The organism is Camelimonas fluminis (assembly GCF_014656355.1).
GTDB classification, from domain to species: Bacteria; Pseudomonadota; Alphaproteobacteria; order Rhizobiales; family Beijerinckiaceae; genus Camelimonas; species Camelimonas fluminis.
In genome coordinates this window covers 69,114-126,784 of the sequence record NZ_BNCG01000005.1, presented here as the reverse complement: position 1 = coordinate 126,784, position 57,671 = coordinate 69,114, and the positions used below count along the sequence as shown (strand labels likewise).

The 57,671-nt window shown below is 64.7% G+C and carries 42 protein-coding genes, 4 tRNA genes and 3 pseudogenes (2 of these 49 cut by a window edge); 34 read left to right on the top strand and 15 right to left on the bottom strand.

Annotated features, from left to right (window positions below; all coding sequences use genetic code 11):
• The 5 genes from ntrX to hflX form a co-directional block, all read left to right on the top strand.
• A protein-coding gene (gene ntrX / locus IE243_RS08895; RefSeq protein ID WP_191319001.1) for a nitrogen assimilation response regulator NtrX crosses the window boundary here: on the top strand, positions 1 to 554 show its 3' portion. 817 nt of this gene lie to the left of the window's left edge; 554 of the gene's 1,371 nt are visible here — the last part of the coding sequence; the start codon falls outside the window, past its left edge; its stop codon occupies positions 552 to 554.
• Positions 551 to 1,411 carry a D-amino-acid transaminase gene (locus IE243_RS08890; RefSeq protein ID WP_191319000.1) on the top strand — a complete coding sequence of 287 codons (861 nt, stop codon included), beginning with the start codon at positions 551 to 553 and terminating at the stop codon, positions 1,409 to 1,411. Before ntrX ends, IE243_RS08890 begins: the two co-directional genes overlap by 4 nt.
• Before the next feature lie 184 nt (positions 1,412 to 1,595).
• Positions 1,596 to 1,847 (top strand): RNA chaperone Hfq, encoded by a 252-nt coding sequence (hfq, locus tag IE243_RS08885; protein ID WP_132005706.1) that lies wholly within the window; start codon positions 1,596 to 1,598, stop codon positions 1,845 to 1,847.
• Between the two features lie 324 nt (positions 1,848 to 2,171).
• On the top strand, positions 2,172 to 2,513 hold the full coding sequence (locus IE243_RS08880) for a hypothetical protein (protein ID WP_191318999.1): 342 nt from the start codon (positions 2,172 to 2,174) through the stop codon (positions 2,511 to 2,513).
• Entirely contained in the window at positions 2,476 to 4,047 is a 1,572-nt protein-coding gene (gene hflX, locus IE243_RS08875; RefSeq protein ID WP_191318998.1) for a GTPase HflX, read from the top strand. Before IE243_RS08880 ends, hflX begins: the two co-directional genes overlap by 38 nt.
• A 124-nt stretch (positions 4,048 to 4,171) precedes the next feature.
• Here the strand turns inward: hflX and IE243_RS08870 are convergent, their stop codons facing one another.
• The gene (locus IE243_RS08870; protein ID WP_191318997.1) at positions 4,172 to 6,274 is read right to left on the bottom strand and encodes a M3 family metallopeptidase; all 2,103 of its coding nucleotides are present in this window, start codon (positions 6,272 to 6,274) and stop codon (positions 4,172 to 4,174) included.
• A 252-nt stretch (positions 6,275 to 6,526) separates the two neighbouring features.
• A complete protein-coding gene (locus tag IE243_RS08865) occupies positions 6,527 to 6,862 on the bottom strand; it encodes a hypothetical protein (protein WP_191318996.1) in 336 nt (111 codons plus the stop codon).
• 266 nt (positions 6,863 to 7,128) lie between these two features.
• On the opposite strand from IE243_RS08865, the gene IE243_RS08860 reads away from it, so the two are divergent.
• The gene (locus IE243_RS08860; RefSeq protein ID WP_191318995.1) at positions 7,129 to 7,470 is read left to right on the top strand and encodes a hypothetical protein; all 342 of its coding nucleotides are present in this window, start codon (positions 7,129 to 7,131) and stop codon (positions 7,468 to 7,470) included.
• A gap of 392 nt (positions 7,471 to 7,862) precedes the next feature.
• Here IE243_RS08860 and IE243_RS08855 read toward each other — a convergent pair whose 3' ends face one another.
• Positions 7,863 to 8,306 carry a MarR family winged helix-turn-helix transcriptional regulator gene (locus IE243_RS08855; RefSeq protein WP_191318994.1) on the bottom strand — a complete coding sequence of 148 codons (444 nt, stop codon included), beginning with the start codon at positions 8,304 to 8,306 and terminating at the stop codon, positions 7,863 to 7,865.
• A gap of 278 nt (positions 8,307 to 8,584) precedes the next feature.
• Between IE243_RS08855 and IE243_RS08850 the strand changes: the two genes are divergently transcribed.
• Positions 8,585 to 8,989 carry an NADH:ubiquinone oxidoreductase subunit NDUFA12 gene (locus IE243_RS08850; protein WP_191319056.1) on the top strand — a complete coding sequence of 135 codons (405 nt, stop codon included), beginning with the start codon at positions 8,585 to 8,587 and terminating at the stop codon, positions 8,987 to 8,989.
• A gap of 166 nt (positions 8,990 to 9,155) precedes the next feature.
• On the opposite strand, the gene IE243_RS08845 is transcribed toward IE243_RS08850, so the two are convergent.
• Positions 9,156 to 9,566: a PaaI family thioesterase gene (locus IE243_RS08845; RefSeq protein WP_244642993.1), complete on the bottom strand. Its 411-nt coding sequence runs from the start codon at positions 9,564 to 9,566 to the stop codon at positions 9,156 to 9,158.
• Positions 9,567 to 9,997: 431 nt separating this feature from the next.
• On the opposite strand from IE243_RS08845, the pseudogene IE243_RS08840 reads away from it, so the two are divergent.
• Positions 9,998 to 10,396 (top strand): annotated as a pseudogene (locus tag IE243_RS08840) (DUF2155 domain-containing protein); the annotation flags it as partial.
• Between the two features lie 454 nt (positions 10,397 to 10,850).
• Here the strand turns inward: IE243_RS08840 and mazG are convergent.
• Both mazG and uvrA read right to left on the bottom strand, forming a co-directional pair.
• The gene (mazG, locus tag IE243_RS08835; protein WP_280514582.1) at positions 10,851 to 11,759 is read right to left on the bottom strand and encodes a nucleoside triphosphate pyrophosphohydrolase; all 909 of its coding nucleotides are present in this window, start codon (positions 11,757 to 11,759) and stop codon (positions 10,851 to 10,853) included.
• 99 nt (positions 11,760 to 11,858) lie between these two features.
• A complete protein-coding gene (uvrA, locus tag IE243_RS08830) occupies positions 11,859 to 14,888 on the bottom strand; it encodes an excinuclease ABC subunit UvrA (protein WP_191318993.1) in 3,030 nt (1,009 codons plus the stop codon).
• 987 nt (positions 14,889 to 15,875) lie between these two features.
• Here uvrA and ssb point away from each other — a divergent pair.
• Positions 15,876 to 16,397, top strand: coding sequence for a single-stranded DNA-binding protein (ssb, locus tag IE243_RS08825; protein ID WP_191318992.1), 522 nt, complete (start codon positions 15,876 to 15,878; stop codon positions 16,395 to 16,397).
• Between the two features lie 51 nt (positions 16,398 to 16,448).
• On the opposite strand, the gene IE243_RS08820 is transcribed toward ssb, so the two are convergent.
• The gene (locus IE243_RS08820) at positions 16,449 to 16,883 is read right to left on the bottom strand and encodes a group III truncated hemoglobin (RefSeq protein WP_191318991.1); all 435 of its coding nucleotides are present in this window, start codon (positions 16,881 to 16,883) and stop codon (positions 16,449 to 16,451) included.
• A 559-nt stretch (positions 16,884 to 17,442) separates the two neighbouring features.
• Here IE243_RS08820 and gyrA point away from each other — a divergent pair.
• From gyrA to IE243_RS08790, 6 genes are all read left to right on the top strand, one after another.
• Positions 17,443 to 20,238 (top strand): DNA gyrase subunit A, encoded by a 2,796-nt coding sequence (gyrA, locus tag IE243_RS08815; protein ID WP_191318990.1) that lies wholly within the window; start codon positions 17,443 to 17,445, stop codon positions 20,236 to 20,238.
• A 289-nt stretch (positions 20,239 to 20,527) separates the two neighbouring features.
• Positions 20,528 to 20,860: a preprotein translocase subunit YajC gene (yajC, locus tag IE243_RS08810; RefSeq protein ID WP_191318989.1), complete on the top strand. Its 333-nt coding sequence runs from the start codon at positions 20,528 to 20,530 to the stop codon at positions 20,858 to 20,860.
• Positions 20,861 to 21,040: 180 nt separating this feature from the next.
• Positions 21,041 to 22,654: a protein translocase subunit SecD gene (gene secD, locus IE243_RS08805; protein WP_191318988.1), complete on the top strand. Its 1,614-nt coding sequence runs from the start codon at positions 21,041 to 21,043 to the stop codon at positions 22,652 to 22,654.
• Positions 22,655 to 22,826: 172 nt separating this feature from the next.
• Entirely contained in the window at positions 22,827 to 23,783 is a 957-nt protein-coding gene (gene secF, locus IE243_RS08800; RefSeq protein ID WP_191318987.1) for a protein translocase subunit SecF, read from the top strand.
• A 35-nt stretch (positions 23,784 to 23,818) separates the two neighbouring features.
• Complete coding sequence (locus IE243_RS08795) at positions 23,819 to 24,196, top strand: Mth938-like domain-containing protein (protein ID WP_191318986.1); 378 nt, start codon at positions 23,819 to 23,821, stop codon at positions 24,194 to 24,196.
• A 67-nt stretch (positions 24,197 to 24,263) separates the two neighbouring features.
• Positions 24,264 to 25,139 (top strand): phytoene/squalene synthase family protein, encoded by an 876-nt coding sequence (locus tag IE243_RS08790; protein WP_191318985.1) that lies wholly within the window; start codon positions 24,264 to 24,266, stop codon positions 25,137 to 25,139.
• A gap of 245 nt (positions 25,140 to 25,384) precedes the next feature.
• On the opposite strand, the gene trmFO is transcribed toward IE243_RS08790, so the two are convergent.
• Complete coding sequence (trmFO, locus tag IE243_RS08785; protein WP_191318984.1) at positions 25,385 to 26,839, bottom strand: methylenetetrahydrofolate--tRNA-(uracil(54)-C(5))-methyltransferase (FADH(2)-oxidizing) TrmFO; 1,455 nt, start codon at positions 26,837 to 26,839, stop codon at positions 25,385 to 25,387.
• 246 nt (positions 26,840 to 27,085) lie between these two features.
• Between trmFO and IE243_RS08780 the strand changes: the two genes are divergently transcribed.
• The gene (locus tag IE243_RS08780; RefSeq protein ID WP_191318983.1) at positions 27,086 to 27,475 is read left to right on the top strand and encodes a HesB/IscA family protein; all 390 of its coding nucleotides are present in this window, start codon (positions 27,086 to 27,088) and stop codon (positions 27,473 to 27,475) included.
• Positions 27,476 to 27,586: 111 nt separating this feature from the next.
• A complete protein-coding gene (locus IE243_RS08775; RefSeq protein ID WP_191318982.1) occupies positions 27,587 to 28,435 on the top strand; it encodes an NUDIX hydrolase in 849 nt (282 codons plus the stop codon).
• Between the two features lie 1,185 nt (positions 28,436 to 29,620).
• Here the strand turns inward: IE243_RS08775 and IE243_RS23915 are convergent.
• The 4 genes and pseudogenes from IE243_RS23915 to IE243_RS08755 form a co-directional block, all read right to left on the bottom strand.
• Positions 29,621 to 31,129, bottom strand: a pseudogene (locus IE243_RS23915) (DEAD/DEAH box helicase); the annotation flags it as partial.
• Positions 31,130 to 31,475: 346 nt separating this feature from the next.
• The gene (gene parE, locus IE243_RS08765) at positions 31,476 to 33,557 is read right to left on the bottom strand and encodes a DNA topoisomerase IV subunit B (RefSeq protein ID WP_191318981.1); all 2,082 of its coding nucleotides are present in this window, start codon (positions 33,555 to 33,557) and stop codon (positions 31,476 to 31,478) included.
• A gap of 318 nt (positions 33,558 to 33,875) precedes the next feature.
• Entirely contained in the window at positions 33,876 to 35,288 is a 1,413-nt protein-coding gene (gene glnA / locus IE243_RS08760) for a type I glutamate--ammonia ligase (RefSeq protein WP_191319052.1), read from the bottom strand.
• Between the two features lie 102 nt (positions 35,289 to 35,390).
• Entirely contained in the window at positions 35,391 to 35,729 is a 339-nt protein-coding gene (locus IE243_RS08755; protein ID WP_132005645.1) for a P-II family nitrogen regulator, read from the bottom strand.
• A 369-nt stretch (positions 35,730 to 36,098) separates the two neighbouring features.
• Between IE243_RS08755 and IE243_RS08750 the strand changes: the two genes are divergently transcribed.
• Positions 36,099 to 37,631, top strand: coding sequence for an NAD(P)H-hydrate dehydratase (locus IE243_RS08750; protein ID WP_191318980.1), 1,533 nt, complete (start codon positions 36,099 to 36,101; stop codon positions 37,629 to 37,631).
• Between the two features lie 324 nt (positions 37,632 to 37,955).
• The gene (locus IE243_RS08745; protein ID WP_191318979.1) at positions 37,956 to 38,288 is read left to right on the top strand and encodes a hypothetical protein; all 333 of its coding nucleotides are present in this window, start codon (positions 37,956 to 37,958) and stop codon (positions 38,286 to 38,288) included.
• Positions 38,289 to 38,448: 160 nt separating this feature from the next.
• Here IE243_RS08745 and IE243_RS08740 read toward each other — a convergent pair whose 3' ends face one another.
• A complete protein-coding gene (locus IE243_RS08740) occupies positions 38,449 to 39,891 on the bottom strand; it encodes a multicopper oxidase family protein (RefSeq protein ID WP_191318978.1) in 1,443 nt (480 codons plus the stop codon).
• Positions 39,892 to 40,129: 238 nt separating this feature from the next.
• On the opposite strand from IE243_RS08740, the gene IE243_RS08735 reads away from it, so the two are divergent.
• From IE243_RS08735 to IE243_RS08705, 7 genes are all read left to right on the top strand, one after another.
• Positions 40,130 to 40,214 (top strand) — tRNA-Leu (locus IE243_RS08735).
• A gap of 63 nt (positions 40,215 to 40,277) precedes the next feature.
• The gene (tig, locus tag IE243_RS08730) at positions 40,278 to 41,639 is read left to right on the top strand and encodes a trigger factor (RefSeq protein WP_191318977.1); all 1,362 of its coding nucleotides are present in this window, start codon (positions 40,278 to 40,280) and stop codon (positions 41,637 to 41,639) included.
• 507 nt (positions 41,640 to 42,146) lie between these two features.
• On the top strand, positions 42,147 to 42,770 hold the full coding sequence (locus IE243_RS08725) for an ATP-dependent Clp protease proteolytic subunit (protein ID WP_191318976.1): 624 nt from the start codon (positions 42,147 to 42,149) through the stop codon (positions 42,768 to 42,770).
• A 340-nt stretch (positions 42,771 to 43,110) separates the two neighbouring features.
• The gene (gene clpX, locus IE243_RS08720; RefSeq protein ID WP_191318975.1) at positions 43,111 to 44,379 is read left to right on the top strand and encodes an ATP-dependent Clp protease ATP-binding subunit ClpX; all 1,269 of its coding nucleotides are present in this window, start codon (positions 43,111 to 43,113) and stop codon (positions 44,377 to 44,379) included.
• A 333-nt stretch (positions 44,380 to 44,712) separates the two neighbouring features.
• Positions 44,713 to 47,139, top strand: a complete 2,427-nt coding sequence (lon, locus tag IE243_RS08715; protein WP_191318974.1) for an endopeptidase La — start codon at positions 44,713 to 44,715, stop codon at positions 47,137 to 47,139.
• A gap of 277 nt (positions 47,140 to 47,416) precedes the next feature.
• Positions 47,417 to 47,695 carry an HU family DNA-binding protein gene (locus tag IE243_RS08710; protein ID WP_191318973.1) on the top strand — a complete coding sequence of 93 codons (279 nt, stop codon included), beginning with the start codon at positions 47,417 to 47,419 and terminating at the stop codon, positions 47,693 to 47,695.
• Between the two features lie 673 nt (positions 47,696 to 48,368).
• Positions 48,369 to 48,444: transfer RNA gene (locus IE243_RS08705), tRNA-Val, on the top strand.
• A 356-nt stretch (positions 48,445 to 48,800) separates the two neighbouring features.
• Here IE243_RS08705 and IE243_RS08700 read toward each other — a convergent pair.
• Positions 48,801 to 48,877 (bottom strand) — tRNA-Asp (locus IE243_RS08700).
• Between the two features lie 85 nt (positions 48,878 to 48,962).
• Positions 48,963 to 49,039 (bottom strand) — tRNA-Asp (locus IE243_RS08695).
• A gap of 994 nt (positions 49,040 to 50,033) precedes the next feature.
• Between IE243_RS08695 and IE243_RS08690 the strand changes: the two genes are divergently transcribed.
• From IE243_RS08690 to nuoH, 8 genes and pseudogenes are all read left to right on the top strand, one after another.
• Positions 50,034 to 50,399, top strand: a complete 366-nt coding sequence (locus tag IE243_RS08690) for an NADH-quinone oxidoreductase subunit A (RefSeq protein WP_191318972.1) — start codon at positions 50,034 to 50,036, stop codon at positions 50,397 to 50,399.
• Positions 50,390 to 50,971 (top strand): NuoB/complex I 20 kDa subunit family protein, encoded by a 582-nt coding sequence (locus IE243_RS08685; RefSeq protein WP_191318971.1) that lies wholly within the window; start codon positions 50,390 to 50,392, stop codon positions 50,969 to 50,971. Before IE243_RS08690 ends, IE243_RS08685 begins: the two co-directional genes overlap by 10 nt.
• Positions 50,972 to 51,072: 101 nt before the next feature.
• The gene (locus tag IE243_RS08680; RefSeq protein WP_244643005.1) at positions 51,073 to 51,738 is read left to right on the top strand and encodes an NADH-quinone oxidoreductase subunit C; all 666 of its coding nucleotides are present in this window, start codon (positions 51,073 to 51,075) and stop codon (positions 51,736 to 51,738) included.
• A complete protein-coding gene (locus IE243_RS08675; RefSeq protein WP_191318969.1) occupies positions 51,735 to 52,925 on the top strand; it encodes an NADH-quinone oxidoreductase subunit D in 1,191 nt (396 codons plus the stop codon). Before IE243_RS08680 ends, IE243_RS08675 begins: the two co-directional genes overlap by 4 nt.
• Before the next feature lie 56 nt (positions 52,926 to 52,981).
• Positions 52,982 to 53,641: pseudogene (nuoE, locus tag IE243_RS08670) on the top strand (NADH-quinone oxidoreductase subunit NuoE); the annotation flags it as partial.
• Positions 53,642 to 53,648: 7 nt separating this feature from the next.
• Positions 53,649 to 54,950 carry an NADH-quinone oxidoreductase subunit NuoF gene (nuoF, locus tag IE243_RS08665; RefSeq protein ID WP_191318968.1) on the top strand — a complete coding sequence of 434 codons (1,302 nt, stop codon included), beginning with the start codon at positions 53,649 to 53,651 and terminating at the stop codon, positions 54,948 to 54,950.
• A gap of 166 nt (positions 54,951 to 55,116) precedes the next feature.
• Complete coding sequence (gene nuoG, locus IE243_RS08660) at positions 55,117 to 57,195, top strand: NADH-quinone oxidoreductase subunit NuoG (RefSeq protein WP_191318967.1); 2,079 nt, start codon at positions 55,117 to 55,119, stop codon at positions 57,193 to 57,195.
• Between the two features lie 11 nt (positions 57,196 to 57,206).
• Positions 57,207 to 57,671: the beginning of an NADH-quinone oxidoreductase subunit NuoH gene (gene nuoH, locus IE243_RS08655; protein WP_191318966.1), read on the top strand. It continues 588 nt past the right edge of the window; 465 of the gene's 1,053 nt are visible here — the first part of the coding sequence; it begins with the start codon at positions 57,207 to 57,209; its stop codon lies beyond the right edge, outside the window.

The following is a 57,671-nucleotide window of genomic DNA, read 5'->3' as shown; positions in this document are numbered from 1 at the left end:
TGCGGATCATCTCCTCGTCCAGCCGCGATCTCAATGCGGAAATCGCTGCTGGCCGTCTGCGCGAGGATCTCTACCACCGGTTGGGTGTGGTGCCGATCCGCGTGCCGTCGTTGTCCGAGCGGCGCGAGGACGTGCCGGAACTGATTGGCTTCTTCATGGAGCAGATCTCGGTCACCACTGGCCTGCCGCAGCGTGTGATCGCTGAGGACGCCATGGCGGTGCTGCAGTCGCACGACTGGCCTGGCAACGTGCGCCAGCTCCGCAACAATGTGGAGCGTCTGATGATCCTGGCCGGCGGCGACGCCGGAACGGAAGTGGACGCCTCCATGTTGCCGGCGGAAATCGGCTCGCTGGTGCCGAGCACGCCCAATGGCGCGGGTGGTGAAAAGCTGATGGGGCTGGCGTTGCGAGAGGCGCGCGAGATCTTTGAGCGGGAGTATCTCACCGCCCAGATCAACCGGTTTTCCGGCAATATCTCCCGAACCGCCGAGTTTATCGGCATGGAGCGTTCGGCGCTGCACCGGAAGCTCAAGTCGCTGGGCATCGGATCGTGAGCCGGGTCGCGTGGGTTAACGGACGGTTCCGCCCACGCCAGCGGGCGGCCATCCCGATCGATGACCGGGCCGTGCTGTTCGCTGACAGCGTCTACGAGGTGTGCGAGGTGTTCGGCGGGGCGCTGGTCGATCTCACCGCGCACCTTGACCGGCTTGACCGCTCGTTGCGCGAACTGGCGATGGCCGCTCCGATGGGGCGCCGGGCGCTGACCGTGGTGATGCGCGAGACGGCGCGCCGCAATCGCGTGCGCGACGGCATGGTCTACGTACAGGTGTCGCGTGGGGCCGCGCCGCGTGATTTTCTGTTCCCGGATCCGCCGGCGAAGCCGACGCTGATTGTCACGGCCCGCAGCATCGACCGCGCCGCGGCTGAGGCGCGCGCCGTGCAGGGCATGGCCGTGATCACGACGCCGGACATCCGCTGGGGCCGCGTCGACATCAAGACGACCGGGCTGCTGCCCAATGTGCTGGCCAAGGAGGCGGCCCGCCTCAGGGGAGCCCGCGAAGCGTGGCTGACCGATCGTGACGGCTTCATCACCGAGGGCGGCTCCAGCAACGCCTGGATCATAACGCAGGCTGGCGTGCTGGTGACCCGCCCGGCCGATGGCGGCATCTTGCGCGGGGTTACCCGGGGAACGCTGCTGCGTCTGGTCCAGGAGATGGGGCTGCCTGTGGAAGAGCGGGCGTTTACCCGCGCAGAAGCGCTGGCGGCGCGCGAGGCCTTTGTCACGGCCGCAACGACGCTGGTGGCGCCGGTGATCCGTATCGACGACGAGGCGATTGGCGACGGGCGGCCTGGCGCGTTGACGCTTGAATTGCGGCGACGGCTGCACGACGTCGCCGAGATGGCCGCATGATCATGAAATGACGCTGGACGAGCCGCGTTATTCTCTCATAATTCTTGCATAACCCTTGCAATTCAATGCGTTCCGCTGTGTAATGGGAAAACCGGTCGAGCCTCCTCCGCAAGCTGATCTGCGGGGCAACAATAAGCTGTAGTCCGTTGCATGGCCGGTTGCGACGCACTCAAGAGGTAAAACAATGGCGGGCGATCGCGCGCAGAACCTCCAGGACACTTTTCTTAATCACGTACGCAAGAGCAAAATTCCGCTGACCATCTTTCTGGTCAATGGCGTGAAATTGCAGGGTGTTGTGACGTGGTTCGATAACTTCTGCGTCCTGCTGCGCCGGGACGGGCATTCCCAGTTAGTCTACAAGCACGCCATTTCGACGATCATGCCTGGCCATCCCGTTCAGTTGTTTGAACCGGCTGATGAAGCCGACAAGGGCTGACGCTGCCGTCTGACGACGGTGTTGGCCGGTGATTGTCGCCGCGCCCTGGTTGGCTAGCGCTTTTCGCTCGGGCGTTAGCGGCCCGGTCCAGACGCGAATATTCGCCGTTGCAGCGGCGGGGCGACTTGTGTGTCGCCCCGGCGGATACGTCCGGAACCCCTGACGTTGCGGCGGCTGGGGCTCTGCGACGATATCCGGGAATTGCCCTTTGGCCGGCCGACGTCGGCAGTCAGCTTGCTCCCGGACACTGCGTTGCCCTGATCCGGTGGCGGAAGCGCTGGCGCGAATGTGACGCGCAGCGCCCAAACCCAATAAGCATGCCTCATGGGGTTTGGGCGAAGAGTTTCTGGTAAAGTACTGGTCAGCCCAAAGCATTTCCTGAAGGAAGTGCATGACGCTGAATTATGCTTTGAAGATTGCGGACGCATCGGCGCTTTCGTGACCTTGTATGAAATCTGGTATGAAATCTGGCGCCTGATTTCCCGGAAATACGCTGTCTTGTGGGGCGTCCCGGCGATGGCTGGCGAAAAGGCGTTGGCGGCGATGGGGCGGCTGTCACATTTCCTGTCGCACTGTCATTTCGGGGTGACGTCAGGGCGTTTACATTCGCCTTTGCAGCCCCCATCTGATGGTGAGGCGCCGGGTTTGGCGCCGAAGCCCGCTTAAATCAGGGAGTTCAGCCACGACCGAGCTGACGAAAGGCCCCGACGCCAAGGCGTTTGAGGCAGAAAAAATCATCGCCGCCCAGGCGCGGACCCTCGTAATCGGCCCTTATCAGAGCGACCGGGCGCGGCTGGCGCGCGCGTCGGCGGCGCAAGGTCAGCCCGGCGCGTTATCCACCGGCGTCGTGCTGCGCGAGAACGCCGCCCGTCTGGAGGAAGCCGTAGGACTTGCGGCGGCGATCGATCTGACGATCGTGAAGTCGATGATCGCCACGGTGTCCGAGGTGCGGCCCGCCACCTGGTTCGGCAAGGGCAAGATCGCCGAACTGGCGCAGATCATCGCCGATGAGCACGTCAGCCTCGTGGTGATGGATTGCGCCCTGTCGCCTGTGCAGCAGCGCAACCTGGAGCGTGAGCTGCGCTGCAAGGTCATCGACCGCACCGGGCTGATTCTGGAAATCTTTGGACGGCGGGCGCACACGCGCGAAGGCGCGCTGCAGGTCGAGCTGGCGCATCTGGAATACCAGCGCAGCCGTCTGGTGCGGTCATGGACCCACCTTGAGCGGCAGCGCGGCGGCTTTGGCTTCCTCGGCGGCCCGGGCGAAACCCAGATCGAGGCCGACCGGCGGCAAATCCGCGACCGTATGGCGCGCATCCAGCGAGATCTCGACCAGGTGCGCCGCACCCGTGGCCTGCACCGGCAGAACCGCAAGCGGGCGCCGTGGCCGACCGTCGCCCTGGTTGGCTACACCAACGCCGGAAAATCGACCCTGTTCAACCGGCTGACCCGCGCCCAGGTAATGGCCGAGGACATGTTGTTCGCCACGCTGGACCCGACGGCGCGTCTGGTTGAACTGCCGCGCGGCGCCCGGGCGATTCTCTCCGATACGGTCGGCTTCATATCCGAACTGCCAACCATGCTGGTGGCGGCGTTCCGCGCCACGCTGGAGGATGTGATCGAGGCCGACATCATCCTGCACGTGCGCGACATTTCCCATGAAGATAGCGCCGCCCAGGCCGCCGACGTCATCGCCATCATGGCCGAGCTTGGCGTCGGGGCGCAGGAGACCGCGCGAATCATCGAGGTGTGGAACAAGGCGGACCTGCTGTCGCCGGATGAGCGCCTGCGCCTCGAAACCTTGGTTGCGAACCAGCCGGATGGCGAGCGCCCCGTTCTGGTCTCCGGCGAAACCGGCGAGGGCGTGGACCGTCTGCTGGCGGCGATCGAAGATCGCATGGCCGGACGCCGCGCGGTTTACCGCATCACCCTTGACCCGACGCGCGGCGCCGACATCAGCTGGCTGCATGAAGAGGCTGAAGTGCTCGACCGGCGGATGGATGAAGACGGCCAGATGGTGATGGCTGTGCGCATCGCCGCCGAGAAGGAGCCACGTCTGTTGCGCCGCATCAATAACGCCCGCCTCATTCGCGGCGCCGCCGCCCACGCTTCGCGCGATGATGGCGACGCCGGTGCCAGCGAGGATGAGGTCCGGCGCAAGGGCGATCTGAAGCCCTGGCGCGGCGCGCAATCCGCCTGAGCGCCCGGGCCAGGCTCGCGTTCTGGTTGGCCGGCCGTTCGAGCCGGTTGAGCGAAGGCATTGTTTGCCCATAACAAACGCGGCGCTTCCATGCGCCGCGTTTTCTGTTTGCCCGCTTGTCTTGTCAGGCTGCCTGATCCAGCCCGCGCTTGGCCAGCAGGGCCTGCGGATCGGCTTCACGCCCACGGAAGCCCAGCCACGCTTCGCGCGGATCACGTAAATTGCCGGCCGCGTAAACGAAATCACGCAGGCGCCCCGCCAGCTCCGGATTGAAGACGTCGCCGCTGTCACGGAAGGCGGCGAAGCCGTCCGCGTCCAGCACTTCGGACCACAGATAGCTGTAGTACGCGGAGGAATAGCCATCGCCAGCGAACACATGCAGGAAATGCCCCGGCCGGTGGCGCATGATGATGGCGCGCGGCATGCCAATGTCGTCCAGGGTCGCGCGCTCGAAGGCGTCGATATCGAAGTCGCCGAAGTCCGTCTGCTGATGTAGACGCAGGTCGACGAGCGCCGAGGCGGCGTATTCCACCGTGGCGAACCCCTGGCCTTCATTGCGGCTATCGAGCAGGCGGCGCAGCATCGGCCCGGGCATCGGCTCGCCCGTGCGCCAGTGGGTGGCGAAAGCCTGCAGCACCTGGGGCTGTTCCAGCCAGTGCTCATAAAGCTGCGACGGGAACTCGACGAAATCGCGCGCCACGCTGGTTCCCGCCAGCGATGGATAGGTGACGTTCGAGAGCATGCCATGCAGGGCGTGGCCGAATTCGTGAAACAGGGTGCGGGCGTCGTCGAAGGACAACAGGGCGGATTGTCCGTCGGCTGGCCTGGCGAAATTCATCACATTGACCACAACTGGCCGCACCTCGCCGTCGAGGTTCTGCTGGCTGCGGAACGAGCTCATCCATGCGCCGCTGCGTTTGGACGGGCGATTGAAATAGTCGCCGTAGAAAACGGCGACCAGCCGGCCGTCGCGATCCGTCACCTCAAAGGCGCGCACGTCGTCGCGCCAGCGGGGCAGGTCGGCCCGCTCACGGAAGGTCAGACCAAACAGGCGTTGCGCCACATCAAAGGCCGCCGCGATCATCCGGTCGAGCTGGAGATAAGGCTTGAGCTGGGTTTCGTCGAAATCCGCCTCGGTCCGGCGCCGACGGGCGGCATAGTGGCGCCAGTCCCACGGCTCCAGTTCGCCATTGTGGCCATCGGCGATGAACAACTCCTGCAACGCCTGCTGATCGGCCAGGGCGCGGGCGCGCGCCGGTTTCCAGACGGACTGCAGCAGCTTCGCCACCGCGTCCGGCGTTTTGGCCATCGAGTCATCAAGGCGAAAGGCGGCGAAACTGTCGTAGCCGAGCAGCCGGGCCTTCTCGGCCCGCAAAGCCATGGTTTCGGCGATGATCGCCCGGTTGTCGTGAGCGTCGCCATTGGCGCCTCGCGCGGCAAAGGCGCGAAACGCGCGCTCGCGCAGGTCGCGGCGGGTCGAGAACTGCAGAAACGGCTCCAGCAGCGACCGTGACAGGGTGATGAGATAACGGCCGGGCTGGCCCCGTTCATTGGCGGCCTGGGCCGCCGCGTTGCGCAGATCGTCAGGCAAGCCATCGAGATCGGCCTCATCCAGAGCCATCTCCCAGGCGCTTTCATCGGCCAGCACATTCTGGGCGAAGCTGGCGCCGAGAGTGGCGAGGCGGGCGGCGATATCAGAAAGGCGCGCCATGGTTGCTGGCGGCAGGCCGGCGCCGGCGCGGCGGAAGGCGGTCTTTTCCCGCTCCAGCAGGCGCGTCTGTTCCGGCGTCAGGCCGGCCTCCGGCACGGCCTGAATGCGGGCAAACAGCAACGGGTCAAGGGCGATGGCGTTATAGTGGCGCGCCAGAACCGGCGCCATGTCACGCTCGATCGCCTGGATTTCAGGCGTTGTATCGGCGCTGGACAGGTTGAAAAACAGGTTCGACACGCGGGTCAGCGCGGCGCCGGCGCGCTCCATGGCGGCGATGACGTTATCGAAAGTGGCGGGCTCCTGGCTGCCGGCGATGGCGCTGATCTCGGCCTTGTGCTCGGCCAGCGCCACATCAAACGCCGCACGGAAATCCGCGGGCGCAAAGGCGCCAAATGGCGGGACCCCATGCGGCGTCGTCCACGGGAGCAACAACGCGCCAGAACTGTCTGGCGAGACGGCGCCGGGGCTCACAGCATGACGGTCAACGTCGGCGACGGCGGATAGGGATGTGGTCATGTGTGAATCCTGAGCGGGTTCGGCGCGATGGGCGCAAGGCTACGGCGCCAGGAGGTGGGAGGCATATGCCGCCGCGCCAGTTGCGCACGCCATATAGCTGGCCTGGTTCAGATGCGTGGCGCCAACCCATTTCCGAAGGGGGCGCCGCAGGCGCGGGGAGGTGCGCCAATCCCGGGATTCGCAAATTCCGGGAAAGGACTGTGTGCTGAATGTCAGCCGAAGCGTGGAGTAGGTGGTTTCTTGGGAGAACGCCTAGCCGCGGGCTTCCCAGGGACGCACCCAGCGGGTGACGGTTACCTGGCGACCGAGCAGGAGCCGGCCAACAAGCGCCGCAATGAGCGCCACGCCAATGAAGAGCAGCATCAATGGCACCAGAATGACCAGCGCCGCGATGATCGCCATGGCGATCACCAGCTTTCTGCCCAGACCGGCCGCGTTCGTCCCCCAAACCGGCTCAGGTTCTGGAGGCGCAACATGGACACTGTCGCCGACAATTTCTCCTTCCAGTATCACGCCCCCGGCGTTGTCGTTCCGCCAGTGGGGGCCTCTTCCGGAGGCGTCAGCATCATGGTTGTCAGAGTTGCGCATGTTCCTTCCTTTGTGGGCCGGCTGTCGCATTGCGCGCCCGTCCCACCTCACCACGAAATGGTGATTGCCTAGCGTGACTGCAATGGTCGCGCGCAGACCCCCGGGCATGCAAGGGGCCGCTGGAAATTTCGGCGCACCCGAATCCTGCTCGATTTCGCATCCATCTTCCATCCATATGTGATGATGTATGGCGGCGCTTCCGGGGCAGGGACGACGGCCTTGCAAAGTCGCCATGGTGGAAGCCGCTGTTTCCCGGGAGAAGCATGATGAAATCTGAACAAGAACTGTCTGGCCTGTTTGCCATGCGCTGCGCCAGCCTTGGCGTTCTGACGCTGGTGCTGGCGTCGTCGCCCGTCGTGGCCGGGCCATGGAGCGGCGCGCCGAAACAGGCGTCTGACGCTGCGCCGGCAATGCATCTGGCCCAGTTCGTCTGCGATACAGGCGGTTGCGGAACTGGTTCCGGACGCGCCGGGCCTTCAGGCGGTTATATTGGCCGGCCTTACTACGGGCGGAACGCCGAAGAACGTCGGGCGCTTGAGGAGCGCGATCGCTTGCGCCGTGAGCGGGCTGAACGGAGCGGCGGCAGCCGCAATGGCGCGAGCCGCTAGAGCGCTTTCCGATCAGACGGAATCGTCTGGTCGATCAGAATTCGCTCAAAACAGGGGAAACTGGAGCAATCCCCGTTCCAGGTGGATCGGGAATTGCTCCAGAGCAAAATCCGCTCATGATGAAGCGGATTTCCACTCTATCGCCTTGAACTGGCGCGTCTTCACGCGAAGCGGAAACCGCTTCGCGTGAAGACGTTCTGACACGCCGCAGCGTGGCTCAGGTCGCAGGCGAAATGCGCCAGGCCGCAGGATGTAGCAAAATTCCGCATGATGGGATTTTGCTACATGGCGCGAGACTTCCGGTCAGCGACCAGGACACATCGGTTTGTTGCTTTCCCTGGAGAAAGCGCAAGCCGCCTTGCCGGGTCCCTTTGGCGGCGCAGGCGCGCCGGTTATTGCGGTGCGCCGAACTTGGCGAGCAGACGGACAAGGGTCGTGTAGTTGTTTTGCCCGCCGAACTCCTCAAGGCACGCCTGTCGGTGCGCCGTCGCCAGTTCACGCGCGCTGGCCAGCGTGCGCTCCCCTTCAAGGGTCAGGTGCATGGCGTGCGAGCGCCGGTCGCTGGCGGCGGGGCGTCGTTCGACCAGCTTGCGATCCTCCAGTTGGTCCAGCAGTCGCACCAGGCGGGCGCGCTCGATGCCCAGCGCGCTGGCGAGAGAGATCTGGGACAGGCCGGGGTTGTGGTGAATGATCACCAATACCGAGTATTGCGCCGGGCGCAGATCGACCGGCGACATCGTGCGGATCAGGTCCTGGAAAACCCACAATTGGGCTCGACGTAATACGTATCCAAGATCATTTTCAAGATAGCCATAGTCAATTGTTGACTCTGGCATGTTAATTTTTCTGACAATAGCGTTCATGATGGTCATCATTTTTATAATGACCCCCCAGTATTGTATTTAATAATTATCGAAGTATGGTTGTTTATTTTATATGTCCTTCCTTAGCAAGGGCGCTGGTCGATTTTCTGTCGAAATCTCGATGGCCGCCAAGGCTGGTTCCCACGATCGGGGGCGGCATGCGGCGTCAGCGCCCGCAAGCTTGCGCGACGTGAGGCTGGACACCGCGTCTGGGTAGGCCCATATTCCGCGCGTTTTCTGTCGCCCGGAGTCTGGCCTTGAAGAGATTGCTTCAGCTCGTTTTTACCTGGTGGAACGGCGCCACCGCTGGCACGCTGCTGACCACCTCGCGCTCAGGGCAGTTCGTCGGCGAGGATGAGTTCGGCAACCGCTATTATCGCAAGCCCGGCAAGGACCGCACCATTGGCGTCGAACGCCGCTGGGTGATTTACAAGGGGGAAGCGGATGGCTCCGCCGTGCCGCCGGGCTGGAAGGGCTGGCTGAACCAGACTGTTCAGGTTCCGCCGTCGGAGGAAAAGTATCAGCCGCGCGAGTGGCAGAAGCGGCACCTGCCGAATTTAACGGGCACGTCAGGCGCGCATCGGCCGCAGGGATCGATTCTGCGCGCGGGCGAGCGCCCCGCTGCGACCGGCGACTATCAGGCCTGGACGCCCTGAGGAGCGGCTTGCCTGCTTTTCGCATGGTCGCTGGCTATCGCTTCTGGCCGGGGTTTATAAAGGCCGCCGATTCTGATCGGCGGCTTTTTCGTTTGCGGTCCGCCCGGTCGTAACCCGGGCGGGGCGGCGCAGGTCTGGGAAACCGCCTGGTCGATGGGGGCGCGCTTTACAGCACCATTTGGGTTTGCGTCACCACGGCGACCAGCTTGCCAGCGCCGTTGGTGATCCGCGTCTGCCAGACCTGGGTGCGCCGGCCGCGATGGATCGGCGTGGTTTCGCCGCGGACCGTATCGCCGGCCGGCGCCGGGGAAACGAAGTTTGTTTTGCTTTCCAGGGTCGTGGTGCCCTGGCCTTCCCGCAGATTGACGATGGTGGCGACAGCGCCCAGCGTGTCGGCAAAAGCCATGACCGCGCCGCCATGAATTGTTGGCGGGGTGGTGCAATATTCCGGCTTCACGTCCATTTCCGCGATGACCCGATCCGGCGTCGCCAGCAACACCCGTATGCCGAGATGTTTGCTGAATGGCGGCAGCCGTTCGTTGATCATGGCGGAAACATCATTTGCATCAGCGGTCATGTGCGCCTCCCTGTTGCGCTGGTTGTCGTTGCTCCTGCGGCGTCGGAAACAGCCGCATGGCCTGATCGCAAGTTGTTCGACGCCCAAGCATGACGCCCCGCCCGGCCGGGCGCCATGACCTTGCAGGTAATATTTTCTCATTCCGGCCGCTTGTGACACGATAGTGTAGCCAGGACGCAATGACGGGCGGAGCCGGCTATCCGTCGACGAACAGGCTGGTTGGGTGGTAAAATCGCCCAGGATATCATGCGCGCCGTTTCGCGGCGACCCAATGCGTGATAACCCCCACAAGGGGCGCGACAGGATTGCGCCGCAGGTCAGATGAAAGAGACATGTCGCAACAGCTGATCCGCCGCCCATTCACCCCAAGGCCGCGTCGCCGGGCGCGGTCTGCGTTGGCGCCGCTGGCCGCTCTCGCCCTGTTCGGGGCAATGGCTCCGGTAGACGGAGCGCTGGCCGAGCCGATTCGTAATCCGCTGGCCGTATTCTCCGGTCTGGACAAGATCACCGGCCGGATCATCTCGTTTGAGGTGGCCATCAACGAGACGGTGCAGTTTGGCGCGCTGCAATTGACGCCGCGCGCCTGCAACACGCGTCCAGCGACGGAAGCGCCAAGCACAACGGCGTTTGTCGAGGTCTACGAAATCAATTTCCAGAGCGAGCGCAAGCGTCTGTTCGAAGGCTGGATGTTCGCCGCCAGTCCTGGTCTGCATGGCGTGGAGCACCCGGTCTATGACGTGTGGCTGACGAACTGCAAGGGTGGCGCAGAACCAAGCGCGCCGGTCAATATCGGCGAGCAGCCAGAACCTCCGGCGTCACCGGGTCGCCGCGCCCGTTAAATCGCGGCCCATATTTGCGGAAGGGACAAGGCGGTCGGCCGCCGGGTCGTCTGGACAACGCAGACTCTTTCGTACGGAAGGCGCCAGGTCAAAAGAGGCGGCGCATGTCCTGGGACGTGAGTGTCACCGGGAAAATCCTCGCCGGATCGATTCCCCCCACGGCCAGCGCCGCCTTCTGTAGCCCGGACGCGTTCATGCCAGTCACGAAACTGACGCATCCGCGACCGGCCAAAGCGCAAACCCATATGACGTATGCCCTTGCCTTTGCAGGAAGGGCGTTGTTCCGCACGACTTCGACAAAGTCGGGCGTGTCGGGCTGAGGCCAGGTCCGCTCCGGCTGAAGCGGATTCCCGTTCTATCGCTTTGAAACAGGATTTCTTCCAGGGAAGTGGCCTTAACTTCGCTGGAATGCGCTCCAGTGGGGAGGCGTCATGCCGTCCTCCCGTCAGGCGTCAGTTTCCTGACGCTGCTTCTTGGCGTCGCGCCAATATCCCTCCATTTCCTCAAGGGAGGCGTCGGCCAACTGCTTTCCTGATGTGTGAACAGACTTCTCGATGTAGCTGAACCGACAAACAAATTTATGATTCGTCCCGGCCAACGCCTGTTCCGGGTCGATGTTCGTGTGACGCGCCAGGTTGACGAGGGCAAACAGGGCGTCGCCGATTTCGGACGACAGTCCGGCGCGCGCCCGGGACGCGCGATCTGGTTGTGATCCAGATGCGAAAATTATATCAAGTTCATGTTTTATTTCGTTTATTTCCTCATCAACCTTGTCCATGACCTGGGCCGCGTCAGGCCAGTCGAAGCCCACCGTCGCAGCGCGTTGCTGCAGTTTCAGGGCGCGGCTGAGCGGCGGAAGCCCGGCCGGAACGTCGGACAGCAGGCCGGATTCATCGTCCGCTCCCACAGCAGCGCGCCGTGCGCGTCGCGCCGCCTTCTCACCAGCCTTGATCCGTTGCCAGGCAGCGCCGATCGCCTCCGGCGAGCGGTCCGGAGAATCGCCAAACACATGGGGGTGCCGGCGGACCATCTTGGCGGTGATGGCCTCGACGACATCGGCGAAAGTGAAGGCGCCAGCTTCCTCCGCGATGCGGGCATGGAAGACGACCTGAAGCAGCAGGTCGCCTAACTCCTCGCACAGGTCATCCATATCGTTGCGCTGGATAGCGTCCGCCACCTCGTGCGCTTCCTCGATGGTGTAAGGCGCGATTGTCGCGAAGTTCTGGGCAACGTCCCAGGCGCAACCAGTCTCCGGATCGCGCAGGCGCGCCATGATCGCGAGCAGGTTGGCGATATCGCGGCCTGTCGTGGCGAGGTTCCCGGCGCCTTCGCCGGAGCGGTCGTCAGAGTCCACAGATTGTCTCCGTTGCGGGGGACGGACGCCCGCCAGCCTGGGCAGGACGCCTGGGGCGAAACAGATGACACGAACTGTCGCGCCTCCTGATGCGCCGCGTCATTCGGCGGCCTTCCGGTTTTGCGGGCGGATGGGCCGACGGGCCAGCACCTCGGCCAGAAAGCGTCCGGTGTGGCTCGCCGGATTGGCGGCGATGTCTTCCGGCGTACCTTCAGCGACAATCTGGCCGCCGCCATCGCCGCCTTCCGGCCCCAGATCGAGAACCCAGTCGGCCGTCTTGATGACCTCAAGATTGTGCTCGATGACGATAACCGTGTTGCCCTGTTCGACCAGCTCATGCAGCACTTCCAGCAGCTTGGCCACGTCGTGGAAATGCAGGCCGGTGGTCGGCTCATCAAGGATATACAGGGTGCGGCCAGTGGCCCGCCGCGACAGCTCCTTCGACAGCTTGACGCGCTGCGCCTCGCCGCCGGACAGGGTGGTGGCCTGCTGGCCAACCTTCACATAGCCGAGGCCGACCCGCGACAGGGTCTCCATGCGGTCCCGAATCGTCGGCACGGCGTGGAACAGTTCCCCGGCTTCGTCGACGGTCATGTCGAGCACGTCGGCGATGGATTTCTCCCGGTAGCGCACCTCAAGCGTTTCGCGGTCGTAACGCTTGCCCTTGCAGACATCGCAGGTGACGTAGACGTCCGGCAGGAAGTGCATCTCGATCTTGATGACGCCATCGCCCTGGCAGGCTTCGCAGCGGCCGCCCTTGACGTTGAAAGAGAAGCGCCCCGGCTGGTAGCCGCGCGCCTTGGCCTCCGGCAGTCCGGCGAACCAGTCGCGAATCGGCGTGAAGGCGCCGGTATAGGTGGCCGGATTGGAGCGCGGGGTGCGGCCAATAGGCGACTGGTCGATATCAATGACCTTGTCGAGATGCTCCAGCCCTTCGATGCGCTCGAACGGGGCCGGATGCTCCAGGGCCCCATTCAGCCGTCGGGCCACGGCCCGGTACAGGGTGTCGATGATCAGGGTCGACTTGCCGCCGCCCGAGACGCCGGTGATCGCCGTGAATGTACCCAGGGGAATGTCAGCGGTGACGGTCTTCAGATTGTTGCCGCTGGCGCCGATCAGCTTCAGGCGCCGGCCCTTGCTGGCCTTGCGGCGCTTCGCCGGCGTCGGCACCGACAGCTTGCCGGAGAGATACTGACCGGTAAGCGAATTGGGATCTTGCAGGATATGCTCCGGCGAACCCTGGGAGACGATCTCTCCGCCATGCACGCCGGCGCCCGGGCCGACGTCGACGACGTAGTCGGCCTGCAGGATGGCGTCCTCGTCGTGCTCGACGACGATCACAGAATTTCCGAGGTCACGCAGGCGCTTGAGCGTTTGCAGCAGACGCTCGTTGTCACGCTGGTGCAGCCCGATCGACGGCTCGTCCAGCACATACAGCACGCCGGTCAGACCTGAGCCGATCTGGGAGGCCAGGCGGATGCGCTGGCTTTCGCCGCCGGACAGGGTGCCGGAGGAGCGCGCAAGCGTCAGATAGTCCAGCCCCACGTCGAGCAGGAAGGTCAGGCGGTCAACGATTTCCTTGAGGATGCGCCGGGCGATTTCGTTCTGTTTGTCGTTGAGCGACGCCGGCAGCGCTTCAAACCAGCTTCTGGCCGTCCCAACCGACAAAGCGGTGATTTCGCCGATGTGACGGGCGTCGATCTTGACGGCCTGCGCCTCCGGCTTCAGGCGATAGCCCTGGCAGGCCGGACAGGGTGTTTCCGCCATGAAGCGGGAGATTTCCTCGCGCACCCAGTCGCTGTCGGTTTCGCGGAAGCGGCGCTCCAGGTTGGTGATGACGCCTTCGAACGGCTTCTGCACCTCATAGGCGCGCACGCCATCCTTGTAAGCAATGCGCACCTTTTCGGAGCCAGTTCCGAACAGGATGACCGACTGAATGTTAGCGGGCAGCCTGTCCCAGGGCGTTTTCAGATCGAAGCCGAAATGGGCGGCGAGCGCCTCCAGTGTCTGGCCATAATAAGGCGAGGTGGATTTCGCCCAGGGCGCGATGGCCCCGCGCGCCAGCGCCAGGCTGGCGTCGGGCACGACCAGATCGGCCGAGACCTGCTTCTGCGAGCCCAGGCCATCGCAGGTCGGGCAGGCGCCGTACGGGTTATTGAAGGAGAACAGTCGCGGTTCGATCTCGGGAATGGTGAAGCCGGAGACCGGGCAGGCGAATTTCTGGGAGAAGATGATGCGGCGGGCGTCGTCCTTGCCGGCTTCTTCCGCTGAATCGGCGAACTCGATCACGGCAATGCCGTCGGTCAGCTCCAGCGCCGTTTCGAAACTGTCCGCCAGCCGCGCCGCCATGTCGGGGCGCACCACGATGCGATCGATGACCACGTCGATGTCGTGCTTCAGTTTTTTGTCGAGAGCCGGCGCGTCGTCGATCTCGTAATAGACGCCGTCGATCTTCACGCGCTGGAAGCCGCGGCGCTGGAAGTCAGCCAGTTCCTTGCGGTATTCGCCCTTTCGGCCACGCACGACGGGGGCCAGGAGGAAGAGCCGGCTGCGCTCCGGCAAGGCCAGGACCCGGTCAACCATCTGGCTGACGGTCTGACTTTCGATCGGCAGGCCTGTCGCCGGCGAATAGGGCACGCCGACGCGCGCCCACAGCAGGCGCATGTAATCGTATATTTCCGTGACGGTGCCGACCGTCGAGCGTGGGTTCTTCGAGGTGGTTTTCTGTTCGATGGAAATCGCCGGCGACAGGCCCTCGATCTGGTCGACGTCGGGCTTCTGCATCATCTCCAGAAACTGCCGGGCATAGGCGGACAGCGATTCCACGTAACGACGCTGGCCCTCGGCATAGATCGTATCGAAGGCGAGCGACGATTTGCCGGACCCTGAAAGGCCGGTGAACACCACCAGCTCATCGCGGGGGATAACCAGATCGACGTTCTTCAGGTTGTGCTCGCGGGCGCCGCGAATGGCGATGACCCTGCGGTCGACATGGCTGGCGGCGCGCGCGGCGGGCGGGTTGCTGTTCTTGGGGGAGCCCCCGCCGCTCTTCCTGCTGCCTTTGCGTCCGCCGGGCTTGCCGGCCTGGCCTCCAGCGGCGCCGTCGAAAAGTTCATCAAGAGAAGCCATGGTCGCTCGCAGTGAAAGTCAGGCCCCGAAGCCTGCGGAACATCGCCGTTAATGTCAGCAGACGTCTGACGCTGTCCGGATTTCGGGCAAAACTACCCGGCCAGGCATGCGCAGACCCCTGCTATAGGTTTGAGCACAGCGCGCCTGCGGAGCCTGGTTGGGGCTCGCAAAAGCAGCGCGTCTCCAAAATTTGTCCGGCGCGAAAAGGCGCCGCGCAATCACCCGCCGCGCTGGGGCGCGCTACAGGTCGGGAGAACGCCCGGTTTTGATGTTTCCGCCCCAGGCTTGCCGGCCCATCGTTCCGCAGACCTGATTCGTCAGGATGCAGGCTTGCGCCGATGGACTTGACTTGCCGCAGGCGTGGAACAAAAATAGAACAACTGGACGGCGCCCGCAAGCGCTTGTGCTGACGGAAAAATCGCAGGGAGTTCACGCAGTGCGCCGTCGCTCCTTGCGTCTGCTGGGCGGCGGCGGTTGGCCGCCAGTTGAAGCCAGGGAGGCGCCGCCGACATCCGCGATTTGCAAATGCAAACCGGCGTGACGCGCGCCCTTGCAGGAAACGTCGGGCGCCGCCCGCACATCGCCAAAATCCAGTGAGCCAAGCTCATCGGGTTTTGGTATGACAGGTAGGGAGCCGGGGCTGACGTTTCCAGACGCAGGTGAAATCTGGTTGGCGCATTTTCCTGGTGAGCGCCGTATCAGTCAGGCGGCGGCCGGGTTGCGGCCCGGCCGGGCAGGCGTCACTAGTGCAGGCTGTCCGGCTGCGGTCATTTGGCCTGGCGCGTTGTCGCCGCAATGGCGTCCATGCGCTGGAAGCTGCTTGAATCATATGGGGCAAAATCCGGCCATCTTTGATGGAATTTTGTTCTATCCAGTTGTTTTGATGTGTTTTCCTGACAGGGGCGGCCTGCGCCTTGCGGGAAAACGCTCCAGGGGCGACAGGCGCCGGCCGGGGCGGTCGGCGCGCCAATCATTGAGGAGGGCCGCATGGCCGGTAGCGTCAACAAGGTGATTCTCGTCGGTAATCTGGGCCGTGATCCGGAGACGCGGCGCATGCCTTCTGGCGAGCCCGTCGTGAACCTGCGGGTGGCGACGTCAGAAACCTGGCGCGACAAGAACAGCGGTGAGCGGCGCGAGCGCACTGAGTGGCACGCCGTGGTGATCTTCAACGAAAACCTCGCCAAGGTGGCGGAACAGTATCTGCGCAAGGGCTCCAAGGTTTATTTGGAAGGCCAGTTGCAAACGCGCAAATGGACCGATCAGAATGGTCAGGAGCGCTATACCACCGAAGTGGTGCTGCAGCGTTTCCGTGGCGAGCTGACCATTCTTGACAGCCGTGGCGCGGGCGGCGGCGAGTATGGCGAAGAAGGCGGCGGTCGCAGCATCAGCGGCGGCGGCGGTCGCGGCGGCGATTTCGGGCGTTCGTCCCCGATGGAGCGGCCGGCGGAACGTTCTGGCGGCGGCGGTTTCGGCGGCGGTTCTGGCCTCGACGACGATATCCCGTTCTGAGCCAGCCAAGGCGTGCTGCCGGGGGGCGCTTTGCCGGCGACAAGGGGAGTCTTACCCGTCCCGGTCCGGCCTGACTGGCCGCGCCGGCGGCGTGGGGATGCGCTGGAACAGGGCGTACTGAAGGCTTCGGGCGATCAGCTCAGCCTTGTCGACAAATAGCTGCGCGTCCTCTGGAGCGAACTTTTCCCGGGCGGTTTGTCGCCACAGGGAGAGCCAGCGCAGGAAAAGTTCTGGCGTAATCCGGTCGCGGTGACGGAAGTGCGCCGGGACCGGGCGGCCCTGATAGCGCCTGGCGCCCAGCATCACTGAACTCCAGAAATCCGTCAGGGTTTGCAGGTGCTCCGGCCAGTCGTGAACCGCGTCATTGAACACCGGCCCCAGATCAGGATCCTGCCGCACCCGGGCGTAGAAAGCCTGAACCAGTTGGCCGATGCTCTCGTCATTGACGGCTGTGGCGGGCGACCAGCCCTGGGTGGCGCTATTCATGGCGGGTCCGATATTCTGAAGCGCGCCAGCGCATGGGCGTCGCGTGCTTTGTCCACATGCTTGCTGCGCCTGTCGCTGGGCTTTGGGCATCGCCATGACGGAGGCTGCTCCGCCGTGTCGCGGGCATGCGCGTCTGGCGCGGACAGGCTTTTCACCAGATAAAATATGGATAACGTCGCCGCATGAACAGGGGCGACGTATGGCTGTGGCGGCGTGTCCCAGGCAGTTCATCCGGCGCCGCAGCGGTTCGCTGGGCGCCCAGGGACGGATATGGGCGCAAATGCGGTGGTTGCGCGAATCCAGCCGTATGAGTCGCCTGACTGCGCCATTGCGCCGTCGGGGCAGGCGTTGGTCATATAGGCGTGTGCGTCGTTCATTTTGCGCGCAGGCTGATGCTGCGAGCGGCCAGCATTTGACCGCTATTGGCGCGGCGGCGCCACATGGATGATTTTTAAGGCGTTTTCTGCTTTTTCCCGACCCGCTTCAGGGTTGGCTATTATCGCCTGAATCGGTTAAAGCGAAGGCTTGTTGATCAGGATCGGCAGGATCGGAAAGTACCTTGGCGGAAGACGACCAGCAGGGGCCCGGCGCTCCCGACGAGCTCCCCGGAAGTGACATCAAGGCGGTTTCGCTGACCGACGAGATGCGCCGCTCATATCTGGATTACGCCATGAGCGTGATCGTGAGCCGTGCGCTTCCCGACGTTCGCGATGGCCTCAAGCCCGTGCACCGGCGCATCCTGTTCTCGATGCACGAGAGCAATTACACGCCGGAGCGGCCGTACAACAAATCGGCCCGCGTCACCGGCGACACCATGGGCAAGTATCACCCGCACAGCGGCCCGGCGATCTATGACGCCCTCGTGCGGCTGGCCCAGAACTTTTCGCTGCGCCTGCCGCTGGTCGACGGCCAGGGCAATTTCGGCTCCATCGACGGCGATCCGGCGGCGGCCGAGCGTTACACCGAGGTGCGTCTGGCGCGCCCGGCGGTGCTGCTACTGGATGACCTCGACAAGAACACCATCGATTTCCAGCCGAACTACGATGGGCGCGAGAAGGAGCCGGTGGTCCTGCCGGCCAAGTTCCCGAACCTGCTGGTCAATGGCGCCGGCGGCATCGCCGTGGGCATGGCCACCAATATTCCGCCGCACAACCTGGGCGAGGTGATCGACGGCTGTCTCGCCTACATCAACGATCCGGCGATTGGCGTTGACGATCTGATCGAGATCATTCCGGGGCCAGATTTCCCGACCGGCGCGGCCATTCTCGGCCGGGCGGGCATTCGCGCCGCATATCACACCGGGCGCGGCTCGATCGTCATGCGGGGCGTGTGCACGGTCGAGGAAATCCGCAAGGACCGCGAAGCGATCATCTTCACGGAAATTCCCTACCAGCTCAACAAGGCGACGCTCATCGAGAAGATCGCGGAACTGGTTCGGGACAAGAAGATCGAGGGCATTTCCGACCTGCGCGACGAGTCGGACCGCGACGGCATGCGCATCGTCATCGAGCTGAAGCGCGACGCGGTGGCGGAGGTGGTGAAGAACCAGCTGTTCCGTTTCACGCCGCTGCAGTCGACCTTTGGCGCCAATATGGTGGCGTTGAACGGCGGCCGCCCTGAAACCATGAACCTCAAGGACATGATCGGCGCCTTCGTCGATTTCCGTGAGGACGTGGTGTCGCGGCGCACCAAGTTCTTGCTGAACAAGGCGCGTGACCGGGCGCATGTGTTGGTGGGTCTCGGCATTGCCGTGGCCAATATCGATGAGATCATCAACCTCATCCGCACGGCGCCAGACCCGAACGCCGCCCGCGAAGCGCTGATGACCCGCCGCTGGCCGGCAATGGACATGGCGCCGCTGATCGCGCTAATCGATGACCCGCGTCATCGCCTGGAGGACGACAATACCTATCGTCTGTCCGAGGCGCAGGCCCGCGCCATTCTGGAACTGCGCCTGCAGCGTCTGACGGCGCTCGGGCGCGATGAAATCGGCGACGAACTGAAGACGATATCGACGGAAATCGCCGAATACCTCGCCATCCTGTCGTCGCGCGAGCGCATTATGGGCATCGTCGCCAATGAACTGATCGAGGCCAGGGCGTCCTTCGCCACGCCGCGTCGGACGCGCATCGACGACTGGGCCTCGGACGTGGACGATGAGGATCTGATCCAGCGCGAGGACATGGTGGTGACCGTGTCGCACGCCGGCTACATCAAGCGCGTGCCGCTCTCGACCTACCGGGCGCAGCGTCGCGGCGGCAAGGGCCGCTCCGGCATGAACACCCGCGACGAGGATTTCGTCACGCGCCTGTTCGTCGCCTCCACGCACACGCCGATCCTGTTCTTCTCCTCGCGCGGCCAGGTTTACCGCGAGAAGGTGTGGCGGTTGCCGCTGGCGCCGCCGCAGGGACGCGGCAAGGCGCTCATCAACATGCTGCCGCTCCAGGAGGGCGAGCGCATCACCACCATCATGCCGCTGCCCGAGGACGAGACCAGCTGGGCCAACCTTGACGTGATGTTCGGCACGGTGAGCGGCGGCGTGCGCCGCAACAAGCTGTCCGACTTCACCAATGTCAATCGCGCGGGCAAAATCGCCATGAAGCTCGACGAGGGCGACGCCATCGTCGGCGTGCAGACCTGCACCGAGCATGACGACGTGTTGCTGACCACGGCGGAAGGGCAGTGCATCCGCTTCCCGGTCACTGACGTGCGCGTGTTCAAGGGGCGTGATTCCACCGGCGTGCGCGGCATCAGCCTGGCGGATGGGGACCGCGTCATCTCCATGGCGGTGCTCCGCCACGTGGAGGCCGTCGCGGAGGAGCGCAACCTGTATCTGAAGCAGGCCGGGGCCGCGCGGCGCGCCGCCACGGGTGAGCAGGAGGATGCAGCGGAGACGGTGGAACTCGACGCCGAGGGCGTTGGCGATGAGGGCCGTCTGGATGCGGAGCGCTACGCGGAGCTTGGGGCCAACGAGCAGTTCCTGCTGACGTTGTCGGAGAATGGTTACGGCAAGCGCTCGTCCGCCTACGAGTACCGGGTCACCGGGCGCGGCGGCAAGGGCATCGCCGCCATGGCGGTCAACGGGCGCAACGGACGTCTGGTCGATTCGTTCCCGGTGGATGAGACCGACCAGATCATGCTGGTTACGGATGGCGGTCAGCTGATCCGCGTGCCGGTCGATGGCATCCGCATCATCGGACGCAGCAGCCAGGGCGTGATCGTGTTCAACACGGCGGATGGCGAGCGGGTCGTTTCGGTCGAACGCATCACCGACGACGGCGAAGAGGCTGGAGTTATCGTGGATGCCGGTGAAAACGGGCAGGGCGATGACGGCGGCGACGCAGGAGAAACGTGAGGTTTTTGAAGCGTGAGCTTTACGGGCGGAGGGGCGACGCTCCCTCCGTCTCCCCATGTACGGACAGTCACCGGCGGGCTTGCCTGATTGACCGGCGCGCCTCTGACGACGCCAATGGCCCGTGAAAACGCGGGCGCACGTCCGCCCAGGGGCAGCGCGCGCGTTGCCTTCCGGGTTTCCATCGCTATATACCGCCAGACAGAAGATCGGAGACGGCGGGGAAATTGACCGGCATTGCGCCTTGCGGCGACCGGGCTGTTTTCTCCCCTCAATTTGGAGCGCCACTTACGTGATTACGCCCGCATTCGCCCAGTCCGGCGCAGCCTCCCCCGGCGGCAGCGATATGCTGCTGCAGTTCCTGCCGTTCATTCTGATCTTCGTGATCATGTATTTTCTGATCCTGCGGCCGCAGCAGCGGCGGGCCAAGGCCCATCAGGAACTGGTGAAGAACCTGCGGCGCGGCGACACCGTCATCACCTCTGGCGGCCTGATCGGCCGGGTGACCAAGGTCGTCGACGATTCGCCGGAAGTTGAGGTCGAGATCGCGGACAATGTGCGCGTTCGCATCGTGCGCAGCATGGTCACCGAGGTGCGCAGCAAGGCCGAGCCGGTCAAGGCCTGAGGCCAGACCTGCTGAAAAGGACCTTCCGGCTCCCGCCGGGAGGTTGTTTTGCGGAAGGCGCTCTACGGCGCTGTCCGTCCAGGCCCATCGCCTGATCGCATATGCTCCAATGCGGGCGCTTTTTCCCGTGGGCTTCGCCCAGCGGGATTTCACGCCCAGACCCTGGAAAGCTTCTGATCGATGCTCCGCTACTCGACCGGCAAGATCGTCTCCATCCTCCTGCTCACCGTGCTCGGCTTTCTCTACGCCGCGCCGAACCTGATGACGCCGGAGACGCGCAAGGCGATCGAGGCGAGCGCGCCGTCATGGTTCCCGGGCTGGCTGTTCCCCCACAAGGCCATCGTGCTTGGCCTTGACCTTCAGGGCGGCTCGCATGTGCTGCTGGAAGTTGACGCCAACGATCTGACGCGAACCCAGGTCGCCACCCTGCGCGACGACGTTCGCCGGGTGCTGCGCGAGAACCGGGTGACGCCGCAGGGCGGCATCACCGTGCTGCCGCGCGGCGTGCAGATCCGTTTTGCCGACGCCGCAGACAAGGACAAGGTGCTGCCGCGGCTGCGTGAGTTGTCCCAACCGATTGGCAACGCCCTGCTTGGAACTGGCGGCGCCCAGACCCTCGACATCGTGACGACGCCGGAAGGCGCCCTGCAGATGACCCTTTCCGAGGCTGGCGTGCGCGATCGCGTCGGCCGCGCCATCAATCAGGCCATCGAGGTGCTGCGCAAGCGCGTCGACGCGCTGGGCACCACCGAGCCGAATATCCAGCGCCAGGGCGCCGACCGCATTCTGGTGCAGGTGCCGGGCTTGCAGGATCCGCAACGTCTGAAGGATCTGCTGGGCAAGACCGCAAAGCTGCAGTTCCGCTTCGTGGCGGAGGGCGGCGGCGCCCGCGGCGAGGTCGACATGCTGCCGTCGCGTGATGCCGGCGGCGCCCTGACGCCGGTCGAAAAGCGGGTCATCGTCGAAGGCGAGGATCTGGTGGACGCCCAGCCGTCGTTCGACCAGCGCACGTCGGAGCCGATCGTCAATTTCCGCTTCAATATGAAGGGCGCCCAGCGCTTCGGCCAGGCGACGACGGAGAATGTCGGCCGGCCGCTGGCCATCGTGCTCGACAACGAGATCGTCTCGGCTCCGCGCATCATCAATCCGATCACCGGCGGTTCGGGCCAGATTTCTGGTCGGTTCACCGTGCAGCAGGCCAACGACCTTGCGCTGCTGTTGCGCGCCGGCGCGTTGCCCGCCAAGCTGACCGTGGTGGAAGAGCGGACGGTTGGTCCGGGCCTCGGCAAGGATTCAATCAACGCCGGTCTCAAGGCCACTTATGTGGCGGCGATCTTCGTCGTGCTGTTCATGTTTGTGACCTACGGCCTGTTCGGCCTGTTCGCCAACATCGCGCTGATCGTCCACGTGGTGTTTATCCTGGCGCTGATGTCGTTGCTCGGCGCCACCATGACCTTGCCCGGCATCGCTGGCATCGTGCTGACCATCGGCACCGCCGTCGACTCCAACGTGCTGATCTATGAACGCATACGCGAGGAGGCGAAGGCGGGGAGATCCATCATATCGGCGATCGACGCCGGCTTTACCCGGGCGTTCGCGACGATTTTCGACTCGAACAGCACCATGGCTATCGCCGCCGTCATCCTGTTCCTGCTCGGCACGGGTCCGGTGCGTGGCTTCGCCGTGGTGTTCGTCCTTGGCATCCTGACCACGGTCATCACCGCCGTCACCATGACGCGGATGATGATCGCGCTGTGGTACCGGATTGCCCGGCCGAAGACGCTGCCGTTCTGAGTATTTATCCGGGGAATCCCGGAGCCTTTTCGTGGCGTGGCATTGGGCTTTGCTGGCGAAAAGATATGCAATTCATTATGTTACAACGGGCTTCTTCCGGGATGGTTGAAGTCAGGTATGTTCCCCGGGGCGCTGCCAGCTTCGCCGGAACGCCGTGAAAGGGTTACCGATCGTGCGTTTGCTTCGTATCGTTCCTGACAACACCCGGATCAAATTCGTCCGGCGTCGTGTGTTCAGCTTCCCGTTCTCGGCGTTGATTTCTCTGGCGACGGCGGCGCTGTTGCTGGTCTGGGGGTTGCATTTCGGCATCGACTTCACCGGCGGCACGCTGATCGAGATGCAGGCCCGCAACGGCCAGGCCAATGTGTCCGTTGTGCGCCAGGCGGCCAACGCCATCAGCGTCGGCGAGGTCGAGGTTCAGGAGTTCGGCTCTGGCGGCGTGTCCATTCGCGTGCCGGTGCAGCCCGGCGGCGAGAGCGCCCAGGGCGAGATCGTGACCAAGGCCCGCGCGGCGTTCGAAAAGGACTATGAGTTCCGCCGCGTCGAGACGGTGGGACCGCGCGTTTCGGGCGAGCTGGTGCAGTCCGGCACGCTGGGCGTGGTGCTCGCGATCCTCGCGGTGATGGTCTACCTGTGGTTCCGCTTCGAACTGCAGTTCGCCATCGGCGCCATTATCGGCACCATGCACGACATCGTGCTGACCGTTGGTTTCTTTGTCATCACCCAGATCGAGTTCAATATGACCTCGATCGCCGCCATCCTGACCATCGTCGGCTATTCACTCAACGAAACCGTCGTGGTGTTCGACCGTACCCGCGAACTGATGCGCCGGTACAAGACGATGCCGCTGGACGAGTTGCTGGACCTTTCCGTCAACACAACCCTGTCGCGCACGGCGATGACGGCCACCACCACGGCGCTGTCGCTGCTGGCGCTGGTTCTGTTCGGCGGCGAGGCTATTCGCGGCTTCGCCGTGGTGATGCTGTTCGGCGTGGTGATCTGCACCTATTCGGCCATGTTCGTCTCGACGCCGGCGCTGCTCTATCTCGGCGTTCGTAGCGGCCGTCTGGCTGATGAGCCGGCCGACACGTCGGTGCCGGTGTCAGTTCCCGAATCGGGCAAGGCCTGAATCTGGGTGAAGGGGCCGATCATGAGGCAATGGTCATGAGCGGCGACGACCGGTTTCTGCCAGGCCACCACGAACTGGACGCCTACGGCAATCACGGCTTTCGCTTCGGCGGCATGTCGCACCGGGGCTCGATCCTGACGACGCCAGCTGGCGTGCGGGCCTGGCCGGTTCGCGAGGCGGCGGAAATCAGCGTGGCGGCTCTCGCGCCAGCCATCGCCGAAGCGGCCAGCATCGATCTGTTGCTGATCGGCACGGGCGAGACGCTGACGCCGCTGGCGCCGGAGTTGCTGGCGACCCTGCGTGAGGCCGGGTTGCGCATCGACGTGATGAGCACTGCGACAGCGGCGCGCACTTACAATTTTCTGGTTTCGGAAGGCCGTCAGGCGGCTGCGGCGCTGATCGCGGTGCCGTAGCCGTACAAGAGGCGGCCGGGGGGCGGAGTTGCCCCCGCTGGAGCCGTTTGACAGGACAGCGACAGCAATGGCTGACAACAGCCCCGACGCGCGTCTCGCCGACGCCTACCAGCATTGCCAGCAACTGACCCGGTCTGGCGAGAGCGACCGTTATCTGGCGACGCTGCTGGCGCCGGCGGCGGCCCAGCCAGCCCTGTTCGCGCTTTATGCGTTTGCCCATGAGGTCGGGCGGATTCGCGATGTGGTGAAACAGCCGCTGGCCGGTGAGATCCGCCTGCAATGGTGGCGCGACGTGGTCATGGGCGAGGGCCGGGGCGATGTCTCGGGCAACCCGGTGGCGGCGGCGCTGCTTGACGCCATTGCCCGTTACCGGTTGCCCCAGAAGGTGTTTCTGGACCTGCTCGACGCGCGCACTTTCGATCTCTACGACGATCCCATGCCCTCTGTCGCCAGCCTCGAAGGCTACTGCGGCGAGACGTCGTCAGTGCTGCTGCGGCTCGCCAGCCTCATTGTCGCCGATGGCGGCGATAGCGGCGGCGGCGATGCGCCCGGTCATGGCGGCGTTGCCTTTGGCGTCGCCGGGCTGTTGCGGTCGTTGCCCTGGAGCGCCCGGCTTGGCCAGGTTTTCGTCCCCGCCGACCTGTTGGCGCGGCATGGAGCCAGCCGGGAGGATATCGTCCAGGGGCGCGATACGCCGGCTGTGCGCGCTGCTCTGGCCGACATGTTGGCGCTGGCGTGGAGCCATTACGACGCCTTCCGCAAGGCGCTTGCCGCCAGCCCGGGCGCAGTGCGGGCGGCGTTCCTGCCAGTTGCGGTGACGCCGCTGTATCTGCGCCGCATGGACCGGCCAGACTGGCGTCCGTTCACCGAGGTGGTGGAGCCGCCGCAATGGCGGCGGCAATGGCGCATCTGGCGCGCGTCGCGCGGCTCCTGGCCGCGTTAGAGCGCTTTCCGGTCGGAAGCGGCTGATCGATCAAAATTCGCTCACACAAAGAGAACTGGAGCAGTTTGCGATCCAGATTGATCGAAAACCGCTCCACTCGTCTGTTTTCGACATCCGCATCCCCTGATACAGGGCGGTGGAGCAAATGCCGGAAAAAATAACTGACAACTAACTGATTTTATAGTGAAATTTACGGACCAATTTTGCGCGCCACGTGGGTGGATGCAAATCTCGAATTTGTCGCATCAGCCCGGGGTAGTGGCGTCCGCCTGAACGAACCCGCGCTGCATCCAGGCGGCGAGATCAGCTCTGGCCCGGTCGGTCAGCGCCTGCTTTTTGGCGGCCGCCTTTTCCTTGCCTCGCATGCGCTTGCCGCTGGTATTGCGCAGCGGTTCGGTCAGTGGTGGAAACAGCCCGAAATTGACGTTCATCGGCTGGAAGGAGCGCGGCGCGCCTTCCTCGTCGGCGGCGATATGTCCGCCGGTAATGTGGCCGATCAGCGCTCCCAGAGCCGTGGTCGGCGGCGGCGGCGCGAAATCCTTGCCCAGCCGCGCCGCAGCGACGGCCATGCCGGTGAAAATGCCAATGGCGGCGCTTTCCACATAGCCCTCGCAGCCGGTGATCTGCCCGGCGAAACGCAGGCGCGGTTGCGCCTTGAGGCGCAACTGGCCATCGAGCAGGCGCGGCGAATTGAGATAGGTGTTGCGGTGCAGGCCGCCGAGGCGGGCGAATTCGGCCCCCTCCAGCCCCGGAATGGTGCGGAACAGCGCGGTCTGGGCGCCGTGCTTCAGCTTGGTCTGGAAGCCGACGAGGTTGTAGAGCGTGCCAAGGGCGTTGTCCTGACGCAGCTGGACAATGGCGTAGGGCTTGACGGTGGGGTTGTGCGCGTTGGTCAGGCCAACCGGCTTCATCGGCCCGTGGCGCAGGGTTTCACGGCCACGCTCGGCCATTACCTCGATCGGCAGGCAGCCGTCGAAATAGGGCGTATTGGCCTCCCATTCCTTGAACGAGGTTTTCTCCCCCCCGATCAGGCCGTCGATGAAGGCGTTGTACTGGTCCTGATCCAGCGGGCAGTTGATGTAATCGGCGCCGGTGCCGCCAGGGCCAGGCTTGTCATAACGCGACTGGAACCAGGCCTTGTTCATGTCGATGCTGTCGCGATGCACGATTGGGGCGATCGCATCGAAGAACGCCAGGGATTCGGCGCCTGACAGTTCGCGAATGGCCTCGGCTAGCGCCGGAGAGGTCAGGGGGCCGGTGGCGACAATCACGTCGTCCCACTCCGCCGGCGGCAGGCCGGCGATTTCGCCCCGCTCCACGGTGATGAGCGGGTGGGCCATGATCTGCGCGGTGATCTGCGCGGAGAAGCCATCGCGGTCCACCGCCAGCGCGCCGCCAGCCGGCACCATGTGGTCGGCGGCGGCTGCCATCACCAGTGAGCCAAGCGCGCGCATTTCCTGATGCAGCAGGCCGACGGCGTTGGCGTTGGCGTCATCGGAACGGAACGAGTTCGAGCAGACCAGTTCCGCCAGTTGTTCGGTGTGGTGGGCGTCGGTGCCCCGCTCCGGGCGCATCTCGTGCAGCACCACCGGCACGCCGGCGTTGGCCAGCCGCCAGGCGGCTTCGCTGCCGGCAAGGCCGCCGCCAACAACGTGAACGGAACGGAGCGCCGTTGGCGCGGTTGAAACGGGAGCGGTCATTCGGTTGGTGCGCCTGATCTCGAAACTCTTGAAAGGGGCGGGCCGGGACGGTTCGCCTGTCCCGCACGCGTTCAGGACGCCATAGCACATCCGGCGGGTTTCGCCCGCCCCCTTGCGCGCCCGTTCGCGCCGCCCTTCAGATCGGGATTGATGTCTCCCCTGGACGAAGCGCCCCAGGTTTCCTATCTTGAGGGATGCGCAGGGGTTCGCGTTTCCACCGCCCGCGCAGTCAAAGGTTCAGAAAAGATGGCCAGTTCCGCTTCGCCCATGCAGATCATGAAGATTTCCGACGCCGCTGCGGCGCGTGTGCGCGAAATCATGGCCAATTCGTCCGATCCCATCGTTGGGGTTCGCGTCGGGGTGCGCAAGGGCGGTTGCGCCGGCATGGAATACACCATGGACTACGCCCGGGACATCAATCCGAAGGATGAGATGGTCGAGGACAAGGGCGTGCGCATCTTTGTCGAACCTGGCGCGGTGATGTTCCTGCTTGGAACGGAGATGGATTTCAAAACCGAACGGTTGTCGTCACAGTTCGTTTTTAACAATCCGAACCAGATCTCGGCCTGCGGCTGCGGCGAATCGGTTTCCATTGTCCCGGCCGGGGCCACGGGTCAGGCCAGCGCCTCCCGATAGGAATTGCCGGAGCCCAGGCGTCGCCCAGCCATGCGGAAAAAGCGCGGCCGGGTTCATTTTCATGCCGGCTGTACCGTTGCGCGCCCGCTTGAAACCGGCAATCCTGATGTCATGACGACATCAAATTCACCCAACAAATCCCACGACGCGGCGCTACTGAAGACGCTCGAAGGCGGCGGACCATCACGGTTCCGCAAGGCGGCGACCGTTGTGCTGTTGCGCGATCGTCCCGACGGCGTCGAAACCTTCATGGTCGTGCGCCATCACCAGATCGATTTCGCCTCTGGCGCCCTGGTTTTCCCGGGCGGCAGTCTCGACAAGGCCGACGAGGCGATCGCCAGCAATGCGGATCTGTGCGCGCCCTGCGGCGTCAGCGACGTGGAGTTGCTGACCTTCCGCATCGCGGCGATCCGTGAAGCGTTCGAGGAGTGCGGCGTGCTGCTGGCCCGACGCCCCGGGGCCGCCAATCTGCTGCCGGCGGTTGAGCTGGCGCCGATCGAACAGAAATGGCGCGCCGGCCTCAACGATGGTTCGCTTTCGTTCCTCGACCTGCTGTTGCAGGAAGGGCTGGTGCTGGCGACTGACGCAATGATCCCGTATGCGCACTGGATCACGCCAGAAGGCATGCCCAAGCGGTTTGACACCTGGTTCTTCCTCGCCGTCGCGCCGGATGACCAACTCGCCCTGCACGATGGGCACGAGGCGGTTGAATCGGTATGGCTGACGGCCCGGGAGGCGCTGGATGGCGCTGCCTCTGGCAAGTACACGGTGATTTTCCCGACCGAGCGCAACCTGTTCAAGATGGCCGGATACCGGAGCGCCGACGAAGCATTCGCCGCCACCCGCGCCGACAACATCGTCACGGTGCTGCCAGTGCTGCAAAAATCCGAAGAAGGCGTGCACCTGCTTATTCCAGAGGAGGCAGGTTACGGCGGCTCGCGGTTCAGCGTTTCGTCCTGAGAGCGCGCCAGAAGGCAGACATGCGGATGCCCGCAACTTTGCGGGCATCGATATATTGAGCTTTCCGGATCGGGGGGCGAGCCGGGCGGGATCCAGTTTCAGGTCCCCGGACTGATTGACGAGCCGCCGGCGGCGTCAGGGGCGGCCGCATCGCCGTCATTCAGGCGCCGGATCATTCGTCAAAACAAAACCGCCCGGCGCATGCCGGGCGGTTTTGTTTTGATGTGAAGGCGGCCGGAAGCGAGGGCTTCCGTGATTCCGCTATCAGACGTCAGCTTCCTCGCCCGCCGGGGCGTCGGCGCCGCGGGTCGTGCGGGCGCTGCGGCGGGTTCGCGTACGGGCCGGGCGCGGCGCCTTGGCGGCGTCCGCCTCCGTTGCATCTGCAGGCTCCGGGGGCGACGCTTCGGTAGCCTCAGCAACGGGCTTCTTGCGCGACGTGGTGGTCTTTCTGGCGGCGGGCGCCTTGCTGGCGGCCGTCTTGTCCGCCTTGTCGGCGGCAGCCTTGCGCGGGGCGCGCTTTTTTGCAGGAGCCGCTTCGGCAGCGGGCGTCGCTTCGACGACCACAGGCGTCGTTTCAGCAGGCGCCTGCGCGGCCGGCCCGGCGGCGGCAACCGCCTTGCGGCTGCGCGAGCGGGTCGGCCGGGCGACGGGCGCTTCGGCTTCGACGGCGGCTTCCGGCGCACTCTCGACAGCCTTCGCTGCGGTCTTGCGCGGCGCGCGCTTGCGCTTCGGCTTTTCAACCGTCGCTTCAGTCGCCGCAGTTTCAGCCGACGTCTCGACCGTGGCTTCCTTCGCAACCGGCGCAGCGCGCATCGTCTCCGCCGGGACGGCTGCAACGTTAGCGACGATTGCCGGAACATCCGCATTTACAGCAGCGTCAACCGGGGCCACAGCCGTGTCTGCTTCAGCCGCTGTGTGGGCGGCCTCCGCCGCAAAGGTTGCATTGTCCTTGCGGCCGCCACGGCGCCGGCGATCACGCCGTTTGCGCTCCCCACGCTCAGGGGACTGGGCGTCCCGGAACTGAGCGTCCTGAGACCGCGCGTCCTCATGCGCCTCTTTCGCCGTTGCCTGCGTTCCGGTGGCTGGCATGATCGCCACCGGCGTGACCGGCCCGCTCTCACGCCGGGGCTCGGCGACCTGCGCTTCAGCCGGCTTGCCAGAGCGACGCTTCGGCGTCGCCTTCACCAGCATGAAGGCTGGCGTGTGCTCGCCGAAACCGGGCTGCGATGGCTCGTCGCGCTCCTGGCGATTGCGGCCGCGGCGATCGTCACGTTGGCCATTGCGGCCGCCGCTCCGGGCGTCATGCCGCGCATCGCCACGCGGGTCCCGCGAGAAGTCCTGGCGCGGTTCCTGCGGCCGGCTGTCCTGCCGGCGCGGCTCCGGCCGCTCATCCTGCTGGGGCTCTTCCCGCTGCTCATGCTGCCGGGCTGCCTGCGGCTCGTCAGCTTCACCCTCGCGCCGGCGGCCGTCACGGCCACGTTTGCCGTCCCTGCCGTCCCTGCCGCGCCGGCGATCGTGGCGCCGGTCGCGCGAAGCGCCATCATCCTCGCCGGCAATGCCGGACTCGTCGAGCGAGAGCCCCAGCCACTCGAAGTCCTTGCCCGTCATGGCGACGATGGCAGCGGCGCTCTTCGAGTCATCCGGGGTGATGATGGTGTATGCGGTGCCCTTGCGACCGGCGCGGCCAGTGCGACCGATGCGGTGGACGTAATCCTCGGCGTGATGCGGCGTGTCATAGTTGAACACGTGGCTCACGTCTGGAATGTCGAGGCCGCGGGCGGCGACGTCGCTGGCGACCAGCAGTTGCACGTCATTGTTGCGGAACCGGTCCAGCGCCTGCATGCGCGAGCGCTGATCCATGTCGCCGTGGAGCGCGACGACCGAGAAGCCATGCTTCTCCAGCGAACGCTGCACCACCGCGACGTCACGCTTGCGATTGCAGAAGATGATGCCGTTCTTCAGTTCATCCGCGTCGCGGATCAGCCGGCGCAGGGTCTTGCGCTTCTGCGCCGCCTCGGAACCGGACGCCACGGCCAGCTGGGTGATCGTGCTGGCGGTGGAGGAGGCGCGAGCCACCTCGATGCGCGCCGGGTTGCTGAGGAAGTTGTCGACGAGGTTCTGGATTTCCGGCGGCATGGTGGCCGAGAAAAACAGGGTCTGCCGGGTGAAGGGCACCATTTTGCAGATGCGTTCGATATCGGGAATGAATCCCATGTCGAGCATCCGGTCGGCTTCGTCGATGACCAGCACTTCGATGCCGCTCAGCAACAGCTTGCCGCGCTCGAAATGGTCCAGCAGCCTGCCGGGCGTGGCGATCAGCACGTCGACGCCGCGGGTGATCTTGGCGTCCTGGTCGGCGAAGGACACGCCGCCAATCAGCAGCGCGACGTTCAGCTTGTGATGGACGCCGTATTTGATGAAGCTTTCCTCCACCTGCGCCGCCAGCTCGCGCGTCGGCTCCAGGATGAGGGTGCGCGGCATGCGCGCGCGGGCCCGGCCGGTTTCCAGCAGGGTGAGCATGGGCAGAGTGAACGCCGCCGTTTTACCCGTGCCGGTCTGGGCGATGCCAAGCACGTCGCGGCGCGCCAGCACATGCGGGATGGCCTCAGCCTGAATGGGCGTCGGCTCGGTATAGCCGGAGCTTTCAACTGCTTGAAGGACTTTGCCGCTGAGGCCGAGGTCAGAAAATGCCATGGGTCCGTTGAGAGCGTCTGCGGGCCGTCAAAATGACAGGCGCTAATAAGGAGATCGCTGGCCGGATGCCAGCAACCCAAGGGGCGCAGCGTCTTGCGGACTATGGTATGAACCCATGTCTTGTCAACGGATATCGCAAAACAGTGGTTCAGTTTGGCAATATTCGCGGCCTGACGGTCACATCAGTGAACTGCGCGCAACAATCGGCTGGCGGCGTGCGCCGCCGTCAGCCGCCATGTATCGCCCCTATCGCCGGGGATCAGTTTCCAGTTGGGGTGGGGCAAACCTCCGCAAACGCCTTGCCAAGAGGGCAAGGCGCGCCGGCCCGGCGCAGGTTGCCCGGTTGTCAGATATCGAGGCCGGCCTCATCGGCGAAGGCGGCGCGCTCCTGAATAAAGGCGAAACGCGCCTCCGGCTTGTTGCCCATCAGCCGGTCGATGGCGTCCGACGTCTGGGGACGGCCCTCGTCTTCCACCTGCACCCGCAGCAGCGTGCGCCGGGCCGGATCCATGGTGGTTTCCTTCAGTTGGGCCGCCATCATCTCGCCAAGGCCCTTGAACCGGCCGACATCCACCTTCTTGCCCTTGAAATCACGGGCAATGACCCTGTCGCGCTCCGTTTCGTCGCGGGCATAGAGCGTTTTGTTGCCGGAGGTGATCCGGTAGAGCGGCGGCACCGCCAGATAGAGATGGCCGTTGTCGATCAGCTTCGGCATCTGTCGGTAAAAGAAGGTGATCAGCAGTGAAGCGATATGCGCGCCGTCCACGTCCGCGTCGGTCATGATGATGACCTTCTCGTAACGCAGCTCGCTGTCGCGGTATTGCGCGCCAACGGCGCAGCCGAGCGCCTGGGACAGGTCGGAAAGCTGCTGGTTCGCCGCGAGCTTGTCGCGGCCGGCGGAGGCCACATTGAGAATTTTGCCGCGCAACGGCAGCACGGCCTGGGTGCGCCGGTCGCGCGCCTGCTTGGCGCTGCCCCCAGCCGAGTCGCCCTCGACGATGAACAACTCGGAGCCAGCGGCGCCGGCCAGGGTGCAATCGGCGAGTTTGCCTGGAAGGCGCAGGCGGCGGGTGGCGCTTTTGCGGGCGACTTCCTTTTCCTGCCGGCGCCGCATCCGCTCTTCCGAGCGCTCGATGGTCCATTCCAGCAGGCGCAAGGCCTGTTGCGGCGCCGCCGCCAGCCAGTGATCAAAGGCGTCGCGCACGGCGTTTTCGACGATTCGCACCGCCTCGCTGGTCGCCAGCTTGTCCTTGGTCTGTCCCTGGAATTCCGGCTCGCGGACGAACACCGAGAGCAGGGCGGCGCAGGTGGCCATAATGTCGTCGGCCGTGAGGTTGGCGGCGCGCTTCTGCTGGCCAATGCGTTCGGCGTGCTCACGCAGGCCGCGCAACAGCGCCATGCGCAAGCCCTGCTCGTGGGTGCCGCCTTCCGGGGTTGGAATGGTGTTGCAGTAGGAGTGGATGAATCCGTCCTGATCAGCCAGCCATGACACCGCCCATTCGACGGAGCCGTGGCCGCCATCCTTTTCGATCTTGCCGGAGAACAGCTGGTCCGCAACCTGGGAGGCGCCGTCGATCTCGCGCGCCAGATAATCCTTCAGACCGCCCGGGAAGCGGAAAATCGCCTCGGCCGGGACGTTGTCGGCCGCATCCAGCAGCGACGGCGCGCATTTCCACCGCACCTCGACGCCGCCGAACAGATAGGCCTTGGAGCGCGCCATCTTGAACAGCCGGCGCGGACTGAAGCGGACCTCTGGACCGAAAATCTCCGCGTCGGGATGAAAGCGGACGGTCGTGCCGCGGCGGTTCTGGACGCGGCCGACGGTGATGAGTTCAGTCTGGGGCAGGCCGCGGCTGTAGGTCTGGCGATAGAGCGTCTGCCCGCGCGCCACCTCGATTTCCAGCACGTCGGACAGGGCGTTGACCACGGAGACGCCAACGCCATGCAGACCGCCGGAGGTCTCGTAAACCTTCGAATCAAACTTGCCGCCAGCGTGCAGGATGGTGAGAATCACCTCGAGCGCTGACTTGCCCGGAAATTTGGGGTGCGGATCGATCGGGATGCCGCGGCCGTTGTCGGTGACGCGGATGAAGCCGCTTTCCTCCAGCTCGACCTCGATGAACGATGCGTGGCCGGCGACGGCCTCGTCCATGGCGTTGTCGATGACTTCGGCGAACAGGTGGTGCAGGGCCTTTTCGTCCGTGCCGCCGATATACATGCCCGGGCGGCGGCGAACAGGCTCCAGCCCTTCGAGCACCTCGATCGCGGCGGCGGTGTAGCCGGCCTCATCCGGCGTGCCGGCTTTCACGGACTGCGCCAGCTTCGCCGCCTGGGCCTCCAGCCGCGCGCCCCTGGTTCCGCCGCCCTTGCCGCCAGCCGGTTTGCGCGCCAGCGCGCCGCCGCCGAAAAGATCATCCCTGTCCGACATATATCTGATCTGATCCCGATTCGTTCTCATAAGAATATGCCAGCTTTTCACCAGATGGTGAAAGCCGCGATGACTGGCTTCCGCCGAAGCTCACCGGGACCCTGACGCAAACCCGGTCCCTGGCCTGAATTCAAAGCCTGGTCCAAAGCGATGACATGATGGAAATCGCGTTCCGGCTGGAGCGCCGGACCCAATAAAACATAGCACGGCTGGCGGTCCGGGCCAAAACGCGGATGTCGCGCCAGGCGACGCCAGGGCCTCCAAAAAGCAGAAAGGCCGGGGCGGGCCCGGCCTTTCCGTTCGCGTCACCCTTCGGGATCAGCAGGAGTAGTACATCTCGAACTCGACCGGATGCGGGGTCATTTCGAAACGCATCACCTCGGCCATCTTCAACTCGATGAAGCTGTCGATGAAGTCCTGGGTGAAGACATCGCCAGCCTTGAGGAAGGCGTTGTCCTTGCGCAGGGAGTCGAGGGCCTCGCGCAGCGAGCCGCAGACGGTCGGGATTTTTTTCAGTTCGCGCGGCGGCAGGTCGTAGAGGTCCTTGTCCATCGCCGGGCCAGGATCGATCTTGTTGATGATGCCGTCGAGGCCGGCCATCAACAGGGCCGAGAACGCCAGATAGGGGTTGGCGGTCGGGTCAGGGAAGCGAACCTCGACGCGCTTGGCCTTCGGGTTGTTCGTCCACGGAATACGGCAGGAAGCCGAACGGTTGCGGGCCGAGTAAGCCAGCAGCACCGGCGCTTCATAGCCAGGGACCAGGCGCTTGTAGGAGTTGGTCGACGGATTGGTGAAGGCGTTCAGGGCCTTGGCGTGCTTGATGATGCCGCCAATGAACCACAGGCATTCCTGGCTGAGGTCGGCGTATTTGTTGCCGGAGAACACCGGCTTGCCGTCCTTCCAGATCGACAGGTGGACGTGCATGCCCGAGCCGTTGTCGCCGAACACCGGCTTCGGCATGAAGGTCGCGGTCTTGCCGTAGCTGTTGGCCACATTGTGGATGCAGTACTTGTAGATCTGCATCTCGTCGCCGGTCTGGGTCAGCGTGTTGAACTTGGTGCCAAGTTCGTGCTGGGCCGAGGCGACCTCGTGGTGATGCTTCTCGACGGTGACGCCCATCGACTGCATGGCGGCGAGCATTTCGCCGCGCATGTCCTGGCAGCTGTCCAGCGGCGGCACGGGGAAGTAACCGCCCTTGGTGGGAATGCGGTGGCCCATGTTGCCGCCTTCATACTCCCGGTCGCCGTTGGTCGGCAGTTCCGCGGAGTCGAGCTTGAAGCCGGTGTTGTACGGGTCAGCCTTGAAGCGGACGTCGTCGAAGACGAAGAATTCGGCTTCGGGACCGATGAACACGGTGTCGCCAATGCCGGTGGAGGCGAGGAACGCCTCGGCCTTGCGGGCGATGCCGCGCGGGTCGCGGCTGTAGGATTCGCCGGTGCCGGGCTCAAGCACGTCGCAGACGATCGACAGGGTCGGGGCGGCGAAGAAGGGATCGAGCTGGGCCGTCGACGGATCCGGCATCAGCACCATGTCCGACTCATTGATGGCCTTCCAGCCAGCGATCGAGGAGCCGTCGAACATGGTGCCGTCGGCGAACATGTCCTCGTCGACCATCGACACGTCGAAAGTCACGTGCTGCCACTTGCCGCGCGGATCCGTAAAGCGGAAGTCGACATACTTGATGTCCTCTTCCTTGATGGTCTTGAGCACGTCCTGAGCGCTCTTCGTCATCATGAGTCCCCTATCCTGCAACTGGGGCGACAGACCCGCTCCGTGGTCCGCGCGATACAATGTTGAAGCCCGCCGCCGCCCGGCGACGGGCAAAAATCTGGGTCAGACAGCGTCCGCGCCGGTTTCGCCAGTGCGGATGCGAATGGCTTCCTCAATGGTCGAAACGAAAATCTTGCCGTCGCCGATGCGGCCCGTCTGGGCGGCGTTGCGGATCGCCTCCACGGCGCGCTCGACCTGATCGTCGTTGAGAACGATCTCGATCTTCACCTTCGGAAGAAAATCGACGACATATTCGGCGCCGCGATAGAGCTCGGTGTGACCCTTCTGCCGGCCGAAGCCCTTGGCTTCGATGACGGTGATGCCCTGCAGGCCGATGTCCTGCAGCGCTTCCTTCACCTCATCGAGCTTGAAAGGCTTGATGATCGCTTCGATCTTCTTCATGAGCCGCGCTCCTCCGCACCGGGTCCGGGCTGCAAAACTGGCCGTGTCTGACTGTCCAGGGCTTTATGCCTCGGCCGGCGTCCGAATGAAACGGACTTGTTGACCTGCTTCAGTCCTGGGCGCCGCTTTCATGGGCGTTTTGCGCCTAAAAAATAGTCAATTTCGCAAAGGCGGATTTTCAGGTCCGCATGATGACGAAGACGTTGTCCCGGGAACGTCTTCCGGGCGCGTCTGGCGCCTTTTTGGGCGTCTTCCGACGGTCAAGGCCGCCGTTACGGGCTATTTCCAGCGAAACACTGCGCGGAGGAGCGCGTTTGCGCAAGGCATGCCGATTATGATGCGGGCAGATTCGTAATCCAGGAGGCGGCAATGGCGGGCCAGTCAGGGGAGTATCTGCTGCGGGCGTCGTGGATGGCGGAAGCTGACAGGATCACCATCGCCAGCGGCGTTCCGGGATACGAGCTGATGCTTCGGGCTGGACGCGGCGTCGCGGCGGCGGCGCGGCGCATGGCTGCGCCCGGGGCCCGGATTCTGGTGATCTGCGGCGCTGGCAACAATGGCGGCGACGGCTATGTGGCGGCGCGGCTGTTGCAGGCGGAGGGGCGCGACGTCGACGTGATGGCCCCGCTGGGGCCGGCGACCACCGCCGACGCTGGCCAGGCGGCGGCCGACTGGGCCCATGCGCATGGCGCGGCTGTTGCCGTTGACGTTGACCTCGCCAGCTACGGGCTGGTGATCGACGCGTTGTTCGGCGCTGGCCTCAACCGGCCGCTGGAGGGCGTGGCGCTCGATCTGGCGCAGCGCATCAACGCCGCCGCCCTCCCGGTTCTTGCCGTTGACGTTCCAAGCGGGCTCAGCGCCGACAGCGGCCAGGTCCTGGGGGCGGCGATGGGGGCAAGCGTCAGTGCGACCGCCACCGTGACGTTCGCCGCCCGCAAGCCGGGGCATCTGTTATTGCCGGGCCGGGCGCTGTGCGGAGCGGTGACCTGCATCGATATTGGCATTGCGCCCGGGACCATCGCCAGCGTTGGCCGGGGAATGTTTTACAATTCACCCGATCTCTGGCTGACGCGCTTTCCGGCGCCATCGCTGGAGGCGCACAAGTACCGGCGCGGCCATGTGCTGTGCGGGTCCGGCGGACCGCTGTCGACGGGCGCCATCCGGCTCGCCGCCCGCAGCGCCCTGCGCGTCGGCGCCGGGCTGGCGACAATCGCGGCCGGGCCCGATGCATGCCGGGTGCACGCGGCGCATCTCACCGCCGTGATGATCCGCGAGGCGGAAGGCGCCGGCGATTTCGCCCGGCTGCTGGACGACGTCCGGTTCAATGCGGTGATCCTTGGCCCTGCCGGCGGCGTGGGGCCGGAACTGGCGGCGCGGGTGGAGGAGGCGATACTGCGCGGGCGGGCGCTGGTGATCGACGCTGACGCCATCAGCAGTTTCGCTGGCGCGCCAGAGCGGATGGCGGCGCTCATCGTGGCGGGCGGCGGCGCGCCGGTGGTGATGACGCCGCACGATGGCGAATTCGCCCGGTTGTTCGGCAAGGTGGCGGGGGTGATGGACGCTGGCGCGAAATATGAGCGGGCTCTGGCCGCGGCGCGCCTGGCCGGCGCCATTGTCGTGCTCAAGGGGGCCGATACGGTGATCGCCGCGCCGGATGGGCGGGTGGCCATCAACGACAACGCGCCGCCCTGGCTTGGCACCGCCGGCTCTGGCGATGTGCTCTCCGGGCTGGTGGGTGGTTTGCTGGCCCAGGGGATGCCGGGTTTCGAGGCTGCCGCGGCGGCGGTCTGGATTCATGGCGCTGCGGCGCGGACATTCGGGCCGGGACTGATTTCCGAGGATCTGCCGGAGCAGGTTCCAGCCGTCTTGCGGCGGCTGCTGCAACAGGAGCCCCTGGCGTAAAAGGCGGGATGTGCGTTTGCGCACATTGAAGTTCGCGCGCGTGCAGCGGGCGCCGCGATGTCGGGAAATGGGCGCGCGCCAGCGATTTCGCGGGCAATTGCGCCGGCCGCCTCCAGCGTTGCGCCGGCTGCATGACGCCAGGAAGCGACAGCCGGGCTGGTCGTGAGCGCAGTTTTCGCGTTATTCTGGCTTCACGTTGATTGGGTTGAACGCGGCGGTTGAGTTCCGCCGGCCGTGCTGGCGCGCCGGTAAAGTCTGGCGTTCGTTAGTCCGCAGCCATTCAGGATGGCGCCTTGCGGGCGGCGCGGAGTTCAGGAGCTGGATATGTCTATTCCCATGTATGTTCGCCGGCTGTCCGCTGTGACCGCTGCGGTTGGCGTGCTGGCGATCGCGCCGGTCGCATTCGCGCAGCAGGTCCCAGCCACTCCCGACTGGGAGGCGCCGGCTGATGTCAAACCCTCGCCAAAGGCCAGGGGCGGCGCAAAGGCCGCCAGCCGGTCCACGGGCGCCACAGGTGGGCTCAACGCTCCCATGCGCAAGATCGAGCGGGACGATATCGACATGACCGGCGTGGGCCGGGAAGTGCGCAACTTCGGTTCCGGCGTGCGGCCGATGATGAACAGCACCGGCGGCATGGGGGTCGGCGGCGGCTTCTGAGACGCTCTCCGGACAGAATTTATGGGGCGGCCTTTGCGCGAAGCAGCGCTGGCAAGGAGGTCCCCGGAACGATGCTTCTTCGAAAAGGCTGGCCGCGCGCTGGCCTTTTTTCTTGCGTGCGCGCCGGAATCTTGCGGGCGCGCCCGATTGGGGGAGGCGGTCAGGTTACCTCGAACCAGGTCGCCATGCCGCCATCAAGCCGCTCGGCGATGGATGAGCCGATGAGCCATTTGCCGGCTTCGCCAGCGACAAAGGCCACGCGCGACGTGTGGTTCGCGGGAACGGCGATGACGTCGAGCCAGTAGGGCTCCCAGCCATCATCCAGGTTGTGCAGCCGCCGCACGTGGTGCCCGTGAATGTGCAGCGTCTGCATCCAGGGCGTCGTATTCTTCAGCTCAAGCGTCACCGGACGGCCCGAGCGAACGCTGAACGCCGGCTTTTTCACGGCCTCGGGCCAGGAGACGCCGTTGATGGTCCAGATGCGCGCCGGGTCCGTGAAGCGCGCGGCGGTTTCTGGCGCGCCAGGCGAGGCTCCCCCGGCCATGACCAGGGCGGCGCGGATTGAATCCTGCAGCCGGATCGCCTCTGGCAAACCAGCGGCGGGCAAGGCGGCGACGGGCCCCGCGGCCATTGCCGGCGGCGCGTCTGTCGCCGTCACGACCAGCAATGGCGCGCCCGCATCGCCAAACCGCGCTTGCAGCGCGCCTTCAGCGCCCGCCTGCGCCGGCGCCGCGACGATCAGGTCGTAGCGCCCGCCTGGAAGCAGGGTCAGGCTGTCGCGGGCCGGCGTGAACAGGGCCGAAGGGCGGCCATCGACGCCAATGACTTGCACGTGGAGGCCGTTAAACTGCAGGGCGAACGTGCGCGCGTTGGCGGCGTTCAGCAGACGCAATCGCAGGCGCGAGCCCGGCGCGACGCTGACGCGCCCGGGTGGGGCGGCGGAATTCAGCGTCAGCCAGTTGCCAAGGCGCCCGGCGCCGGCGCGAGCGGCGACCGTGTCGAAATCCGGCCGGAGTTGGGCGTCATTGGTCAGCGCCCAGTCATCAAGCACCAGCAGAATGTCTTTCGCGACCGTTGGCGGCTCGGTTTCATCTACAATCACCGCGCCGTAAAGGCCGCTCCCGGTCTGGCGGCCGACAGCGCCGATGCGCATGGGCCGATACCAGGACAGGCCGGCGTGGCGCGTCGTGAAGCTGAGACGCCGTGTTTCTCCAGGCGCGATGGCGGGGCCGGTGAGGCCGGCGACGCCGTCGAGGGCGTTGGGCGCGCCTGCGCCTTGCCAGTGCAATGACAGCAGATCATCCAGACCGTTCGACAGTTCAAGGGAGAGAGTCTCGCCCTGGCGCACCCGCATTAGCGGGCCAGGAATCTGGCCATTGAAGGCAAGAGTCGCCGTCCCCGACGCCGGTTCCGGTTTCAGTCGCAGCTTGCCTGGGGCGGCGTGCAGGCGGATCCCCGCGTTTGCCGTCGCCTGCGCCTTTTCCCCTTCCTGGGCGCTGGCTGACGATGCGAGGCCGGGGAGCACCAGGAGCGTCGCCGCGAATCCCGCGCAAAACTGCCGGCGGCCTGGCGTCTGAAGGCGTGGGGAGAAAGCGTTGGACATCCTGCGGCCTGCCTGTGCTGGTTCGGAAACGCGAAACAAACGCATAATCTCAAAAAAGGGCGGGTTGCAGAACGCGGAGTGGTTCACAGGACGCTTTATGTGGATTAGAGATCGGGGCATCCGGCGTCAGGCTGTCCGCAGCCCGGCGGCAGGGTATTTTTTTGGTGCGTTATCCGCAACGCGTGATATAGAGCCGCGACCTCGGCCTGAGAGGGCGGCCTTTCATGGCGTGTCGCGGGCGGGCGTGGCGGAATTGGTAGACGCGCTGGATTTAGGTTCCAGTGACTAACCTCGTGGGGGTTCGAGTCCCTCCGCCCGCACCATGCGCTTTATAACCCAACAGGCCGGAATCCGATTCACGGGCGACAGGACAGCAGAGTTTCAACATGCAGGCGACCCAAACCAACTCCGAAGGACTGAAGCGCGAATTCAAGGTGGTCGTGCCCGCTTCCGAGCTCGAAACCCGGCTTGTCAACGAGCTGAACGAGCTGAAGGACAAGGTCCGCATCAACGGCTTCCGTCCGGGCAAGGTGCCGATGACGCACATGCGTCGCACCTACGGTCGCCAGGTCATGGTTGACATCGTGCAGAACGCCGTCAACGAGGCCAACCAGCAGATCGTTTCCGAGAACAACCTGCGTCTCGCCATGGAGCCGAAGGTCAATCTGCCGGAAGCTCGCGAGGATGTGGACGCGGTCATCGACGCGAAGGCCGACCTGTCCTACACCGTCGCGCTCGAAATTCTGCCGACCTTTGAAATTGCTGATGTTTCTGGCGTCGAGCTGGAGCGTGAGGTCGCCGAGGTGACCGACGCCGAGCTGGACGACGCGCTGACCCGCATGGCGAAGCAGAACCGCACCTTCACTGCTCGCGCCGAAGGCGAAGCTGCGCAGGATGGCGATCGCGTCACCATCAACTTCGTCGGCAAGATCGACGGCGAGGCTTTCCCGGGTGGTTCGGGCGATGGCGTGCCGGTCGAAATCGGCTCCGGCTCGTTCATTCCGGGCTTCGAAGAGCAGCTCGTTGGCGTCAAGGCCGGCGACGAGAAGGTCGTCACCGCGACGTTCCCCGAGGACTACCAGGCTGCGCATCTGGCCGGCAAGACGGCTGAGTTCGACGTCAAGGTCATCTCGATTGAAGCTGGCGGCGAAGCGCTGGTCAATGACGAACTGGGCAAGTCGTTCGGCATGGACGACCTGGAAGCCCTGCGCAACGCCCTGCGTGAGCGCATTGGCGTCGACTTCCAGGCGCAGTCGCGCCGCAAGGTGAAGCGCAAGCTGCTCGACGCGCTCGACAAGCTGTACAGCTTCGAGCTGCCGCCGACCCTGGTCCAGCAGGAGTTCGACGGCGTGTGGCAGGGCGTGACCGCTGAAATGGCGCAGGCCAGCCGCAGCTTCGAAGACGAAGGCACCACGGAAGAAGCCGCCCGTGAAGAGTACAAGGGCATCGCCGAGCGTCGCGTGCGTCTTGGTCTGGTGCTGGCGGAGATCGGCGACAAGGCCGAGATCAAGATCACCGAAGACGAACTGACCCGCGCGCTCGTCGATCGCGCCCGCCAGTTCCCCGGTCAGGAAAAGATGGTGTGGGACTTCTACCAGAAGAACCCCCAGGCGCTGGCCGAGCTGCGCGCCCCGATCTTCGAGGAGAAGGTGGTCGATCATCTGCTGGGTCAGGCCAAGGTTGTGGACAAGACCGTCAGCAAGGAAGAGCTCTTCAAGGAAGACGAGGAAGACGGCGACAAGGCCTGATTTCCCGTTGCGCGGCTGTGGCCGCGCCCTGATGTTGCGGCGGCCAGGGGTTCCCTGGCCGCTTTTTTGTTGCCGGGCCGGCCCGGCCGCTGTCGGGCCGGTCGCGATCGGGTCTTGCGGTGACGGCGACCAGCGCATAACTGCTGGGAACGCCCGCCGCAGGCCGTGGAAAGTTTTCCCATCCTGCGGTTTTGCGGGCGACCATATGAAAGTGACGACAGGGCTTGCCTCCGCCACAATGGCGAGGAAAAGTCACAATCCAGATTCTGGCGCCGGAGCGGGCGTGATTCCCGGCCAGCGTGTTTTTAACGCCAGACAGGTTGGTCTGGCGCAGTTCCGTTCGCGAAAGCGGTGACGGAGCCGCCATGGGGCAAAACCCGGACCAGCAGGTGCGGAGTGGCGTCTCACGGCCTTGCCCTGAGGCATTTTCTTTACGCGCGGCGTCCGCTCCGCCTGAAAATGCACCCGATAATGACCGCCGCCGCGCGGCCGCCTGGAGTGTGAGACATGAGAGATCCGTTGGACGTTTACGCCAACACGCTGGTGCCGATGGTTATCGAGACGTCCAACCGGGGAGAGCGGGCGTTTGATATCTATTCGCGCCTGCTGCGCGAACGGATCATCTTCCTGACCGGCCCGGTGGAGGACTATTCCGCCTCGCTGATCGTGGCGCAGCTGCTGTTCCTCGAGGCCGAGAATCCCAAGAAGGAAATCTCCTTCTACATCAACTCTCCTGGCGGCGTGGTGACGTCCGGCCTGTCGATCTATGACACCATGCAGTTCATCCGCTGCCCGGTGTCGACCCTCGTTGTTGGCCAGGCCGCCTCCATGGGCTCCCTGCTGATGGCGGCGGGCGAGAAGGGCCAGCGCTTCGCGCTGCCGAACGCCCGCATCATGGTGCATCAGCCCTCCGGCGGCTTCCAGGGCCAGGCGACGGATATCCTGATCCACGCCCGTGAGATCGAGGCGCTGAAGCGCCGCCTGAACGAGATTTACGTCACGCACACCGGCCAGTCGCTGGAAGCGATCGAGAATGCGCTGGAGCGCGACAATTTCATGACCGCCGACAAGGCGAAGGAATTCGGGCTGATCGACCAGGTTCTCGAGAAGCGCCCGGACCTGCCGGCCTGATCTGGCTGAAAGCGGAGTGGGGCGGGCGTCCGCGACAAACGGCCCCGCTCGCATTGACGGACGTCGTCCCCCATGTTTGGGTGACGTTTTATGTTCGCGTCGTGCGTCGGTGGGCGGCGACGTTAACCTGTTGTTACGGGTCAGGTTCGATCCTGATGCGCAGGCAGCGGATCGGGCGCCGGGAGCGCTGCGCCGGACCACGAGGTCTGACGTTTCTCCCGGAATTCGGACAGTCGCAGGCGCCGCGGCGGCCACGCCCCGGCGCGTCGCGCAACCTGATCCGGCAAGGATTTGACATGACCGCCGGCGTCATACCGGCCGGTCGCAGTGGAGACGGACCATGAGCAAGGCCACAGGCAGCGAAAGCAAGAGCACGCTTTACTGCTCTTTCTGCGGCAAAAGCCAGCATGAGGTCCGCAAGCTGATCGCAGGGCCGACGGTGTTCATCTGTGATGAATGCGTCGAACTGTGCATGGACATCATCCGCGAGGAATCGAAGTCGTCGCTGGTGAAGTCGCGCGACGGCGTGCCGACGCCGCGTGAGATCAGCAAGGTGCTGGAAGACTACGTGATCGGCCAGGAGCACGCGAAGAAGGTGCTCTCCGTCGCCGTGCACAATCACTACAAGCGGCTCAGCCATGCGCTGAAGAACAACGACGTTGAGCTGGCCAAGTCCAACATCCTGCTGGTCGGCCCGACAGGCTCGGGCAAGACGCTGCTGGCCCAGACCCTGGCGCGCATCCTTGACGTGCCGTTCACCATGGCCGACGCGACGACGCTGACCGAAGCAGGCTACGTGGGCGAGGATGTTGAGAACATCATCCTGAAGCTGCTGCAGGCCGCAGACTATAATGTCGAACGGGCCCAGCGCGGCATCGTCTACATCGATGAGATCGACAAGATTTCCCGCAAGTCGGACAATCCGTCGATTACCCGCGACGTGTCGGGCGAAGGCGTGCAGCAGGCGCTGCTGAAGATCATGGAGGGCACGGTCGCCAGCGTGCCGCCGCAGGGCGGTCGCAAGCATCCCCAGCAGGAGTTCCTGCAGGTGGACACGACCAACATCCTGTTCATCTGCGGCGGCGCCTTCGCGGGGCTGGAGCGCATCATCACCGCGCGCGGCAAGGGCACGTCGATTGGCTTTGGAGCCACTGTGCATGCGCCGGAAGATCGCCGCACCGGTGAGATTTTCCGTGAGGTGGAGCCTGAGGATCTGCTGAAGTTTGGCCTGATCCCCGAGTTCATCGGCCGTCTGCCGGTGATCGCCACCCTTGAGGATCTTGATGAGGTTGCGCTCAAGAAGATTCTCCAGGAGCCGAAGAACGCCCTGGTGCGCCAGTACCAGCGCCTGTTCGAGATGGAAAACGTCGAGCTGACCTTCCACGAGGACGCGCTGACGCTGATCGCGCGCAAGGCCATCGAGCGCAAGACCGGCGCCCGCGGCCTGCGCTCCATCCTGGAGGGCATTCTGCTCGAGACCATGTACGAACTGCCGGGGCTTGAAGGCGTCGAGCAGGTCGTTATTGGCCCCGAGGTGGTCGAGGGCAAGGCGCGGCCGCTGTTCATATACGCCGACCGGGCCGATACGAACGCGACCGCCTCGGCCTGAGGTTCAGATACGGATCATCCGGCATGGCAGGCGCCCGTTGGGCGCCTGTTCTGCGTCGGAAGGGTGGCTGGCGTGGCCATGGGCGGAAGGTCATGCGCGCCATGCAGACCTGATCCTCAAATCATCTGCGTTCCGGGGCTGTCACCGACTTGAAACAAAAGTCCCCCGGAACCACTTTCTGTTCATCGTCGTTGTCGCGCGCTCACCAGGAGGCGCGACGAGCGCTGTCTGCGGTGTATGCTCCCCTGGAGTTGAGCGCCGGAGGCAATCCGTCCGCTCCGCCTGCCGCTCCAAGGGGGAGGGCGGACGATAGTGAAAAAGGACAAGGGCCACATGACTACCATGAAGCCTCGCCAGCCTGCGGCTCCGGGAACCGTTTCGGACTATCCCGTTCTGCCCCTGCGCGACATTGTCGTGTTCCCGCACATGATCGTCCCGCTTTTCGTCGGGCGCGAGAAGTCAATCCGCGCTCTGGAGGAGGTGGTCAAGACTGACCGCCACATCCTGCTGGCCACGCAGATGAACGCCGCAGACGATGATCCGGAAACATCGGCCATCCACGAGATCGGCGCGATCGCCAGCGTGTTGCAGCTTCTGAAGCTGCCCGACGGCACCGTGAAGGTGCTGGTCGAAGGCGCCGGCCGCGCGCGCGTGCGTTCTTATCTGCGCACGGACGAGTTCTATGAAGCCACGGCCGAGGTGCTCGGCGACGAAGCCGGAGACAAGGTCGAGGCAGAGGCCCTGGCCCGCTCGGTCGTGACCGAATTCGAGAGCTATGTGAAGCTCAACAAGAAGGTCTCGCCGGAGGTGGTCGCCGCCGTCACGCAGATCGAGGACCCCTCGCGTCTGGCCGATACGGTCGCCTCGCACCTCGCTGTGAAGATCGCTGACAAGCAGGCGCTGCTCGAGACTGTCTCGATCCCGGCGCGGCTTGAGAAGATTCTCGGCATGATGGAGAGCGAGATTTCGGTTCTCCAGGTCGAGAAGCGCATCCGCACGCGCGTCAAGCGGCAGATGGAGAAGACCCAGCGCGAGTACTATCTGAATGAGCAGATGAAGGCCATTCAGAAGGAGCTTGGCGACGAGGACGGCCGCGACGAGCTGGCGGAACTGGAAGAGAAGATCAACCAGACCAAGCTTTCGCGCGAGGCCCGCGACAAGGCGATGGCCGAGCTGAAGAAGCTGCGGCAGATGTCGCCGATGTCGGCTGAAGCCACCGTCGTGCGCAACTATCTCGACTGGATGCTCGGCATTCCGTGGAACAAGCGTTCGCGGGTGAAGAAGGATCTGGGCGAGGCGCAGAAGGTGCTCGACGCCGATCACTTCGGCCTGGACAAGGTCAAGGATCGCATCGTCGAGTACCTGGCGGTGCAGCAGCGCGCCAACAAGCTGTCCGGGCCGATCCTGTGCCTTGTCGGCCCTCCGGGCGTCGGCAAGACCTCGCTCGGCAAGTCCATCGCCCGGGCTACGGGTCGCGAGTTCGTCCGCGTGTCGCTTGGCGGCGTGCGTGACGAGGCCGAGATCCGTGGTCACCGGCGGACCTATATCGGCTCCATGCCTGGCAAGATCATCCAGGCGATGCGGAAGGCGAAGACCTCCAATCCGCTCATCCTGCTCGATGAGATCGACAAGATGGGTCAGGATTATCGGGGCGATCCGTCCGCGGCGCTGCTCGAGGTGCTGGACCCTGAACAGAACAAGGCGTTCAACGACCACTATCTGGAAGTCGACTATGATCTTTCCAGCGTGATGTTCGTGACCACCGCCAACACGCTGAACATTCCGGGACCGCTGCTCGACCGTATGGAGACCATTCGGCTCGCCGGCTATACGGAAGAGGAAAAGACGGAGATCGCCCGTCGCCACCTGATCCCTGAGGCCCTGGTCAAGCACGGCCTGTCGGAGAAGGAGTGGACGATCACCGACGACGCCCTGCTGCTGCTGGTGCGGCGCTACACCCGTGAAGCGGGCGTGCGTAACCTGGAGCGCGAGGTTTCGAACCTGATCCGCAAGGCCGTGAAGGACATCGTTCTCGGCAAGTCGGAGACGGTCGAGGTGACGACGACCAGCCTGGAGCATTACCTCGGCGCGCCGAAGTATCGCTACGGCGAGATCGAGACGGAGGATCAGGTTGGCGTTGTGACGGGTCTGGCCTGGACCGAGGTGGGCGGCGAGTTGCTGACCATCGAGGGCGTCATGATGCCCGGCAAGGGCAAGATGACGGTGACGGGCAATCTGCGCGACGTCATGAAGGAGTCGATCTCGGCGGCCGCCTCGTATGTCCGGGCGCGGTCGGTGTCGATGGGCATCAAGCCGCCGCTGTTCGATGCGCGTGACATCCACGTGCACGTTCCGGAAGGCGCGACGCCCAAGGACGGTCCGTCCGCGGGCATCGCCATGGCGACAGCCATCGTTTCGGTGATGACCGGCGTGCCGGTCCGCAGGGACGTGGCCATGACTGGCGAGGTGACGCTGCGCGGCCGGGTTCTGCCGATCGGCGGCCTGAAGGAGAAGCTGCTGGCCGCCCTGCGCGGCGGCATCCGCACGGTTCTCATTCCGGAGGACAACGTCAAGGATCTGGCGGACATTCCGGATAGCGTGAAGAACGGGCTGGAAATCATCCCGGTGTCGCGCATGGACCAGGTGCTGGCGCATGCGCTGGTTCGCAAGCTGGAGGCGATCGAATGGACCGCTCCGGGCGATGAGCCAGTGACGCCTCCCAGGGTCGAAGGTGAGACGGGCGGTGTGATTGCCCACTGATCAGTAATCATCGAGAGAGGCCCCGGCGCGCCGCCGGGGCCTTTTTTCTTCACGAAACGGAAAAATTTGTTTTATTGCCGTGATTTCTCCCCGCCAGGGCCTTGCGCTTCGGGGCTTATCAGGCAAAACCAAAAGATGGGACGGTGAGACCCGTGGATTTTCACCGTAACACGAGCTGGGCTATGGGCCGGGTTTCTTGTAACCGACATGGCGGGCTGGAGTATTGAACCCGACGAATGCGCGCTGAGGAGCGTCATTCGCATCTGGAGGACGATTGATGAACAAAGGCGATCTTGTTGCTGCCGTCGCTGATCAGGCTGACCTGAGCCGCGCCCAGGCGGGCGAGGCCGTTGAGGCTGTATTCGCCGCCATCACGGACGCCCTCAAGAAGGGCGATGAGGTCAAGCTTGTTGGCTTCGGCACTTTCTCGGTGGCCGACCGCGCTGCCGGCACCGCGCGGAACCCGCGTACGGGCGAGACCATCAATGTTCCTGCTTCCAAGGCTCCGAAGTTCAAGGCTGGCCAGGGCCTCAAGGATTCCGTCAACGGGAAGTAAGGCCGTCAACCGGTGCTGACCTGCGCGATCGCCGCTGCCTGTTTGACGGGCGATCCCGGGGCGCCTGGATTACACATGTTCGGAGCCCGGATCGGAAGATCCGGGCTCTTTTCGCATCAGGGCGCCTCATAAGGAATTGCTCCGGGGTGTTTCATGGCGTTCGCGCCCCTGGCGGCGCCCGGAATGAGCCGTGGGGCTGGGGACGGAGCAGTTGCGTTGAGCAGGCCTTGCACCCGTGGCGCCGCAAGCGAGGGCCACAGGGAGCGTGACGGATGCGCCCCGCGCGCCGCGCGAGCGAATCGGAAACGGCGGGGCCGCGCTTCGGCGCGGCGCGTCGGGAGGTTCGCTAGCCAGCTATTGCGTAACGCTGGCAGGTTCCATGCGACCGGTCGGGGAGCGGTCCCGGTCGTGAGGCCAACAGACAGGCGCCACGACGTTGAAGGGGGCCGCAGTGGTGGCCAGGGCTTGTCAACAGGCGCTTGCATGCGCCTGCATCCGGGAGTGGTCAAACGACGGTTGGACTGGCGTTTGACGTCGCCATGCTGTAGAGCAGGCTCCAGTTGCTCCTGCGGTCTTGCGTCTGGCTCATTCGCCATCTCGCAGCGACGTCAACCGGCCAGGGCGGGGGCAGACGTTGGCCTGGATTTCGGTCAATCCGGATCCCGCCGCGTCAGGGCGGTTAGCTCAGTTGGTAGAGCATCTCGTTTACACCGAGAGGGTCGGCGGTTCGAGCCCGTCACCGCCCACCATGCATCAGGCCGCTCAGGCGATGCTGGCCTTGGTCGCCGTTCAACCAGATCATAAAGTGCACAACGCATGCAGCCGTCAGGCCTGCGCGCGCCTGAGCCCCGGCGGTTCCAGACAGTTTCGTCAGGGGCAATCGCGCATGCGCCGCGGCGACATCCTGCACGCCGCCGGTACAGGACGGGAACCCGGTCAATCAGTCTGAATTCTGACGCCAACCGGCGCTGCCCCTGACTTCAGCGGGTGGCCAGCTTTTAGCGGAAATCGTCGCGCAGCCGTAGCTGCTGGCTCTGCAGGCAAGCAGGGGGGCGCCAAATAAAAAAGCGCGGCCAAGCCGCGCTTCGTATCAACCGGTTCTGGGTGGCGAGAGTGACGGGACTCGAACCCGCGACCTCCGGCGTGACAGGCCGGCGCTCTAACCAACTGAGCTACACCCCCAAACCCGGGTATCTGGATCCGGAGAATAAACTCCACACCCAGTCACTGGCGCCAAACATTCAGCCAACCATCCTGAAAAGGAAAGTGGCGAGAGTGACGGGACTCGAACCCGCGACCTCCGGCGTGACAGGCCGGCGCTCTAACCAACTGAGCTACACCCCCGAACAGGCGTCTTGGCCGCCGGTGATGCGGGGTTTAAGGTTCGGCCCTTGCGGTGTCAAGCGAGCATCGATCCCAATGTGCGCCGGCTGCTGTGGATAGAAGGATGAATATGGGGCGCCCCATGTATTTACCGCCGGGATAGCTGTTTCGGGCGCCCATGACGCACAGACGGCCAGGGCCCGGTCTGGTCATCTGGAAACGTTTCGGATCCGGCCAGATGGGCCGTGAATCGACCTCGATCCAGATGTCCTGGGGGAGGGGCGATTTGTCCGCGCGGAGGAAGGGTTGCCTTCGCCATGGGGGCAGGGTGCTCGCGATGACAGCCAGTAGCGGAAGCGCCGTCTGACCGCGCTGGAGCCGCAGGGCGTCGCCAGCGCAAGTTGCGATGGCGGCCGCCAATGCCCCCGGCCGAGGAAGCGGCGTTTGGTTCAGGGGCAGGGTGAAGCGAGGCTGGTTCCCAGGTCTGTGAACATGGAAGGCAACGCGCGCTCTCCGTCGCAACCCCGGTCCGTTCTGACTGGCGCGACTCATGCGCGACCGCGCCGGACGACCCGGACGGGGTGGCCGGCGGGAAGGTGGGCATGCATGCGGCATTGGGCAGCGGCGCGTCAGGGGCAATGAGCAGCGCGCTGATCGCCGGCGCGCCAAACACGGGAGCCGCCGGATCGCGGAGGCCCGGTGCTCCGGGATAGGGGAACGCCCTGAGTTGCATGGGGTTGGGGCGATTCTCGCGGACCGTTCCCGGGACCGGGGTATTGCAGGGCGGCAAAACCTGTAGAAAGGTCGTGTTTATGTTGCATTTGCAACAATACGAACTTTTCAAGGCGAGGCTTGCACGGCTCAGGCCCCTGCGTTAAGCCTGCCCTCGCAGCTACGAACTGTTCCAAGGTGCGGGCCATCGGCGGCCCCCTTTCAGGGAGCGGATCGCAGCGGAATCTGCCGGGTGAAAGCGACGCGTGAGCGCCGCAGGCGGCCGCGAAGGATTGGGTGCAGAATGCACAGCTTGCTGAACGACTATCTTCCCCTCGTGGTGTTCATAGGCGTCTCACTGGTCATCGGACTTGCGCTTCTGGTGGCGCCGTTCCTGGTGGCGTTCCAGAACCCCGACCCGGAAAAGCTGTCGGCGTACGAGTGCGGCTTCAACGCGTTTGACGACGCCCGCATGAAGTTCGACATCCGCTTCTATCTCGTCGCCATTCTCTTCATCATCTTTGACCTTGAGGTCGCCTACCTGTTCCCCTGGGCCATCGGCTTCAAGGAAGTGGGTACGTTTGGCTTCTGGTCGATGATGACGTTTCTTGCGGTGCTGACGGTCGGTTTCGCCTATGAATGGCGCAAGGGAGCCCTCGAATGGGATTGATTGGCGACTCCACCCCGGCGATCGCGCCGGCTCCGCGTGGAATCATTGATCCGGCGACCGGAAAGCCGGTCGGCTCCAATGATCCATTCTTTTCCGGCATCAACGACGAGCTGGCTGACAAGGGCTTCCTTGTCACTTCGACCGACGAACTGATCCAGTGGGCCCGCACCGGCTCGCTGATGTGGATGACCTTCGGTCTGGCCTGTTGCGCCGTGGAGATGATGCAGGCGTCGATGCCGCGTTACGACGTCGAGCGTTTTGGCTTCGCGCCCCGCGCCAGCCCGCGCCAGTCGGACGTCATGATCGTTGCCGGCACCCTGTGCAACAAGATGGCCCCGGCGCTGCGCAAGGTCTATGACCAGATGCCGGAGCCGCGTTACGTCATTTCCATGGGGTCGTGCGCCAACGGCGGCGGCTATTATCACTATTCCTATTCTGTGGTGCGTGGCTGCGACCGGGTTGTGCCGGTTGATATCTATGTGCCGGGTTGCCCGCCGACGGCGGAGGCGCTTCTGTACGGCATCCTGCTGTTGCAGAAGAAAATCCGCCGCACGGGCACGATCGAGCGCTGAACTTACGACCACGGCCGGCGGCGGCGCCCCGGCCCGGCAACGCGGCGGGAGGCGGCTTTGGCCTCCGGTCGCAACCGGTTGCAGGTGTGATTGGACGGATGATGGCAGAGGCAAGCCTCAATCAGACAGTCGAGGGCCAGACGGGCGTCGATCCCGAGGCTCTCGGCGCGCGGGTTCTCCAGGTCGTCGGCGACGACGGCGTGGCGGCCCGGACGGCGTTCGGCGAACTGACGCTCGAAGTGGATTCTGGCCACATCGTCGACGTGGCGTTGAAGCTGCGTGACTCCGCCGATCTGCGCTTCGTTTGTCTGATTGACATATGTGGCGCCGACTATCCGGAGCGCGAGCGGCGCTTCGACGTGGTCTATCACCTGCTGTCGCCAACCCTGAACGCCCGCATCCGGCTGAAGGTGCAGACCGACGGACAGGCGCCGGTGCCGTCGCTGGTTGAGGTGTTTCCCGCCGCCAACTGGTATGAGCGCGAGACCTGGGACATGTACGGCGTGGTTTTCTCTGGCCATCCGGACCTGCGTCGTCTGCTGACCGACTATGGTTTCGAGGGGCATCCGCTGCGCAAGGATTTTCCGCTCACCGGTTTTGTTGAGGTTCGTTACGACGACGCGCAGAAGCGCGTGGTCTACGAACCGGTGGCCCTGCGCCAGGAGTTTCGCCGTTTCGACTTCCTGTCGCCATGGGAGGGCGTGGACTACGTCCTGCCGGGCGATGAGAAGGCTTCGGAGCAGAAGGGTTCGGGGAAAGCGTCATGAGCGAACACCAGCTCCGCAATTTTTCGATCAACTTCGGCCCGCAGCATCCGGCCGCGCACGGCGTGCTCCGCATGGTGCTGGAGCTTGACGGCGAGGTGGTCGAGCGCGTCGATCCGCATATCGGTCTGCTGCATCGCGGCACCGAAAAGCTGATCGAATACAAGACCTACGCCCAGGCGACCCCCTATTTCGACCGCCTCGATTACGTGGCGCCGATGAACCAGGAGCATGCCTTCGCCCTCGCGGTGGAGAAGCTGATGGGCATCGAGGTTCCCCGGCGCGGTCAGCTGATCCGGGTGCTCTACTCGGAAATTGGCCGTATCCTGTCGCATCTGCTCAACGTCACCACCTTCGCGATGGATGTTGGCGCGCTCACCCCGCCGTTGTGGGGGTTCGAGGAGCGCGAGAAGCTGATGATCTTCTACGAGCGGGCCTGTGGCGCGCGCATGCACGCCAACTATTTCCGCGTGGGCGGCGTGCACCAGGATCTGCCGCCGGATCTGATCGACGACATCGAGGCTTTCTGCGACCCGTTCCTGAAAACTGTTGACGATCTCAACCGTCTGGTCACCGGCAACCGTATTTTCAAGCAGCGCACTGTCGATATTTCGCCGACCACGCTGGATGAATGTTGGGCGCATGGCTTCTCCGGCGTGCTGGTGCGCGCCGCCGGCGCTGAGTGGGATCTGCGCAAGGCGCAGCCCTACGAGTGCTACGAAGAGATGGATTTCGACATTCCCGTCGGCAAGCACGGTGACTGCTTCGATCGCTACTGCGTGCGCATGGAAGAGATGGTCCAGTCCGTCCGCATCATGCGCCAGTGCATCGACAAGCTGCGTGCGCCGGACGGGCAGGGACCCGTGCTGACCCAGGACCACAAGGTGACGCCGCCAAAGCGCGGCGACATGAAGCGGTCGATGGAAGCGCTGATCCATCATTTCAAGCTGTACACCGAGGGTTATCACGTCCCGGCGGGCGAGGTGTACGCGGCGGTCGAGGCCCCCAAGGGCGAATTCGGCGTCTATCTCGTGGCGGATGGCGGCAACATGCCTTACCGCTGCAAGATCAGGGCTCCAGGCTTCGCCCATCTGGCGGCCATGGATCACCTGTCTCGCGGCTATATGCTGGCGGACGTCTCGGCGATCCTGGGGTCGATCGACATCGTGTTTGGCGAGGTGGACCGGTGACCGGCCCGCGTCCTGAAAGCCAGGTTGCTGGCGTCAGCAAGGGATTTGCGTAAGTCATGAGCGTACGTCGTCTGGCCCCGCCCGAAGTACAGCCGGCAGAATTCGTCTTCACGCCGGAAAACGCCGCGTGGGCGAGCCAACAGATCGCCAAATACCCGGAAGGCCGTCAGGCCTCCGCCGTGATTCCGCTGTTGTGGCGGGCCCAGGCGCAGGCTGGCGGCTGGCTGCCGCAGCGCGCCATCGAGCACGTCGCCGGCATTCTCGGCATGAACTACATTCGCGTGCTCGAGATCGCCACCTTCTACACCATGTTCGCGCTGGAGCCGGTTGGGCGTTTTTTCGTTCAGCTTTGCGGCACGACGCACTGCATGGTGTGCGGCGCGCATGACCTGCGCGAGGCCCTGCGTGGATTTGTCGGGCCGGAGCGCACGGTTTCCGCCGACGGCAATTTCTCGTGGCTTGAGGTCGAGTGCCTGGGCGCCTGCTGCAACGCCCCGATGGTGCAGATCAACGACGACTATTACGAAGATCTGACGCCCGAGATCCTGATCAACCTGCTGAAGGATCTGGCGGCTGGACGTCCGGTCAAGCCGGGCCCGCAGCAGGGGCGTCACGCGGCTGAGCCGGCCGGCGGCAAGCTGACCTCCCTGACGGACCCGTCGCTGTACGACGGTTCGGTCGTCGGCGCCTGGCGCGCCAGGTTCGCACAGAAGGACTGAGGCCATGCTGTCGGACAAGGATCGGATCTTCACCAACGTCTACGGCCTGCAGCCGGCGAGCCTCCAGGCCGCCCAGCGTCGCGGCGCGTGGGACGGCACCAAGTTCCTGCTGGAAATGGGGCGCGACTGGATCATCGACGAGATGAAGAAGTCGAACCTGCGCGGCCGTGGCGGCGCGGGCTTCCCGACCGGGCTGAAATGGTCGTTCATGCCGAAGCAGACGGGCGACCGTCCGCACTATCTGGTTATCAACGGCGACGAATCCGAGCCTGGCACCTGCAAGGATCGTGAGATCCTGCGTCACGATCCGCATCTGCTGATCGAAGGCGCGATGATCGCCTCGTTCGCCATGGGCGCCCACGCGGCCTACATCTACATTCGCGGTGAGTTCATCGCCGAGCGCGAGGCGCTGCAGCGCGCCGTTGACGAAGCCTATGCGGCGCGGCTCATCGGCCCTGACAACACTCACGGCTATCCGTTTGATTTTTATGTGCATCACGGCGCCGGCGCGTACATCTGCGGCGAGGAAACCGCGCTGCTGGAGAGTCTTGAAGGCAAGAAGGGCATGCCGCGGCTGAAGCCGCCGTTCCCGGCCAACATGGGTCTCTACGGCTGCCCGACCACCGTGAACAACGTTGAGTCGATCGCCGTCGCAGGCACGATCCTGCGTCGGGGCGCCGACTGGTTCAACGGCATCGGCCGCCCCAACAACGTCGGCACCAAACTGTTTGGCATCTCCGGCCACGTCGGCACGCCGTGTGTGGTGGAAGAGTCGATGGGCATTCCGTTCCGCGAGCTGATCGAGCGTCATGGCGGCGGCGTGCGCGGCGGCTGGGACAATCTGCTGGGCATCATTCCTGGCGGCGCCTCGTGCCCGATCATTCCCGCGCATCTGTGCGATGACCTGATCATGGATTTTGACGGCTGTCGCGCCGCGACCTCCAGCTTCGGCACCGCCGGCGTGCTGGTGATGGACAAGTCCACCGACGTAATCCGCGCCATCGCCCGCCTCTCGTATTTTTTCAAGCACGAGAGTTGCGGACAGTGCACGCCGTGCCGCGAAGGCACCGGCTGGATGTGGCGCGTCATCAACCGCATGGCCGAAGGCCGCGCCCAGAAGCGCGAGATCGACATGCTGCTTGACGTCACCAAGCAGATCGAGGGGCACACCATCTGCGCCCTTGGCGACGCGGCCGCCTGGCCAATCCAGGGCCTCATCCGCCATTTCCGACCGGAAATCGAGAAGCGAATCGATCAGTACGCGGCAAATCCGCATATCGATCCGGTTCCGGTCGCGGCCGAATAACCGGCTGGGAGTTTTCGCGTCGACCTTCTGGCCGGCGCAATCATCCAGGCGCTTTCCCGACAGCGGATTCTGCTCAGGGAAGGCGCGGAAACAAAAAGACTAGGGCGTATACCCGGCAAGCCGGAGCGCTCCCACGGCCCAACGTCGCCTGAGACGGAAGGAAGCCATGCCGAAGCTGATTGTCGACGGAAAAGAGATCGAGGTCCCGCCGGAGTACACCATACTCCAGGCCTGTGAGGCCGCTGGCGCCGAGATCCCGCGCTTCTGCTATCACGAGCGGCTGTCCATCGCCGGCAACTGCCGCATGTGCCTCGTTGAGGTGCAGGGCGGGCCGCCGAAGCCGGTGGCTTCCTGCGCCATGGGCGTGCGCGATCTGCGTCCGGGGCCAAACGGCGAGCCGCCGGTGGTCTTCACCAAATCGCCCATGGTCAAGAAGGCCCGCGAGGGCGTGATGGAGTTCCTGCTGGTTAACCACCCGCTGGACTGCCCCATCTGCGACCAGGGCGGCGAGTGCGACCTGCAGGACCAGGCCATGGCTTATGGCGTGGACTCCAGCCGTTTCCATGAGAACAAGCGCGCTGTCGAAGACAAGTACATCGGCCCGCTGGTTCGCACCTCCATGAACCGGTGCATCCATTGCACCCGCTGCGTGCGCTTCACCAATGAGGTGGCGGGCGTCGGTGACCTCGGCGCCATCGGTCGCGGCGAGGATATGGAGATCACCACTTATCTCGAACACGCCATGGGTTCGGAGCTTCAGGGCAATGTCATTGACCTGTGTCCGGTCGGTGCCCTGACGTCGAAGCCTTACGCCTTCAAGGCCAGGCCGTGGGAGTTGATCAAGACCGAGTCCGTGGACGTGATGGACGCCGCCGGTTCGGCCATCCGCATTGATACGCGCGGTCGCGAGGTCATGCGCATCCTGCCGGTCGTCAACGAGGACGTGAACGAGGAGTGGATCTCCGACAAGACCCGCTTCATCTGGGACGGCCTCAAGACCCAGCGCCTCGACCGGCCCTACGTTCGCGAGGACGGCCGCCTGCGCCCGGCCTCCTGGAGCGAGGCCTTCGCGCTGATCGCGGAGAAGGTGAAGGCGACGCAGCCTTCGCGCATTGGCGCGATCGCCGGCGATCTGAACGCCGTCGAGGAGATCTTTGCCCTGCGTCAGCTGATGCAGGCGCTGGGTTCGCCCAACCTCGACTGCCGCCAGGACGGGACGCAGCTCAACCCGGCCTTCGGTCGCGGCAGCTATCTGTTCAACGCCACAATCGCCGGCGTCGAGGACGCGGACGCCGTTCTGCTGATCGGCTCCAACCCGCGCCGCGAAGCGCCGGTGCTCAACGCCCGTATCCGCAAGCGCTGGCTGGCGGGCAATCTGCCGGTCGCCTATGTTGGCGAGGCGATGGACCTGACTTACCGCGCCGAGCAGCTTGGCGCTGGAGCGCAGACGCTGGTCGATCTGGCCAATGGCGCGCACGGCTTCGTCGAGGTGCTCCGTCAGGCGCAGCGGCCGCTCATCATTATCGGACAGGGCGCCCTGGCCCGCGCTGATGGCGCAGCCGTCCTGGCGGCCGCCACGCGACTGGCCGTCGACGTTGGCGCTGTCGGCGACGACTGGAACGGCCTGAGCATCCTGCACACGGCGGCGGCGCGCGTTGGCGCGCTCGACGTGGGCTTCTTCCCTGCCGGGGGTGGACTGACGGCGCAGCAGATGGCTGCGGCCGGCGCGCTCGATGTGGTTTATCTGCTCGGCGCCGACGAGATCGAGATCGCCCCGGGCGCATTTGTCATTTACCAGGGCAGCCACGGCGACAGCGGCGCGCACCGCGCTGACGTCATCCTGCCAGGCGCCGCCTATCCGGAGAAGTCCGGCACCTACCTCAACACCGAGGGCAGGGTGCAGGTGGCGGATCGAGCCTCATTCCCGCCGGGCGACGCCCGCGAGGACTGGGCGATCATCCGCGCCTTGTCGGACGTGCTGGGCCATCGCCTCGGCTATGACAATCTTGGCGCGCTGCGCGAGGCGCTTGTGACCGAGGTTCCGCATATGGCGGATCGCAACCAGATCGCCGCTGGCGCGCTGGAGCTTCCGGCAATCGCCGCCGCCATCGCCCAGATGGGGCCGGCGCCGTTCGCCAGCCCAATCGTTGATTTCTATCTGACCAATCCGATCGCCCGCGCTTCGGCCGTCATGGCCGAATGTTCAGCGCTGGCGCGCGGCGCCGTCGCCCAGGCTGCTGAGTAAGGGGAGCCATGATGTCTTTCTGGGATGGTCTCCTGCACGTCCTGCTCATCGCCCTGCAGAGCGTTGTGCTGCTGGTGGCGCTGCTGCTGTTCACGGCTTACTACCTACTCGCCGACCGCAAGATCTGGGCTGCGGTGCAGCTGCGGCGCGGCCCCAACGTGGTGGGGGCTTTCGGTCTGTTGCAATCGTTCGCCGACCTGCTGAAGTTCGTGCTGAAGGAGCCGGTGATACCGGCGGGCTCCAACAAGGGCCTGTTCCTGCTGGCGCCGCTGATCACCGGCGTTCTGGCGCTGTCCGCGTGGGCCGTGGTGCCGGTCAACGCCGGCTGGGTGGTTGCGGACATCAATGTTGGCGTCCTGTTCATCCTGGCGATTTCGTCGCTGATGGTTTACGGCACCATCATGGCCGGCTGGGCCTCGAACTCGAAGTATCCGTTCCTGTCGGCGCTGCGCGCCACGGCGCAGATGGTCAGCTAC

Bases quoted from the DNA above. Each gene is read 5' to 3' on its own strand.
- IE243_RS08775 (WP_191318982.1), top strand. From the start codon at position 27,587: ATGACGACATCAAATTCACCCAACAAATCCCACGACGCGGCGCTACTG.
- parE (WP_191318981.1), bottom strand. From the start codon at position 33,557: ATGTCGGACAGGGATGATCTTTTCGGCGGCGGCGCGCTGGCGCGCAAA.
- IE243_RS08740 (WP_191318978.1), bottom strand. From the start codon at position 39,891: ATGTCCAACGCTTTCTCCCCACGCCTTCAGACGCCAGGCCGCCGGCAG.
- IE243_RS08680 (WP_244643005.1), top strand. From the start codon at position 51,073: ATGGCAGAGGCAAGCCTCAATCAGACAGTCGAGGGCCAGACGGGCGTC.
- hfq (WP_132005706.1), top strand. From the start codon at position 1,596: ATGGCGGGCGATCGCGCGCAGAACCTCCAGGACACTTTTCTTAATCAC.
- IE243_RS08860 (WP_191318995.1), top strand. From the start codon at position 7,129: ATGAAATCTGAACAAGAACTGTCTGGCCTGTTTGCCATGCGCTGCGCC.
- IE243_RS08690 (WP_191318972.1), top strand. From the start codon at position 50,034: ATGCACAGCTTGCTGAACGACTATCTTCCCCTCGTGGTGTTCATAGGC.
- IE243_RS08780 (WP_191318983.1), top strand. From the start codon at position 27,086: ATGGCCAGTTCCGCTTCGCCCATGCAGATCATGAAGATTTCCGACGCC.
- hflX (WP_191318998.1), top strand. From the start codon at position 2,476: ATGGTGAGGCGCCGGGTTTGGCGCCGAAGCCCGCTTAAATCAGGGAGT.
- secD (WP_191318988.1), top strand. From the start codon at position 21,041: ATGCTCCGCTACTCGACCGGCAAGATCGTCTCCATCCTCCTGCTCACC.
- IE243_RS08755 (WP_132005645.1), bottom strand. From the start codon at position 35,729: ATGAAGAAGATCGAAGCGATCATCAAGCCTTTCAAGCTCGATGAGGTG.
- trmFO (WP_191318984.1), bottom strand. From the start codon at position 26,839: ATGACCGCTCCCGTTTCAACCGCGCCAACGGCGCTCCGTTCCGTTCAC.
- IE243_RS08855 (WP_191318994.1), bottom strand. From the start codon at position 8,306: ATGCCAGAGTCAACAATTGACTATGGCTATCTTGAAAATGATCTTGGA.
- glnA (WP_191319052.1), bottom strand. From the start codon at position 35,288: ATGACGAAGAGCGCTCAGGACGTGCTCAAGACCATCAAGGAAGAGGAC.
- nuoG (WP_191318967.1), top strand. From the start codon at position 55,117: ATGCCGAAGCTGATTGTCGACGGAAAAGAGATCGAGGTCCCGCCGGAG.
- nuoF (WP_191318968.1), top strand. From the start codon at position 53,649: ATGCTGTCGGACAAGGATCGGATCTTCACCAACGTCTACGGCCTGCAG.
- IE243_RS08820 (WP_191318991.1), bottom strand. From the start codon at position 16,883: ATGAATAGCGCCACCCAGGGCTGGTCGCCCGCCACAGCCGTCAATGAC.
- IE243_RS08845 (WP_244642993.1), bottom strand. From the start codon at position 9,566: ATGACCGCTGATGCAAATGATGTTTCCGCCATGATCAACGAACGGCTG.
- ssb (WP_191318992.1), top strand. From the start codon at position 15,876: ATGGCCGGTAGCGTCAACAAGGTGATTCTCGTCGGTAATCTGGGCCGT.
- IE243_RS08710 (WP_191318973.1), top strand. From the start codon at position 47,417: ATGAACAAAGGCGATCTTGTTGCTGCCGTCGCTGATCAGGCTGACCTG.
- IE243_RS08865 (WP_191318996.1), bottom strand. From the start codon at position 6,862: ATGCGCAACTCTGACAACCATGATGCTGACGCCTCCGGAAGAGGCCCC.
- IE243_RS08795 (WP_191318986.1), top strand. From the start codon at position 23,819: ATGAGCGGCGACGACCGGTTTCTGCCAGGCCACCACGAACTGGACGCC.
- IE243_RS08790 (WP_191318985.1), top strand. From the start codon at position 24,264: ATGGCTGACAACAGCCCCGACGCGCGTCTCGCCGACGCCTACCAGCAT.
- IE243_RS08750 (WP_191318980.1), top strand. From the start codon at position 36,099: ATGGCGGGCCAGTCAGGGGAGTATCTGCTGCGGGCGTCGTGGATGGCG.
- uvrA (WP_191318993.1), bottom strand. From the start codon at position 14,888: ATGGCTTCTCTTGATGAACTTTTCGACGGCGCCGCTGGAGGCCAGGCC.
- IE243_RS08725 (WP_191318976.1), top strand. From the start codon at position 42,147: ATGAGAGATCCGTTGGACGTTTACGCCAACACGCTGGTGCCGATGGTT.
- IE243_RS08685 (WP_191318971.1), top strand. From the start codon at position 50,390: ATGGGATTGATTGGCGACTCCACCCCGGCGATCGCGCCGGCTCCGCGT.
- IE243_RS08880 (WP_191318999.1), top strand. From the start codon at position 2,172: ATGGGGTTTGGGCGAAGAGTTTCTGGTAAAGTACTGGTCAGCCCAAAG.
- IE243_RS08870 (WP_191318997.1), bottom strand. From the start codon at position 6,274: ATGACCACATCCCTATCCGCCGTCGCCGACGTTGACCGTCATGCTGTG.
- lon (WP_191318974.1), top strand. From the start codon at position 44,713: ATGACTACCATGAAGCCTCGCCAGCCTGCGGCTCCGGGAACCGTTTCG.
- IE243_RS08745 (WP_191318979.1), top strand. From the start codon at position 37,956: ATGTCTATTCCCATGTATGTTCGCCGGCTGTCCGCTGTGACCGCTGCG.
- clpX (WP_191318975.1), top strand. From the start codon at position 43,111: ATGAGCAAGGCCACAGGCAGCGAAAGCAAGAGCACGCTTTACTGCTCT.
- tig (WP_191318977.1), top strand. From the start codon at position 40,278: ATGCAGGCGACCCAAACCAACTCCGAAGGACTGAAGCGCGAATTCAAG.
- IE243_RS08675 (WP_191318969.1), top strand. From the start codon at position 51,735: ATGAGCGAACACCAGCTCCGCAATTTTTCGATCAACTTCGGCCCGCAG.